The organism is Pseudomonas sp. NFR09, assembly GCF_900111535.1.
Classification (GTDB): Bacteria; Pseudomonadota; Gammaproteobacteria; order Pseudomonadales; family Pseudomonadaceae; genus Aquipseudomonas; species Aquipseudomonas extremorientalis.
This window is the reverse complement of the sequence record NZ_FOIH01000017.1, coordinates 1-56672: the sequence shown is the minus strand read 5'-3', so window position 1 is coordinate 56672 and position 56672 is coordinate 1. Positions and strand designations below refer to the sequence as shown.

52 protein-coding genes, 1 rRNA gene and 1 pseudogene (1 of these 54 running past the window's edge) are annotated in these 56672 nt (G+C 61.0%); 17 read left to right on the top strand and 37 right to left on the bottom strand.

The genetic code is table 11. The features are described from left to right. On the top strand, positions 1 to 394 hold the 3' portion of the coding sequence (locus BMX59_RS28785) for a glycosyltransferase family 4 protein (protein ID WP_071489180.1). 785 nt of this gene lie to the left of the window's left edge; the window shows 394 of its 1179 coding nt (coding positions 786-1179); the start codon falls outside the window, past its left edge; the stop codon is at positions 392 to 394. A gap of 335 nt (positions 395 to 729) precedes the next feature. Here BMX59_RS28785 and BMX59_RS28775 read toward each other — a convergent pair whose 3' ends face one another. The 7 genes from BMX59_RS28775 to rplU form a co-directional block, all read right to left on the bottom strand. Beyond that, on the bottom strand, positions 730 to 1833 hold the full coding sequence (locus BMX59_RS28775) for an NADH:flavin oxidoreductase (protein WP_092249381.1): 1104 nt from the start codon (positions 1831 to 1833) through the stop codon (positions 730 to 732). A 164-nt stretch (positions 1834 to 1997) separates the two neighbouring features. Beyond that, positions 1998 to 2480 carry a glutathione peroxidase gene (locus tag BMX59_RS28770; RefSeq protein WP_071489177.1) on the bottom strand — a complete coding sequence of 161 codons (483 nt, stop codon included), beginning with the start codon at positions 2478 to 2480 and terminating at the stop codon, positions 1998 to 2000. A 101-nt stretch (positions 2481 to 2581) separates the two neighbouring features. Then, a complete protein-coding gene (locus BMX59_RS28765; RefSeq protein ID WP_015885841.1) occupies positions 2582 to 3046 on the bottom strand; it encodes a CreA family protein in 465 nt (154 codons plus the stop codon). Positions 3047 to 3061: 15 nt separating this feature from the next. Then, a complete protein-coding gene (gene proB, locus BMX59_RS28760) occupies positions 3062 to 4180 on the bottom strand; it encodes a glutamate 5-kinase (protein ID WP_003176047.1) in 1119 nt (372 codons plus the stop codon). Positions 4181 to 4291: 111 nt separating this feature from the next. Then, positions 4292 to 5515, bottom strand: coding sequence for an Obg family GTPase CgtA (gene cgtA / locus BMX59_RS28755; RefSeq protein ID WP_010206489.1), 1224 nt, complete (start codon positions 5513 to 5515; stop codon positions 4292 to 4294). Between the two features lie 193 nt (positions 5516 to 5708). Next, on the bottom strand, positions 5709 to 5966 hold the full coding sequence (rpmA, locus tag BMX59_RS28750; RefSeq protein WP_003176049.1) for a 50S ribosomal protein L27: 258 nt from the start codon (positions 5964 to 5966) through the stop codon (positions 5709 to 5711). Between the two features lie 34 nt (positions 5967 to 6000). After that, the gene (gene rplU / locus BMX59_RS28745) at positions 6001 to 6315 is read right to left on the bottom strand and encodes a 50S ribosomal protein L21 (RefSeq protein ID WP_007950961.1); all 315 of its coding nucleotides are present in this window, start codon (positions 6313 to 6315) and stop codon (positions 6001 to 6003) included. Between the two features lie 239 nt (positions 6316 to 6554). On the opposite strand from rplU, the gene BMX59_RS28740 reads away from it, so the two are divergent. The 3 genes from BMX59_RS28740 to BMX59_RS28730 all read left to right on the top strand — a co-directional run bounded on the left by BMX59_RS28740 (position 6555) and on the right by BMX59_RS28730 (position 8398). Beyond that, on the top strand, positions 6555 to 7523 hold the full coding sequence (locus tag BMX59_RS28740) for a polyprenyl synthetase family protein (protein ID WP_058425717.1): 969 nt from the start codon (positions 6555 to 6557) through the stop codon (positions 7521 to 7523). 114 nt (positions 7524 to 7637) lie between these two features. Beyond that, positions 7638 to 7979, top strand: a complete 342-nt coding sequence (locus BMX59_RS28735) for a zinc ribbon domain-containing protein YjdM (protein WP_024077373.1) — start codon at positions 7638 to 7640, stop codon at positions 7977 to 7979. 161 nt (positions 7980 to 8140) lie between these two features. Then, complete coding sequence (locus tag BMX59_RS28730; RefSeq protein ID WP_056858344.1) at positions 8141 to 8398, top strand: PA4570 family protein; 258 nt, start codon at positions 8141 to 8143, stop codon at positions 8396 to 8398. Between the two features lie 60 nt (positions 8399 to 8458). On the opposite strand, the gene BMX59_RS28725 is transcribed toward BMX59_RS28730, so the two are convergent. Continuing rightward, a complete protein-coding gene (locus tag BMX59_RS28725; RefSeq protein ID WP_003176055.1) occupies positions 8459 to 9076 on the bottom strand; it encodes a BamJ family beta-barrel-assembly machinery protein in 618 nt (205 codons plus the stop codon). A gap of 265 nt (positions 9077 to 9341) precedes the next feature. Between BMX59_RS28725 and BMX59_RS31260 the strand changes: the two are divergent. Beyond that, a pseudogene (locus BMX59_RS31260) lies at positions 9342 to 10358 on the top strand (methyl-accepting chemotaxis protein); the annotation flags it as partial. Between the two features lie 39 nt (positions 10359 to 10397). Beyond that, positions 10398 to 11261, top strand: a complete 864-nt coding sequence (locus tag BMX59_RS31255; protein WP_370636473.1) for a methyl-accepting chemotaxis protein — start codon at positions 10398 to 10400, stop codon at positions 11259 to 11261. Between the two features lie 326 nt (positions 11262 to 11587). Here BMX59_RS31255 and BMX59_RS28715 read toward each other — a convergent pair whose 3' ends face one another. The 4 genes from BMX59_RS28715 to BMX59_RS28700 are packed head-to-tail and all read right to left on the bottom strand — an operon-like array spanning position 11588 to position 15673. Continuing rightward, positions 11588 to 11956 (bottom strand): glyoxalase superfamily protein, encoded by a 369-nt coding sequence (locus BMX59_RS28715; RefSeq protein ID WP_058425714.1) that lies wholly within the window; start codon positions 11954 to 11956, stop codon positions 11588 to 11590. 29 nt (positions 11957 to 11985) lie between these two features. Then, positions 11986 to 13449, bottom strand: a complete 1464-nt coding sequence (locus tag BMX59_RS28710) for an N-acyl-D-amino-acid deacylase family protein (protein ID WP_093128269.1) — start codon at positions 13447 to 13449, stop codon at positions 11986 to 11988. A 1-nt stretch (position 13450) separates the two neighbouring features. Then, complete coding sequence (locus BMX59_RS28705) at positions 13451 to 14311, bottom strand: MurR/RpiR family transcriptional regulator (protein ID WP_092249390.1); 861 nt, start codon at positions 14309 to 14311, stop codon at positions 13451 to 13453. 12 nt (positions 14312 to 14323) lie between these two features. Further along, positions 14324 to 15673: a GntT/GntP/DsdX family permease gene (locus tag BMX59_RS28700; RefSeq protein WP_256573010.1), complete on the bottom strand. Its 1350-nt coding sequence runs from the start codon at positions 15671 to 15673 to the stop codon at positions 14324 to 14326. Between the two features lie 247 nt (positions 15674 to 15920). Here BMX59_RS28700 and BMX59_RS28695 point away from each other — a divergent pair, with 247 nt between their 5' ends. After that, positions 15921 to 16301: a lysozyme inhibitor LprI family protein gene (locus BMX59_RS28695; protein WP_071489170.1), complete on the top strand. Its 381-nt coding sequence runs from the start codon at positions 15921 to 15923 to the stop codon at positions 16299 to 16301. Between the two features lie 4 nt (positions 16302 to 16305). Here BMX59_RS28695 and BMX59_RS28690 read toward each other — a convergent pair whose 3' ends face one another. The 5 genes from BMX59_RS28690 to BMX59_RS28670 all read right to left on the bottom strand — a co-directional run bounded on the left by BMX59_RS28690 (position 16306) and on the right by BMX59_RS28670 (position 21346). Then, complete coding sequence (locus BMX59_RS28690; RefSeq protein WP_093128265.1) at positions 16306 to 17751, bottom strand: SulP family inorganic anion transporter; 1446 nt, start codon at positions 17749 to 17751, stop codon at positions 16306 to 16308. A gap of 195 nt (positions 17752 to 17946) precedes the next feature. Then, the gene (locus BMX59_RS28685; RefSeq protein WP_093128263.1) at positions 17947 to 18840 is read right to left on the bottom strand and encodes an NAD-dependent epimerase/dehydratase family protein; all 894 of its coding nucleotides are present in this window, start codon (positions 18838 to 18840) and stop codon (positions 17947 to 17949) included. A 103-nt stretch (positions 18841 to 18943) separates the two neighbouring features. Beyond that, complete coding sequence (locus BMX59_RS28680) at positions 18944 to 19840, bottom strand: LysR family transcriptional regulator (protein ID WP_093128261.1); 897 nt, start codon at positions 19838 to 19840, stop codon at positions 18944 to 18946. A gap of 30 nt (positions 19841 to 19870) precedes the next feature. After that, positions 19871 to 20461 (bottom strand): NADPH:quinone oxidoreductase MdaB, encoded by a 591-nt coding sequence (locus BMX59_RS28675; protein WP_071489166.1) that lies wholly within the window; start codon positions 20459 to 20461, stop codon positions 19871 to 19873. 120 nt (positions 20462 to 20581) lie between these two features. Then, positions 20582 to 21346, bottom strand: a complete 765-nt coding sequence (locus BMX59_RS28670) for a sulfite exporter TauE/SafE family protein (RefSeq protein WP_093128259.1) — start codon at positions 21344 to 21346, stop codon at positions 20582 to 20584. 82 nt (positions 21347 to 21428) lie between these two features. On the opposite strand from BMX59_RS28670, the gene BMX59_RS28665 reads away from it, so the two are divergent. Next, positions 21429 to 22319: a LysR family transcriptional regulator gene (locus tag BMX59_RS28665; protein WP_093128257.1), complete on the top strand. Its 891-nt coding sequence runs from the start codon at positions 21429 to 21431 to the stop codon at positions 22317 to 22319. Here the strand turns inward: BMX59_RS28665 and BMX59_RS28660 are convergent. Both BMX59_RS28660 and kynU read right to left on the bottom strand, forming a co-directional pair. Further along, positions 22265 to 23671 (bottom strand): amino acid permease, encoded by a 1407-nt coding sequence (locus BMX59_RS28660; RefSeq protein WP_093128255.1) that lies wholly within the window; start codon positions 23669 to 23671, stop codon positions 22265 to 22267. The genes BMX59_RS28665 and BMX59_RS28660 overlap by 55 nt on opposite strands. A 105-nt stretch (positions 23672 to 23776) precedes the next feature. Beyond that, complete coding sequence (gene kynU, locus BMX59_RS28655) at positions 23777 to 25027, bottom strand: kynureninase (RefSeq protein WP_093128253.1); 1251 nt, start codon at positions 25025 to 25027, stop codon at positions 23777 to 23779. A 144-nt stretch (positions 25028 to 25171) separates the two neighbouring features. On the opposite strand from kynU, the gene BMX59_RS28650 reads away from it, so the two are divergent. Then, positions 25172 to 25645 (top strand): Lrp/AsnC family transcriptional regulator, encoded by a 474-nt coding sequence (locus BMX59_RS28650; protein ID WP_003176072.1) that lies wholly within the window; start codon positions 25172 to 25174, stop codon positions 25643 to 25645. Between the two features lie 122 nt (positions 25646 to 25767). Here the strand turns inward: BMX59_RS28650 and catA are convergent, their stop codons facing one another. Genes catA through BMX59_RS28635 form a run of 3 tightly spaced genes read right to left on the bottom strand, consistent with a single transcriptional unit; the run spans position 25768 to position 28169 of the window. Further along, on the bottom strand, positions 25768 to 26697 hold the full coding sequence (catA, locus tag BMX59_RS28645; RefSeq protein WP_093128251.1) for a catechol 1,2-dioxygenase: 930 nt from the start codon (positions 26695 to 26697) through the stop codon (positions 25768 to 25770). 41 nt (positions 26698 to 26738) lie between these two features. Next, positions 26739 to 27029 carry a muconolactone Delta-isomerase gene (catC, locus tag BMX59_RS28640; RefSeq protein ID WP_092249420.1) on the bottom strand — a complete coding sequence of 97 codons (291 nt, stop codon included), beginning with the start codon at positions 27027 to 27029 and terminating at the stop codon, positions 26739 to 26741. 12 nt (positions 27030 to 27041) lie between these two features. Further along, positions 27042 to 28169: a muconate cycloisomerase family protein gene (locus tag BMX59_RS28635; RefSeq protein WP_093128249.1), complete on the bottom strand. Its 1128-nt coding sequence runs from the start codon at positions 28167 to 28169 to the stop codon at positions 27042 to 27044. Positions 28170 to 28283: 114 nt separating this feature from the next. Here BMX59_RS28635 and BMX59_RS28630 point away from each other — a divergent pair, with 114 nt between their 5' ends. Continuing rightward, a complete protein-coding gene (locus tag BMX59_RS28630; protein ID WP_093128247.1) occupies positions 28284 to 29159 on the top strand; it encodes a LysR family transcriptional regulator in 876 nt (291 codons plus the stop codon). 43 nt (positions 29160 to 29202) lie between these two features. Here BMX59_RS28630 and BMX59_RS28625 read toward each other — a convergent pair whose 3' ends face one another. Continuing rightward, positions 29203 to 30183, bottom strand: a complete 981-nt coding sequence (locus tag BMX59_RS28625) for an AraC family transcriptional regulator (protein ID WP_071489157.1) — start codon at positions 30181 to 30183, stop codon at positions 29203 to 29205. 312 nt (positions 30184 to 30495) lie between these two features. Between BMX59_RS28625 and antA the strand changes: the two genes are divergently transcribed. The 4 genes from antA (at position 30496) to BMX59_RS28605 (ending at position 35077) form a co-directional block, all read left to right on the top strand. Further along, positions 30496 to 31887, top strand: coding sequence for an anthranilate 1,2-dioxygenase large subunit (antA, locus tag BMX59_RS28620; RefSeq protein WP_093128245.1), 1392 nt, complete (start codon positions 30496 to 30498; stop codon positions 31885 to 31887). After that, positions 31887 to 32378: an anthranilate 1,2-dioxygenase small subunit gene (antB, locus tag BMX59_RS28615; protein ID WP_092249435.1), complete on the top strand. Its 492-nt coding sequence runs from the start codon at positions 31887 to 31889 to the stop codon at positions 32376 to 32378. The genes antA and antB overlap by 1 nt, the downstream gene beginning before the upstream one ends. 216 nt (positions 32379 to 32594) lie before the next feature. Then, positions 32595 to 33602: an anthranilate 1,2-dioxygenase electron transfer component AntC gene (gene antC, locus BMX59_RS28610; protein ID WP_092249438.1), complete on the top strand. Its 1008-nt coding sequence runs from the start codon at positions 32595 to 32597 to the stop codon at positions 33600 to 33602. 71 nt (positions 33603 to 33673) lie between these two features. Continuing rightward, a complete protein-coding gene (locus BMX59_RS28605; protein ID WP_071489153.1) occupies positions 33674 to 35077 on the top strand; it encodes an amino acid permease in 1404 nt (467 codons plus the stop codon). A gap of 97 nt (positions 35078 to 35174) precedes the next feature. Here BMX59_RS28605 and kynA read toward each other — a convergent pair whose 3' ends face one another. Together kynA and kynB are read right to left on the bottom strand one after the other, a co-directional pair. Continuing rightward, on the bottom strand, positions 35175 to 36032 hold the full coding sequence (kynA, locus tag BMX59_RS28600) for a tryptophan 2,3-dioxygenase (RefSeq protein ID WP_071489152.1): 858 nt from the start codon (positions 36030 to 36032) through the stop codon (positions 35175 to 35177). Further along, a complete protein-coding gene (gene kynB / locus BMX59_RS28595; RefSeq protein ID WP_093128242.1) occupies positions 36029 to 36679 on the bottom strand; it encodes an arylformamidase in 651 nt (216 codons plus the stop codon). Before kynB ends, kynA begins: the two co-directional genes overlap by 4 nt. Positions 36680 to 37054: 375 nt before the next feature. Between kynB and BMX59_RS28590 the strand changes: the two genes are divergently transcribed. After that, complete coding sequence (locus BMX59_RS28590; RefSeq protein ID WP_010206533.1) at positions 37055 to 37399, top strand: cupin domain-containing protein; 345 nt, start codon at positions 37055 to 37057, stop codon at positions 37397 to 37399. 48 nt (positions 37400 to 37447) lie between these two features. On the opposite strand, the gene mmsB is transcribed toward BMX59_RS28590, so the two are convergent. Both mmsB and BMX59_RS28580 read right to left on the bottom strand, forming a co-directional pair. Continuing rightward, on the bottom strand, positions 37448 to 38335 hold the full coding sequence (mmsB, locus tag BMX59_RS28585) for a 3-hydroxyisobutyrate dehydrogenase (RefSeq protein ID WP_092249450.1): 888 nt from the start codon (positions 38333 to 38335) through the stop codon (positions 37448 to 37450). A gap of 15 nt (positions 38336 to 38350) precedes the next feature. Further along, a complete protein-coding gene (locus BMX59_RS28580) occupies positions 38351 to 39868 on the bottom strand; it encodes a CoA-acylating methylmalonate-semialdehyde dehydrogenase (RefSeq protein ID WP_092249453.1) in 1518 nt (505 codons plus the stop codon). Between the two features lie 129 nt (positions 39869 to 39997). Here BMX59_RS28580 and BMX59_RS28575 point away from each other — a divergent pair, with 129 nt between their 5' ends. Both BMX59_RS28575 and BMX59_RS28570 read left to right on the top strand, forming a co-directional pair. Next, on the top strand, positions 39998 to 40945 hold the full coding sequence (locus tag BMX59_RS28575) for a LysR family transcriptional regulator (protein ID WP_093128239.1): 948 nt from the start codon (positions 39998 to 40000) through the stop codon (positions 40943 to 40945). A gap of 314 nt (positions 40946 to 41259) precedes the next feature. After that, complete coding sequence (locus BMX59_RS28570; RefSeq protein ID WP_025859400.1) at positions 41260 to 41550, top strand: DUF3077 domain-containing protein; 291 nt, start codon at positions 41260 to 41262, stop codon at positions 41548 to 41550. Positions 41551 to 41595: 45 nt separating this feature from the next. On the opposite strand, the gene BMX59_RS28565 is transcribed toward BMX59_RS28570, so the two are convergent. The 10 genes from BMX59_RS28565 to rrf form a co-directional block, all read right to left on the bottom strand. Further along, positions 41596 to 42543 carry a LysR substrate-binding domain-containing protein gene (locus BMX59_RS28565; RefSeq protein ID WP_093128237.1) on the bottom strand — a complete coding sequence of 316 codons (948 nt, stop codon included), beginning with the start codon at positions 42541 to 42543 and terminating at the stop codon, positions 41596 to 41598. Then, positions 42543 to 43391: an EamA family transporter gene (locus tag BMX59_RS28560; protein ID WP_092249461.1), complete on the bottom strand. Its 849-nt coding sequence runs from the start codon at positions 43389 to 43391 to the stop codon at positions 42543 to 42545. The genes BMX59_RS28565 and BMX59_RS28560 overlap by 1 nt, the downstream gene beginning before the upstream one ends. Before the next feature lie 53 nt (positions 43392 to 43444). Then, positions 43445 to 44392 carry a TauD/TfdA family dioxygenase gene (locus tag BMX59_RS28555; RefSeq protein ID WP_093128235.1) on the bottom strand — a complete coding sequence of 316 codons (948 nt, stop codon included), beginning with the start codon at positions 44390 to 44392 and terminating at the stop codon, positions 43445 to 43447. Between the two features lie 289 nt (positions 44393 to 44681). Further along, positions 44682 to 45173, bottom strand: coding sequence for an outer membrane lipoprotein YfiB (locus BMX59_RS28550; RefSeq protein WP_175486726.1), 492 nt, complete (start codon positions 45171 to 45173; stop codon positions 44682 to 44684). A gap of 4 nt (positions 45174 to 45177) precedes the next feature. Then, a complete protein-coding gene (locus tag BMX59_RS28545) occupies positions 45178 to 46440 on the bottom strand; it encodes a diguanylate cyclase DgcN/YfiN (RefSeq protein ID WP_093128233.1) in 1263 nt (420 codons plus the stop codon). Next, the gene (locus BMX59_RS28540; RefSeq protein ID WP_071489142.1) at positions 46437 to 47012 is read right to left on the bottom strand and encodes a regulatory sequestration protein YfiR; all 576 of its coding nucleotides are present in this window, start codon (positions 47010 to 47012) and stop codon (positions 46437 to 46439) included. Before BMX59_RS28540 ends, BMX59_RS28545 begins: the two co-directional genes overlap by 4 nt. A 142-nt stretch (positions 47013 to 47154) precedes the next feature. Next, entirely contained in the window at positions 47155 to 49224 is a 2070-nt protein-coding gene (recD, locus tag BMX59_RS28535) for an exodeoxyribonuclease V subunit alpha (protein WP_093128231.1), read from the bottom strand. Beyond that, positions 49221 to 52895 carry an exodeoxyribonuclease V subunit beta gene (gene recB, locus BMX59_RS28530; RefSeq protein WP_093128229.1) on the bottom strand — a complete coding sequence of 1225 codons (3675 nt, stop codon included), beginning with the start codon at positions 52893 to 52895 and terminating at the stop codon, positions 49221 to 49223. The genes recD and recB overlap by 4 nt, the downstream gene beginning before the upstream one ends. Beyond that, entirely contained in the window at positions 52892 to 56344 is a 3453-nt protein-coding gene (recC, locus tag BMX59_RS28525) for an exodeoxyribonuclease V subunit gamma (protein WP_093128227.1), read from the bottom strand. The genes recB and recC overlap by 4 nt, the downstream gene beginning before the upstream one ends. A gap of 145 nt (positions 56345 to 56489) precedes the next feature. Next, positions 56490 to 56605: ribosomal RNA gene (gene rrf, locus BMX59_RS28520) — 5S ribosomal RNA — on the bottom strand. Between the last annotated feature and the right edge of the window lie 67 nt (positions 56606 to 56672).

The window sequence follows — 56672 nt, the reverse complement described above, 5'->3', positions numbered from 1 at the left end:
TTTCTGCGGCACCTTGCGCGGAGAGGAACTGGCGCGGCATTACGCATCGGGCGATGTGTTCCTCTTCCCCAGCCTCACCGAAACATTCGGCAACGTGGTGTTGGAAGCCATGGCATCAGGATTGGGGGTGGTGGCTTATGACCAGGCCGCTGCAAGCCAGCATATCCGCCACGGCTACAACGGCGTGCTGGCGATGCCCGGAGACGAGAACGCGTTTTGCGAGGCCGCCAATTGGCTGCTGGAGGACGCTGAAAGCCTGCGCCGCATGCGTCTGAATGCACGCCAGCATGCGAGCCGCCAGGGCTGGCCGGCGATTATCGAGCAGTTTGAGCATCAGTTACGCGGTGCATGTGATGAAAGTCTCGCGCTTCCTACACAGCCTTATGTGAGATGAATCAATATGTCTTTCCTGATATTTAAATCAGGAACTGCTTAATGCTGCACACCAATTATTGATACCTGCTATCTGAGCAGGGCTTTCAATAATGGAGGTACGGTACATGTCAGCTTACGGAATGGGTGTACGTAATGGCGTCAACATGCCAAACGCCGAATGGGCGCGCCAGCAACAATGGATGGATAAATCTCGGGCAGAACCTCGTGCCTACGGCCAACCGGGGCATAAAGACCCGAACAGAACCGATCACACAAAAGAACTGTACAAGGGGCCGCAGTACTAACTGCCCGACGGCATAAAGCTCCCTGTGTAATCACAGGGAGCCCAGCCACTCACACCAGCGTCATCAACGCCTCACGACTGAACGGCAGGATGTCGCCCTCGCGACCTTCGCGCACCTTCAACGCCCAATCCGGGTCCACCAACAGGGCACGGCCCACGGCGACCAGGTCAAACTCGTCGTTATTCAAACGCTCCAGCAGTTTTTCCAGACTGGCCGGTTGCGCGACCTTGTCGGTATTGACCATGAACTGCAGGAACTCACCATCCAGGCCGACGCTACCCACGGTGATGGTCGGCTTGCCGGTGAGCTGGCGGGTCCAGCCAGCCAGGTTCAGGTCGGACCCTTCGAATTCCGGCTCCCAGAAACGCCGAGTGGAGCAGTGGAAAATATCCACGCCCGCTTCAGACAACGGCTTGAGAAACTCGCCCAGCGCCTCGGGAGTTTGCACCAGACGCGCGGTGTAGTCCTGCTGCTTCCATTGGGAGAAGCGGAAGATGATCGGAAATTCCGGGCCGACGGCAGCACGGGTAGCCTGGATCAGCTCGATGGCAAAGCGCGAGCGGTTGGCCAGGCTGCCACCGTATTCGTCGGTGCGCTGGTTGCTGCCTTCCCAGAAGAACTGATCGACCAGATAGCCGTGGGCGCCGTGGATCTCCACGCCATCCATGCCGATGCGCTGCGCATCCCTGGCGGCTTGGGCGAAGGCGTTGATCACGTCCTTGATGTCTTGCTGGGTCATGCCATGCACGACCACGTTGCCATCCTTGAGTTTCTCCATCGGGCCGTAGGCCGGTACGCTCGCGTCAGGTTCAGTGCCGATACGGCGCACGCTGCCTACATGCCACAGTTGCGGGACGATCTTGCCGCCTTCGGCGTGTACCGCGTCGACCACTTTTTTCCAGCCGGCCAGGGCGGCTTCACCGTAGAAGTGCGGGACATTGGGGTAACCGTTGGAGGCCTGATGGCCGACCACGGTGCCTTCGGTGATGATCAGCCCCACACCGGCAGCGGCGCGGCGGCGGTAGTACTCAATCACTTTGGAGTTGGGCACGCCACCCGGCGAGAACGAGCGGGTCATCGGCGCCATGACGACGCGGGTCGACAGTTGCAATGCGCCGAGCTGGAACGGTTTGAACAAGGCTTGGACAGGCATGGGGGCACTCCACGGAAGACGGGATTTATGATGTGGATAATATGAGGAGTGCGACGTGCTGGGTAGCACTATTGATCTGGGTGATTAAGGGGTAAAAGTGATGGCCGGTCGGGGCTGCTTCGCAGCCCAGCGCGGGACAAGCCCGCTCATTACAACTGCAGCGCTTAGCTGAGGGCTTTTTCGATGGCCTGGACAATTGTCGGGTCATCCGGTGCAGTGCGTGGGGAAAAGCGCGCGAGCACTCGCCCATCCTTGCCCAGCAGGAATTTTTCGAAGTTCCAGGTGATATCCCCAGGAAACTCAGCGCCCTCGCCCGCCAGCAGGCGGTACAACTGGTGACGGTCAGGACCATTGACCTCAAGTTTGCTGCCCAACGGGAAGGTCACCCCGTAGTTCAGGCTGCAGAACTCCTGGATCTCTTCTTCTGTCCCTGGCTCCTGGCCAGCAAATTGATTGCACGGCAGGCCAAGCACGGTAAACCCCTGGTCCTTGTATTGCTGGTAGAGGTTTTCCAGTGCCGCATATTGCGGGGTCAAACCACATTTGGAGGCCACGTTGACCACCAGCACCACTTGCCCCTTGAAGGGCGCCAGCGGCAGCTCTTGTCCGTCCAAAGCTTTGAGTTTCAGGTCGTGGAAAGCACTCATGACGAACTCCAGATATCCCATGTTCTTCACATTGCGGCGCTTCGAGATTACAGCCCGCAAGCCTGCAATCATAGACGCCGATTGCAAAACTCGCCTGCAGGTTACTGAGCGGTCGGCCAGGGCAAAATCGGAATCGCCGTCACGGCGTTCTGCGGGCTGCCTTCGATCAGGCGGTCGCTGTAGACCAGGTACACCAGAGTGTTGCGCTTCTTGTCGAGGAAGCGCACCACCTGCATGGTCTTGAACACCAGGGAAGTGCGCTCCTTGAACACTTCGTCGCCGTCCTTGAGCTCGCCCTTGAAGCGGATCGGCCCCACCTGGCGGCAGGCGATCGAGGCTTCGGCGCGGTCTTCGGCCAGGCCCAGGCCGCCTTTCACGCCGCCGGTCTTGGCACGGGACAGGTAGCAGGTCACGCCGTCGACCTTGGGGTCGTCAAAGGCTTCGACGACGATCCGGTCGTTGGGCCCGACAAACTTGAACACCGTCGACACCTGGCCGATTTCCTCGGCCGAGGCCAGCAACGGCATGGCCAGCAGCAGGCCGAGCAATCCCTTCATGACACGCATGGTGTATTCCTTTGGTTAGACCAGGATCAGGTTATCGCGGTGAACCAGTTCCGGTTCGGCCATGTAACCCAAGAGTCCGACAATCGCATCGGAGGATTGTCCAATAATTTTCTGGGCTTCCAGCGCGCTGTAGTTGGCCAGGCCCCGGGCGATCTCGCGACCGTCCGGCGCGACGCACACCACCATTTCGCCACGGCGGAAGCTGCCCTGCACCAACTTGACGCCCACCGGCAGCAGGCTCTTGTTGCCTTGGGACAGCGCCGACACGGCGCCATCGTCCAGCACCAGGGTGCCACGGGTTTGCAGATGACCGGCCAGCCACTGTTTGCGCGCCGCGAGCATGCCGCGTTCCGGCGACAGCAGCGTCCCGATGCGCTCACCGGCCTTGAGGCGATCCAGCACACGTTCGATGCGCCCACCGACGATGATGGTGTGCGCACCGGAACGTGCCGCCAGGCGTGCAGCCCGCAGCTTGGTCTGCATGCCGCCACGGCCCAGGGCGCCGCCAACGCTGCCGGCCACGGCGTCCAGCGCCGGATCATCGGCACGGGCTTCGTAGATCAACTGGGCGTCGGGGTTGTTACGCGGGTCGGCGTCGAACATGCCGTCGCGGTCGGTGAGGATCACCAACAGGTCGGCTTCCACCAGGTTGGCCACCAGGGCGGCCAGGGTGTCATTGTCGCCGAAGCGGATTTCGTCGGTGACCACCGTGTCGTTCTCGTTGATCACCGGGATGACCTTGAGCTCCACCAGCGCGCGCAGGGTGCTGCGGGCATTGAGGTAGCGCTTGCGGTCGGACAGGTCGTCGTGGGTCAGCAGGATCTGCGCCGTATGGCGACCGTGCTCGGCAAAGCTGGATTCCCAGGCTTGCACCAGGCCCATCTGGCCGATGGCGGCGGCGGCTTGCAGTTCGTGCATCGCGCTGGGTCGCGCGGTCCAGCCGAGGCGGCTCATCCCGGCGGCAACCGCCCCGGACGACACCAGCACCAACTCTACGCCGGCCTCATGCAAGGCCACCATCTGCTCGACCCAGACGCTCATGGCCGCGCGATCCAGCCCCTTGCCATCCGCCGTCAGCAACGCACTGCCGATCTTTACGACCCAGCGCTGCGCACCTGTCACTTTGCTCCGCATCATCTTCAACCTTAGATTGAGGGCTGCGCGACCCAGCGCGGCCCATAACGTTAAACCCGGATACTAAAACGCCGCTCTATAAGGAGCGGCGTTCAAGTTTATCGCAACGAATCAGTCGCGCACGTAAATGATTTCAGGACCGTCTTCATCATCCACGTCTTCTTCGTCCCAATCGTCGTCGCCGATGTCATGGACCGACTTCACGCCGCTGCGGCGCAGGGCGCGCTGGTCGTCCAGAGCCTGCAGCTGAGCACGTGCCTCGTCTTCGATGCGCTGGTCGAGTTCGGCCAGCTCTGCCTTGAATACCGGGTCGGCCGCCAGGCGGTCGGCACGGTCTTCGAGATAACGCATGATGTCGCGAGTCAGGCGCTCGGTGCCTTCTTTGGCAATGGCCGAGATCACGTAGACCGGGCCTTCCCACTCCAGGCGATCGACGATTTCCTTGACGCGCTCTTCGTGCTCTTCTTCGAGGATCTGGTCGCACTTGTTCAGCACCAGCCAACGATCACGCTCGGCCAGGGACGGGCTGAACTTGGTCAGTTCGCTGACGATCACTTCGGCGGCGTCCGGTGCACTGGTGTCATCCAGCGGCGCCATGTCCACGAGGTGCAACAGCAAACGGGTACGCGACAAGTGCTTGAGGAAGCGGATGCCCAGGCCTGCGCCATCGGAGGCACCTTCGATCAGACCGGGAATGTCGGCGATCACGAAGCTTTTCCAACGGTCGACGCTGACCACGCCCAGGTTCGGCACCAGAGTAGTGAACGGGTAGTCGGCGACTTTCGGCTTGGCGGCCGAGACCGAACGGATGAAGGTACTTTTACCGGCGTTCGGCAGGCCCAGCAGGCCCACGTCGGCGAGCACCTTCATTTCCAGCTTGAGGTCACGCTGCTCGCCCGGCTTGCCTGGCGTGGTCTGGCGCGGTGCACGGTTGGTACTGGACTTGAATCGGGTGTTACCCAGACCGTGCCAGCCGCCCTGCACTACCATCAGCTTCTGGCCAGCCTTGGTCAGGTCGCCAATCACTTCCTGGGTCGCAGAGTCGATGATCGTGGTGCCGACCGGTACGCGCAGTACCAGGTCTTCGCCTTTTTTACCGGTGCAGTCGGTGCTGCCGCCGTTGGAGCCACGCTCGGCATCGAAGTGCCGGGTGTAACGGTAGTCGACCAGGGTGTTGAGGTTTTCGTCGGCCATCATGTAGATGGAACCGCCGTCACCGCCGTCACCGCCGTTGGGGCCACCATTTTCGATGAATTTTTCGCGACGGAAACTCATGCAACCGTTACCGCCGTCGCCTGCTTTTACTCGGATGGAAACTTCATCAACGAACTTCATAACAAAACGCCTCTCGCCGCTTGGACGAGCTTAAGAAACCAAGACATAAGACTCTTGCAAAAATGAGCGCAGCGACCTCAACCAGCGACCGCAAAACCAGCGCTTGAGCCCATTACAAACAGCTTTGCAAGAGACTCACCCCACAAACGAAAAAGCCCCGTCGCAAGACAGGGCTTTTCCAGCGATCTCGCAATTAAGCTGCGACAACGCTCACGTAACGGCGGTTGAACGCGCCTTTTACTTCAAACTTGATCACGCCTTCGATTTTCGCGAAGAGGGTGTGATCTTTACCCATGCCTACACCGTAACCGGCGTGGAATTGGGTGCCGCGCTGACGCACGATGATGTTGCCCGGAATGATTTTCTGGCCGCCATACATCTTAACGCCAAGGCGTTTGGCTTCTGAGTCGCGACCGTTACGGGTACTACCACCAGCTTTTTTGTGTGCCATGAGTCAATTCTCCTAGTGAGGAATTAGGCTGAAATTAAGCCTGAATACCGGTGATTTTGATCTCGGTGTACCACTGGCGGTGGCCCATACGCTTCATGTGGTGCTTACGACGACGGAACTTGATGATGCGGACTTTATCGTGACGACCTTGGGAGATCACTTCAGCCACAACGGTAGCGCCAGCAACAACTGGAGCGCCGATGTTCACGTCATCGCCATTGGCGACCAACAGAACGCGATCAAAAGTAACGGATTCGCCGGTAGCGACTTCCAGTTTTTCGATCTTCAGGTATTCACCTGGGGCGACTTTGTATTGCTTGCCACCAGTAACAATTACTGCGTACGACATGGTATTTCTCCGATAATCCTGCTCACCCAGCGCTTTATAAGAAGAGGTATTGGCTGGCATGGCTGCATGGGATGGACGTCCCGAATGCAATTGCGTAAGGCAGGTGCTGCCCAGGAAGTTCAGGGTGCGCGATTGTACGCAAGGTAAAGGGGTGTTGCAAGTGGCCGTCCATCGCGCCTTGACACCCGGGGGCCTGGGTCCTAGCATGCCGCGCAACCCTTCTGGAGCGACTGTCGCTGATGCAACCCCAAGCTTTCTACCGCGCGGTCGCGGACGATTTTAGCGCCGTCGACGGCATCATCAAGAAGCAGCTGACTTCTAAAGTGCCGCTGGTCTCCAAAATTGGCGACTATATTACGTCGGCGGGCGGTAAGCGCCTGCGTCCTTTATTAGTGTTGCTGTGCGGCAAGGCCCTGGGCCGTGAAGGCGATGACCTGCGCCTGCTGGCAGCCACCATCGAGTTCCTGCACACCGCCACCCTGCTGCATGACGACGTGGTCGACATGTCCGGCATGCGCCGTGGCCGTGAGACCGCCAATGCCATGTGGGGCAACGCCCCCAGCGTATTGGTGGGCGACTTCCTGTACTCGCGCTCGTTCGAAATGATGGTTGAACTCGGCTCGATGCCGGTGATGAAGATTCTTTCACAGGCCACACGCATCATCGCCGAAGGCGAAGTGTTGCAACTGTCGAAGGTCCGCGACGCCAGCACCACCGAAGAAACCTACATGGAAGTGATTCGCGGCAAGACCGCGATGCTCTTCGAAGCCTCCACCCACAGCGCCGCAGCCTTGTGCAACGCCACCGCCGAACAGGCCGAAGCGCTGCGCACCTTTGGCGATCACCTGGGCGTGGCGTTCCAATTGGTGGACGACCTGCTCGACTACCGTGGCGACGCCGAAACCCTGGGCAAGAACGTCGGTGATGACCTGGCCGAGGGCAAGCCGACCCTGCCGCTGATCTACACCATGCGCGAAGGCACGCCGGAACAGGCCGCCCTGGTGCGCAAGGCGATCCAGAAAGGCGGGATCGAAGATCTGGAAGCCATCCGCGCCGCTGTCGAAGCGTCGGGTTCCCTGGACTACACCGCGCAGCTGGCGCGTGATTTCGTGGCCCGAGCCATCCAGTGCCTGGAAGCCCTGCCAGCCAGCGAATACCGGGACGCCCTGGTTGAACTGAGTGAGTTTGCGGTCGCCCGTACCCATTGACGCGGGCCCATGTGGGAGGGGCTCCTCCCACATTTAGATTTCATACAACCTGTAAGACCACAAATCCCTATATAATGTGCGACTTTTAGCCATCCTGACTTTCAAGGAGCTTTAGTGAGCACGTTGCCACCCTGCCCGAAATGCAATTCCGAATACACCTACGAAGATGGCGCCCAGCTGATCTGCCCGGAATGCGCCCATGAGTGGTCCGCCACTGGCGAGGCCGAAGCGGCCGGCGATGAAACCGTGAAGAAAGACTCTGTAGGCAACGTCCTGCAGGACGGCGACACCATCACCGTGATCAAGGACCTCAAGGTCAAGGGCACCTCCCTGGTAGTCAAGGTCGGTACCAAGGTCAAGAACATCCGCCTGTGTGACGGCGACCACGATATCGACTGCAAGATCGACGGCATCGGCCCGATGAAGCTCAAGTCCGAGTTCGTGCGTAAAGTCTGAACCCGCTGTATCCATCCCGCGCCCGCCGCGGGATGGCGTTTCGCCCTCTGCGTTGACCTCTCGCAATATCCACACAGAAAAACCCGGAAATCGCCAATAGGCACTTGCTATTCTACGAATAAGAATTATTCTCATTGAAACCCATCAAGGAGATGCGACCCATGACTTATTTGATAGATGCCTGGCTGGACCGCCCACACCCTTACCTGCGGATCTTGCATCGGGAAACCGGTGAAGTCTGTGCGGTACTGGAAGAAGAAGCGTTGAGTGAACTGCAGGATCAGGGCGACCTGGACGTCAATGGCCTGAGTTCCAGTGAACCTGGGGTGTTGAAGGAGGTGGTGCGCAATCTGTTTCTGTTCTGCTATGCCCGAGCGTTGCGCCCGGCCACGGAGCTCAATGGCAAGTTCCATCCATGAGCACAACCGCAAAACACTGTGGGGACGAGCAGGCTCGCTCCCACAGGTAATCAGCAGGCCTTACAGAACGTCGAGCAGCTCGACGTCGAACACCAGAACGCTGTGCGGCGGGATGCTGCCAACGCCTTGAGCGCCGTAAGCCAGTTCGCTCGGCACGTACAGACGCCATTTGCTGCCGGCATTCATCAGTTGCAGGGCTTCGGTCCAGCCGGCGATCACGCCGCCCACCGGGAATTCTGCAGGCTGGCCGCGCTCGTAGGAACTGTCGAACACAGTGCCGTCGATCAGGGTGCCGTGGTAGTGAGTACGCACTTGGTCTTCACGGGTCGGCTTGGCGCCATCACCGGCGGTCAGCACTTCGAATTGCAGACCGGAAGCCAGGGTGGTGATGCCATCACGCTTGGCGTTTTCAGCCAGGAACGCCAGGCCGGCACCCGCCGCAGCTTCAGCCTTGGCAGCGGCTTCGGCCTGCATGATTTCGCGGATCACCTTGAAGCTGGCAGCCATTTGCTCCTGGTCAACACGGCTTGGCTTGCCGGCGAAAGCGTCGGTCAGGCCGGCCAGGATTGCATCCAGGCTTACGCCCGGTGGCGGGTTGTCGCGCAGTTGGTCGCCCAACTGACGGCCGATACCGTAGCTGACGCGGGTTTCGTCGGTGGACAGATTAACTTCGGACATGAAGAGGCTCCGCTGTAGGGCGACACAGTTTCCTGCGCCATCCAAAACTAAAAGGGCCCGCAGACTAGCATAAAACCGGTATGCACGATGAACCCCGCGCCTCATGCCTGCGGGCTTGCGTTGGTCGGTCAGGGGGGGTTACCCATTGATGCACGAATAAAAAGTTTCAGATTCCAACTCGTCCGCCGATACAGCCCTACACATCTTGGCTGGCTCAAACAACAACACCGCCCAGCAGACAGACATCACTTTTGCGGAGCATTCGATGAACAGCTGGTTCGGTAACATCAGCGTCAACCTCAAACTCGGCCTGGGCTTCGGCCTGGTGCTGGTCCTCACCTCGATCCTGGCCCTCACCGGCTGGACCAGCCTGGGCGGCCTGATCGACCGCAGCAACTGGATGAGCGACATCACCCAGCTCAACGCGTCCCTGACCAAGCTGCGCATCGTGCGCCTGCAATACATGCTCGCCAACGGCGACGAGGCCGTGGCCCAGAACGTACAGACCAACCTGGATGCCTTTGCTGCCCAGCAACAGAAACTGCTCGACAGCTTCAAGAGCCCGGAAAACCTCAAGCTGCTCAACGAGCAGAAAGCGATCATCACCGCTTACCAACAGTCGCTGACCAAAATGCGCGAGGCCTACCGTAACGGCAATGCCTCTCGCCAGGTGATGGGCGACAAAGCCGACATCGCCAACGCCCAGATCAATGCGCTGGAGAGCAGCGTCAAGCAAATGCCTGACAGTGCGGAGCACCTGGCCCAGTTCCAGGCCGTGGCCGACGCCAAGCTGCAATTCCAATTGGCGCGTTACGAAGTGCGCGGTTACACCGGCAACGTCAACCCGGACACCGAAGCCCGTGCCGCCGCACAGATTGAAAAAACCATCGCCGGCTTGAAAGACCTCAGCGCCGCTTTCGGTAGCAGCCAACAGAACGCACTGACCTCGCTGGAAACCGCTCTGGGCGCCTACCGCACTGCCGTGCAGAACTACAAGGCGGCCAATGCCAACATCGTCACCGCCCGGGCCGAAATGACCACCCAAGGCGCCGATATCGTGACCATCAGCGACAAGCTGTACGACATTCAGCTGAACCGTCGCGACGCCGAAAGCGCCCAGGCCCGCAGCCTGCAATTGATCAGCACCTTGCTGGCCCTGCTGGTCGGCGTGATTGCCGCGCTGGTTATCACGCGCCAGATCACGCGCCCGATCCAGGAAACCCTGGCAGTGGTGGAACGTATCGCTTCCGGCGACCTGAGCCACAATATCCAGATTACCCGTCGCGATGAGCTGGGCGTGCTGCAACAAGGCATCCAGCGCATGGGCACCACCCTGCGCGAATTGATCAGCGGCATCCGCGACGGCGTGACCCAGATCGCCAGCGCCGCCGAAGAGCTGTCGGCCGTGACCGAGCAGACCAGCGCTGGCGTGAACAGCCAGAAAATCGAGACCGACCAGGTTGCCACGGCGATGCACGAAATGACCGCCACCGTGCAGGAAGTCGCGCGTAACGCCGAGCAAGCCTCCCTGGCCGCTGCCGACGCCGATGGTCAAGCCCGTGCCGGCGACAAGGTGGTCGCCGAGGCCATCGCCCAGATCGAACGCCTGGCCGCCGAAGTCGCGCGCTCCACCGACGCCATGACCCACCTGCAGCAAGAGAGCAACAAGATCGGCAGTGTGATGGACGTGATCAAGGCCGTGGCCGAGCAAACCAACCTGCTGGCCCTCAACGCGGCGATCGAAGCAGCGCGTGCCGGTGAAGCCGGGCGTGGTTTTGCCGTGGTGGCCGATGAAGTACGTGGCCTGGCCCAGCGCACGCAAAAATCCACCGAAGAAATCGAAGGCCTGGTCGCCGGTTTGCAGAACGGCACCCAGCAAGTGGCCAATGTGATGAACAACAGCCGCAGCCTCACCGACAGCAGTGTCGAGCTGACCCGCAAGGCGGGTGTGTCGCTGGAAAACATCACCCGTACGGTGTCGAATATCCAGTCGATGAACCAGCAGATCGCCGCCGCCGCCGAGCAGCAAAGCGCCGTGGCTGAAGAGATCAGCCGTAGCATCGTGAATGTGCGTGATGTGTCGGAGCAGACCGCTACGGCGAGTGACGAGACGGCCAAGTCGAGTGTGGAACTGGCGCGGTTGGGCAGCCAGTTGCAGCAGATGGTCAGCCACTTCCGGGTTTAAGAACCGCAGTCCCTGTGGCGAGGGAGCTTGCTCCCGTTGGGGCGCGAAGCGGCCCTGATCAAGTTGATGCAGATTTGAAGTTGAGAGCGCAGTGAATGCTTGGGGCTGCTACGCAGCCCAACGGGAGCAAGCTCCCTCGCCACAGGCAAACCTAGACATACTCGGCCCTCCGTGAGTTGGGCCTTACCTCCAGCACACTTACCGGAACACGTGAGCCTTCGGACGCGAGTCGGTTGCGTCCTTTGAGAGAGCAACCCCAGCCACTAACTGGTGTTGCAAAAAAACCGCCCTACCAAGGCGGTTTTTTATTGCCCGCGATTTACCCCTCAGCCCTCGCCTTCCTCAACAAACACCAGCCGATTCCCAAACGGATCCTTGATGCTCATCTCCCGCGATCCCCAAGGCGTTTCCTCAACCCCTGGCTTGGCATACCGGTAATCCTTGCCAACCAACTGCTGCTGATACGCGTCCACCCCTTGTGCCTGAATCCGCACCGCCGCGCCCGGCGACGCATCGCCATGGTGCTCAGTCAAATGCAACACGCATTCACCCAGCGATACCTGCAGGTACAACGGAAAATTCGCCTCGAAACGATGCTGCCAATCCACCTTGAACCCCAAAAAGTCCACGTAGAACTCCAACGCCTTGGCCTCGTCGAAAATCCGCAGGATGGGGGTGACTTTTCCTAAGTGCATGGCAATCGCTCCGTTCATAAGAGCGCCCACTATAGAGACGAAAATCCCCGACGCAAATCCCCACTGCGCGCCAGGAAACGACCCGGCCGCTGACCGTTCGCCTGCCCGTCGCTATAGCTCAATACACCGTTGACCCACACCCCATCAATGCCTTCCGCCGCCCGCTGCGGTTGCTTGAAGTCTGCCACATCGCGCACGCGCAACGGGTCGAACAGCACCAGGTCGGCCCAGTGCCCTTCGCGGATTTCACCGCGCTCGGCCAAACCAAATCGCGCCGCCGACAAGCCGGTCATTTTGTGCACGGCGGTGTGCAACGGGAACAACCCGACATCCCGGCTGAAATGCCCCAGCACCCTTGGAAATGCGCCCCACAAACGCGGATGCGGGAACGGATCTTCCGGCAGCCCATCCGAACCGACCATCGACAGCGGATGCGCCAGGATGCGTCGCACATCCGCTTCATCCATTCCGTAATACACCGCCCCCGCCGGTTGCAGGCGACGCGCTGCGTCCATCAGCGAAACATCCCATTCAGCGGCGATATCCTGCAGGTCGCGCCCGCCCATCTCCGGGTAAGGCGTCGACCAGGTGATGGTGATGCGAAACGCGTCAGTCACCTGCTTGAGATCCAGGGTCGAAGAACTCGCGGCATAGGGATAACAATCACAGCCTACCGGGTGGGTTTTCGCCGCCCGCTCCAGCGATGCCAACAGTTGCGGACTACGCCCCCAATTCCCGGCGCCGGCACATTTGAGATGGGAAATGATCACCGGGGCCTGGGCATGCCGACCGATCAAAAACGCCTCATCCATCGCCTCCAGCACCGGCTCGAATTCACTGCGCAAATGGGTGGTGTACACCGCGCCAAAAGCCGTCAGTGCTTCACTGAGTTGCAGCACCTCATCGGTCTCGGCATTGAACGCGCTGGCGTAGGCCAGGCCTGTGGATAACCCCAGTGCGCCGGCTTCGAGGCTCTCTTGCAGTTGCATGCGCATGGCAGCGATTTCATCCGCTGAAGCGCTGCGATGCAGGTCTTGCATATGATTGCTGCGCAGTGCCGTGTGACCGATCAGTGCGGCAACGTTAACCGCCGGGTGAGCCTGTTCGACCGCCGCTCGATAGTCACTGAAACGCGGGTACACAAACGCCGAAGCGCTGCCCAGCAGGTTCATCGGATCGGGCGGATCACCGCGCAACGTCACCGGCGACGCGCTGATGCCACAGTTACCGACGATCACCGTCGTTACACCCTGGCTAAGCTTGGGCAGCATCTGCGGATGGCGGATCACCACCGTGTCATCGTGGGTGTGCACGTCGATAAAACCCGGCGCCAGCACACGGCCCGCAGCTTCGACTTCATGTTCGGCCACAGCCGTCGACAAATCGCCAATCGCCTCGATACGCCCGTCACGCACCCCCACATCAGCCACATAGCCTGGGGTGTTGCTGCCATCGATGATCAATGCCTGGCGTATCAGCGTGTCGTACTTCATATCAGTCTCCAAGCGGCAGGCTGTCAGGGCCGCCGCGATAATCGTCCAGGGCCAGCTTGATCCGGCGCAGGCGTTCCTGGTTGTCGTCCGGCGAGACCAGGGCCAGCTCGGTGGCGAGCAGGTCGATGGCCAGCAGCATGCCGTAGCGGGCAGCGGTGGGCTTGTAGATAAAACTGGTTTCGGCCGGCTGCAGCGGCAGCAGCACATCGGCCAATTGGGCCAAGGGCGAGTCGGCCAGGGTGATGGCGACGATGCGCGCGTCGTAATTGCGCGCCAGCTCCACCACGTCCAGCAGTTCGGGGGTGAGGCCAGTCAAGGAACACACAATCAACGCATGCTCAGGCCCCAGCGTCGCCGCCGTGACCCGCATCATCACCGGGTCGTGGCAGGCCGCAATCGGATAGCCCAGGCGCACCAGGCGCACCTGCAACTCATCGCTGCACAGGCTCGACGGCCCGCCCATGCCAAACGCATGGATCATCCGCGCCTTGCCCAGCAGGCTCACCGCATCGACGAAACTGGCCTGATTGAAACCGGAGAGATGCTGACGCAACGTCGCCTCGATATCCCCCAGGATCTGCCGATGAAACGCCGACTGCTCCGGCAACCCCGCCGGGTCGAGGAAGCGACTGCCGACGCCGCTGGCCTGGGCCAACTGGAGGCGCAAGTCACGTAAATCCCGGCACCCCACACTGCGCGCAAACCGCGACAAGGTGGCCGTGCTGACCTCGGCCCGTTGCGACAATGCTTCCAGGCTGGCCGATGCGGCAAACCCCACGTCATCGAGCATCAGCTTGGCGATACGCCCTTCGCCGGCGCTGAAGGCGTCCTGGCGGGCGCGGATCTGGTAGAGGATGTCCATGGGCTCTCCGGGTTACAAGATGCAGGACAGACCATAGGTCAGACCGAAGGCGACCAGGGAAATCAAAGTCTCCAACACGGTCCAGGTCTTGAAGGTCTGGATCACCGTCATATTGAAGTATTCCTTGATCAGCCAGAAGCCGCCGTCGTTAACATGGGAAAAGATCACCGAACCCGCACCGGTGGCCAGCACCAGTAGTTCAGGGTGTGGATAACCCAGGCCCAGGGCGACCGGCGCGACAACACCGGATGCGGTGGTCATGGCGACGGTGGCCGAGCCCGTGGCAATTCGCATCAGCGCGGCGAACAGCCAACCCATCACCAACGGCGACAGGTGAAAGGCATGGGCCAGGCCGAGAATTTCGTGGGTCACACCTGCGTCCACCAGGATGCGGTTCAACCCGCCGCCCGCGCCCACCAGCAAGGTGATGCTGGCGGTCGGCGCCAGGCATTCATTGGTGAACTTGAGGATCGATTCGCGGTTGAAGCCCTGTGCGATACCCAAGGTCCAGAAGCTCACCAACGTCGCCAGCAGCAGCGCGATCACCGAGTTGCCGATGAACAGCAGGAACTGATTGAAACCGGTGCCCGGTGTGGAAATCACGTTGGCCCAGCCACCGATCATCATCAACACTACCGGCAACAGGATAGTGCCCATGGTCAGGGTAAAGCTGGGCAAGCGGGTACGCGGTTCACGCTCGATGAACTGGCGCTCCAGCGGATTTTCCGCCGGCAGGTGAATACGCGGCACGATGAATTTGGCGTAGACGGGCCCTGCGATGATTGCCGTCGGGATACCGATCAGGATGGCGTAGAGCACGGTCTGCCCCACCGACGCGTTATACGCCAGCACCGCCATCATCGCCGCCGGGTGCGGCGGCACCAGGGCATGCACCACCGACAGGCCGGCGACCATCGGCAAACCCACCATCAGGATGGACACGCCCACCCGCCGCGCCACGGTAAAGGCAATCGGCACCAGCAACACAAAACCCACCTCGAAAAACAGCGGCAGCCCCACCAGGAACGCGATGCACACCATGGCCCAGTGCGCGTTGCGCTCGCCAAAACGGCTGATCAGTGTGCGCGCCACCTGCTCGGCACCGCCGGACTCGGCCATCATCTTGCCGAGCATGGTGCCCAGCGCCACCACCAGGGCGATATGCCCAAGGGTCTTGCCTACGCCCGCTTCGTAGGACCCCATGATGGTGTCCGCCGGCATCCCGGCCATCAGCGCCAGGCCGATGGACACCAGGGTGATGACGATAAACGGGTTGAGTCGGTAACGTGCAATCAGCACGATCAAAGCAATGATGGCAATGGCAGCGTATGCCAATAGCCCGAAGCCCGGTGATGCGGCCATGCGGTACTCCTCGGAAAGGGTCACGTCGAATTGGTTGTGAAACTCATAAATCATTACCGAGGAGTATTTTCAATTTTTATGAAAATAACTTTCGCCCACAGATAAGCACTGTCGCGTTGGGATATGCCCGACAGGGGTGAATGAAAATTCGAGGGGTGTTCTTACATGAAGATCAGAGGATGCCGGAAACTCGAACGCTGCCGTTGAGTCATAAAATGCGCAACCCTTCATGACCAGGAAACCGACCATGATTCGCACATCCCTCGCCGCCGGCGCCCTGCTCCTCGCCCTCAGCGGCACCGCTTCTGCCGCCGACAACCCAGCGCTGAAGAAGTGCATGGACAGCGCCAACACGACCGCCGACATGGTCACGTGCAATACCAAGGAAGCCAAGGTGCAGGACACCCGCCTGAACCGCGCCTACAAGACCGCCCTCGCCGCCCAGGAAGGCCCGCGCAAGCAGCAACTGCAAGACGTGCAACGCCTGTGGATAAAGTACCGTGACGCCAATTGCGCCTTCGCCGGTTCCGCCACCGGCGGCACCATCGACCAGGTCAACGGTTCCGGCTGCATACTCGACATGACCCAGACCCGTGCCCAGGAGCTGGAAGACCTGGTCGGGCCTTGATCACTTACTCATGATGGACCCGCGCACGCTTGAGCAGCTTCTTGCAACGCTCCGACAGATGCAGCACCCGCAGGTGCTTGCCAGCCTTGCTGTAACGCTCGCGCAGGGTCATGAGCGCGGCAATCGCTGAGTAATCGACAAAGCTCAGGTGACGGCAATCCAGCGTCACCTGGGCCGGGTCGTTGGCCGGGTCGAATTGATTCAAAAACGGCGTGGTCGAGGCGAAAAACAAGGTGCCGTGCAGGCGGTAGAGCTTGCTGCCATCGGCCTCCAGATACTCATCGGCATACAGCTCCCGCGCTTGCTGCCAGGCGAAATTCAACGCCGCAATCACGATCCCGCACAGCACGGCGGTAGCCAGATCGGTGAACACCGTGATCACCGTCACTGCAAGAATCACCAGCACGTCATTGAACGGCACCTTGTTGATCACCCGCAGCGAGGCCCAGGCAAAGGTCTGCTGGGACACCACGAACATCACGCCCACCAGCGCCGCCAGCGGAATGCGCTCGATGAACGGCGACAGGAACAGGATGAACAGCAGGATCATCACCCCGGCAAACACCCCGGACAAACGCCCGCGCCCACCGGAGCTGAGGTTGATCACGGTCTGCCCGATCATCGCGCAGCCGCCCATGCCGCCGAACAGACCGGAGACCATGTTGGCCGCGCCGAGGGCCACGCTTTCACGGTCGGGGTAGCCACGGGTCTCGGTGATTTCGTCGGTGAGGTTCAGCGTCAGCAGGGTTTCCAGCAGGCCGACCATCGCCATCAGGAACGCGTACGGCGCGATGATGCCGAGGGTGTCCAGTGTCCACGGAATCTGCGGCAGCGCGAAAGTCGGCAGGCCGCCGGCGATATGCGCCATGTCGCCGAGGGTGCGGGTAGGCAGGCCGAGCAGGTATACCGCCAGCCCCACGCCGAGGATCGCCACCAACGCAGGCGGCACGGCGCGGGTGATGCGCGGCAGCAGGTAGACGATGGCCATGGTCACCAGCACAAGGCCGGTCATCACGTACAGCGGCGTGCCGCTGAGCCAGGTTTCACCGTTTTTGAAATGCTCCAACTGCGCCAGGGCAATGATGATCGCCAGGCCGTTGACGAAGCCGAGCATCACCGGGTGCGGCACCATGCGCACCAGCTTGCCCAGGCGCAGCACGCCGAACGCGACCATGATCAGCCCGCCCAGTACCACCGTGGCCAGCAGATACTCCACACCGTGTTGCACCACCAGGGCGACGATCACCACCGCCATCGAGCCGGCCGCACCGGACACCATGCCTGGCCGGCCGCCGAACAACGCGGTGAGGGTGCAGATGATGAAAGCGCCGTAGAGCCCCATCAACGGGTTGAGGTGGGCCACCAGGGCAAAGGCGATGCATTCGGGCAGCAACGCAAAAGACGTGGTGAGGCCGGCCAGGGCATCGGCGCGCAGACGGGTGAGGTTCATGGAGTACCAGGGTAATGCGGGGGATAAGGCGGGGAATGGTACGGAATTGAGGGAGATGGGGCTAGTCTCGGAGACCGAGTCGTGCCAATCGGGGGCAAGCCCCCTCCCACAGTTGACCGAGTTCCAACTGTGGAGTGCAGTCTAGTGTGGGAGGGGGCTTGCCCCCGATAGCAACACCTGGAGATCACGTGAACATCACACCATTTCGTTGCGAATCCACTCCACCACCGACGTACGCTTCGGCGCCCAGCCCAGCAGTTCACGCGCATGCTTGCCACGCACCCGGCTATTGGAGCCCAGGCCATAGTTGGCCATTTCATAGCCCCACTCGGCTTCAGCCTCGGCCAATGGCCAATCCTGCGGTTTGCCCAGGTCCAGCGCTTCGGCAATGGCAGTGGTCATGTCGATAAACGCGGCCTCGCCACTTTCCACGAAGCAGAAGGTACCGGGCACATTCTTGGTCAGCGCCAACAGGTACAGCGCCACCACGTCTTCAATGTGCACGTTGGACCAGATGTTCTGCCCGCTACCCACATGGCGTACTACACCACTCTTGCGTGCCTGCTTGAGCAGACGCGGTAGTTGCACGCTGTCGCGCTTCACGCCCAGGCTGTGGCCGTAGATCAAGGTGTTGCAGATCACCGCCGAGTTCACGCCGTCTTTGGCAGCCGCCAGAACCAGGTTGTCGATGGCCACACGAGCCGCCTTGTCGACCGTCGGTTCCGGCAGGTTGTCTTCGAAGTAGATGACATCGCTGGCCTTGCCGCCCGATGCATCCCCGACAATGCTCGAACCACTGGTGTGCAGGAACGGCTTGTTCGAGCCCTTCAACGCCGCGAGCAGGGTTTCCACGGCGGCACGGTGGTCGCTGCTGGCGGCGTTGATCACCGCGTCGGCCTTTTGCGCTTGCTCGGTCAATACAGCCGCGTCATCCAGGGTGCCGATCACTGGGTTGATGCCCAGCGCGGTCATCTCGGCCGCCTGCTCGGCGCTGCGCACCAGGCCGGTAACGGTGTGGCCGGCCTTGACCAGGCCGGTGGCAATGGAACCGCCGATAAAACCTGCTGCGCCGGTAATGAATACATTCATGGAGGACTCTCCTGACTGGGTAAGTGATGAACCCAGTATCAAGCACTCATCCCTGACGAATAAGCCCCTACCGCCCAATTCACTCTTGCGCGCAGCTCACGAATCAGCAGGCATACCGCGCCAGCTTGGCCTGGATAAAGTCCAGGAAACATTGGATACGCAATGCCAGCTGCGAGTTGCGGTAGAACACTGCGTGGATCGGCTGGCGATAACCGCTGTTGAACGCCTCCAGCACCGGCACCAGGCGCCCGGCCTCGATATCGTCGATGGTCATGAAGTTCGACAGGCAACAGATGCCCTGTCCTTCCAGCGCCAACTGGCGCACGGTTTCGCCGCTGGACGCCGCCACGCCGGGCTGGATCAGCCAGCGATCGCCCTCCACATGGCGCAGCGGCCAGTGGTTGAGGGTTTCGGTCTGGGTGAACCCCAACAGCGTGTGATCGGCCAGCTCGGCCACCGTGGTGGGCACGCCGTATTGCTTGAGGTAGTCGGGGCTGGCGAGGATATGCAGCGGCGTACAGCCAAGAGACCGCGCATGCAGGGTGGAGTCGGCCAGGACGCCGATACGGATGGCGATGTCGGTGCTCTGCTCCAGCAGGTCGATGATCAAGTCATCGCTGTTCAGCTCCAGTTGGATGTCCGGGTAGAGGCCACGAAATTCGGCGATGTAGGGCACGATCCCATGCAGCATGAACGGCACGGCAGCGTTGATGCGCAGGCGCCCCGCCGGTTTCTGCTGGCGTGATGACAGGCGCTCCTCCAACTCTTCCATCTGCGCCAGGATCACCTTGGCCTGCTCGAAGAAGTACTTGCCCTCTTCGGTCAGGCCCATGCGTCGCGTGGTGCGGTTGATCAGCGTGGTGTCAAGCTTGGCTTCCAGGCGCGACAAGGTGCGGCTGACAGCCGAGGGCGTCTGCCCGACTTGCTCGGCGGCGGCGGAAATCGAACCGCATTCAATCACGCTGACGAAGATCTGCAGCTCATCGGACCGGGCTTTCACAGGCGCTCCTCGTTATCGGTTCAGCGCAGCTTACACCGAGAAATTGAACACCTGCGCCAGATGCTGCTCGTAGCGCGCTACATCAGCGTCGATGGCCGGGCGTTTCATCACGTCCACGCACAGGAACGTCGGCAGGCCGGTCATGCCGAGGAACTCGTTGGCCTTGTGGAACGGGAAGTACACCGCGTCCACACCCTTGGCTTCGAAGAAGTCGGTTGGGTCATCGAAGGCTTGCTGCGGCGCGTTCCAGGTCAGCGAGAGCATGTACTGCTTGCCGTGGATCAGGCCACCGCTGCCGTACTTCTGCGAGGCATCGGAACGGGTGCGACCGTCGCTGGCGTACAGGCTGCCGTGGCCTTCGGTGAAGACTTCGTCGATGTACTTCTTGACGATCCACGGCGCGCCCATCCACCAGCCGGGCATCTGGTAGATGATCACATCGGCCCAGAGGAATTTGGCCACTTCTTCGGCCACGTCGTAGCCTTCGTCGATGTGGGTGACCTTGACGTCGATGCCCGCACGGTCCAACGCCGCCACGGCGGTGTCATGCAGGGTGGTGTTGTAGCGGCCATCGGAGTGGGCGAATTTCTTGCCGCCGTTGAGCAGGAGGACTTTTTTCATGGGAGGGTATCCAGAGGGGTTAACAATGTCTGCCGGCAGGCTATCGACATCGGCCCCTCGGAATAAGCGGTGGTGCGGCAAAATACATTTGACCAAAAGGCACGAATTACCCGCGCATTGTTAACCGCTGATCAGCAGATGGGCGCCCAGCAACGCCATGCCGATGAAAAATACGCGCTTGAACAACACCGCACTGATGCGCTGACGCACCGCCTGGCCCAACCACATGCCCAGCAGCGCCGGCACCAATGCCAACAATGAAGCATTGATCTCCCCACCTCCGAGCGTGCCGTGCCACGCCATGCCGGCAGCGAGCGCCAGGGTCGACACGGTGAAGGACAGCCCCAGCGCCTGCACCAACTGATTGCGGTTCAAGCCCAGGGCTTGCAGATAAGGCACGGCGGGGATCACAAACACGCCGGTCGCCGAGGTGATGATGCCGGTGATAACACCACACAAAGGGCCCAACCAGCATTCGGTTCGAGGCTTCACCTTGAACGTGGGCAGGAACAGCCCGCTCAGTGCATACGCTAGCAACGCCCCGCCCAACGCATGGCCTACCCATCGCCCTCCACTCAGGCCCAGCCACAGCGTGCCAAGCCCGGTACCGATAAAGATCAGCAACAGCATCGGCCACAGGCGTTTGAGCAACGCATTCAGATGGCCGCCGAACGCCAGTTGCCACAGGTTGGTGATCGTCGATGGGATGATCAGCAACGCTGCAGCCTGCGCCGGTAACATAGCCAGACCGAGCAAGCCCATGGAGACTGTCGGCAAGCCCAGGCCAATCACACCCTTGACGGTGCCGGCGAGCATGAAGGTGCCGATCACCAGCAGTGTCAGGGCTGGGCCGATATCTTGGTAAAACGCGAGGAATGTATTCATGGGGTGATAGTGCGGTTTTTCGATGAGGCCGAAAATTCGCCATATACTGAGGCAGACTCTTGTTTTGCCAGAGGCTGGCGCCATGCATTTTGACCTGATAGACCTGCGCCTTTACCTGCATATCTTCGACACAGGCAATATCACCGCCGGAGCAGCCCGCAGCCACTTGTCCCTCGCGGCGGCCAGCGCCCGCATCCGAGCGATGGAGGCTTCGCTGGGCATCGAGTTTCTTGAACGTGGCCGCCGTGGCGTTACCCCAACGCCCGCAGGCAAGGCCCTGGCCCGCCACGCCCGCCTGTTGCTGCAACAGGCCGAGCATCTGCGCCAGGACCTCGCGGAATACGCCAACGGCATCAAGGGCCAGGTGCGCCTGCTATGCAACACCACGGCCCTCAGCGAATACCTGCCGGAGTTGCTGGCGGACTTTTTGCGTGAACACCCCAACCTCGACATCGACTTGCAGGAGCTGCCAAGCCTGCGCATCACCCAGGCCTTGCGCCAGGGCACAGCGGACCTCGGGATCATTTCCGACGCGGTAGACACCCACGGCCTGCAGACCCTGCCCTTTCGCGATGACCCGCTGGTGCTGATCACCCCGCAGGATCATCCGTTCACCGCAGGGAGCTTTATCGATAGCCTGCAACACGATTTTGTGGGCCTCGCCTCCCACAGCGCGTTGACGGTTTACCTCGAAGAACAGGCATTGCACGCGGGTTTTCGCCTGCAAACACGCATCCGCGCCGAGGGGTTTGATGGGGTGATCCGCATGGTCGCGCGCGGCGCCGGCCTGGGTATCGTGCCCCAGGCGGCACTGGAGCGCTGGCCGCTGGAATCCAGCTTCAAGGTCCACCCCCTGCAAGAAGAGTGGGCCTGCCGGAAGCTGCTGTTATGCGCGCGCTCGTTCGAACTCCTGCCCGGTTACGCCAAGGCCTTGTTCGACGCCTTGGCCCTGCCCTTGCGGAAAAACCCGTAATACACCGCCGACAAAATCAGCAGGAACGGCACGCCAAACACCAGCGTCATCTTGAACGCCTCGGTTAAATACGTGGTGATCATCACCGCGCCCATCAGCACCAGGCCCAGCAGGGTGCTGTAGGGAAAAAAGCGCAGTTGGAACGACAGCGTCGGCCCACCGTGGCGCTGGCGGTAGCGACGGAAGAACAGGTGCGTAAGGAAGATCATGAACCAGGTGAAGATCGCGCCGAACATCGAGATCGCCATCATCAAGGTGAACGAGCTTTGCGGGTATACCACGTTGAGCAACGTCGCCAGGGCGATGCCCGAACTGGACAGCAGCAACGCATTCAGCGGAATGCCGCTCTTGCTCAAGGCGCCCATGGCCTTGGGCGCGAAGCCGGCACGGGACAGGCTGAACATCATGCGGGTGGTGATGTAGAGCTGGCTGTTCATGGCCGACAACGCTGCGATCAAAATCACGAAGTTCATCACCCCGGTGGCGCCGGGAATGCCGATGGTCTGCATTACCGTGACGAAGGGGCTCTGGGTCTGCCCGGCCTGGTTCCACGGCACGATGGCCAGCATCAGCGCCAGGGTCAGCAGGTAAAACACCACCAGGCGCACGATGGTCGCACGGAAGGCTTTCTTCACCGCCTGTTCCGGGTCGGCCGCTTCACCGGCGGCCACGGCGATCATCTCCACGCTCAGGTAGCTGAAGATCGACACGATCACGGCGATCCACATGCCGCTCAGGCCATGGGGAAAAAAGCCGTCGTGGGCCGTGTAGTTCTGCACGCCGTACTCCGGGTTGCCGGAGCCGAACACGACGTACACGGCGAGGAGGATGAAGCCGACGATGGCGCTGATCTTGATCGTCGAGAACCAGTATTCGAAGTTGCCGAAGGTCTTCACGCTGATGGCGTTGAGCAGGATCAGCACACTGGAAAACGATACGATCCACACCCATTCCGGCACGTTGGCGAACCAGTACTTCATGTACATCGCGACCGCCGTAACCTCCGCACCCACCGCCAGCACAATCGCCGCCCAGTAGGCGTAGCGCACCAGGAAACCGGCCAGCGGGCTGATGTAGAACTCGGCATAAGCGCCGAACGAGCCCGAGGTGGAATGCGCCACCGTCATCTCCGCCAGGCAGCCCATCAATAACAAGGTGATCAACGCGCCGATGGCATAGCTCACCAGCACACTGGGCCCGGCATACCCAATGGCATAGGCACTGCCCATGAACAGCCCGGTGCCAATGGCGCCGCCGATGGCGATCATGCTCATCTGGCCGGAAGTGAGCTGGCGCCGCAGGCCCAGTTCGCGGTGGGTGATCTCGGCAAAGCCGGTGTCTGGCGTGGTCATGTGGTGTGCCCCATTATTATTGTGATTGCACTATTTATTAACTGTTGTCACAAATTCCCTGTGGGAGGGGGCAAGCCCCCTCCCACATCTTTATCTGCGTTGTGGTCAGGTCACGCTGTTGCGGACTTTGAATTGCGGTTGGTCCCAGGTGCGGTTGTCGAGGATTTCGCCCAGGATTTCCACGGCATCAAACACCTCGGTAAAGCTTGTGTACAACGGCGTAAACCCAAAGCGCATGATGCGCGGCTCGCGGTAGTCACCGATCACGCCACGGGCGATCAAGGCCTGGATCACCGCGTAGCCTTCGGGGTGTTCAAAGCTCACATGACTGCCGCGCCGGGCGTGTTCACGCGGGGTGATCAGCACCAGTTCATGAGCAGCGCAACGTGCTTCGACCAATGCGATAAACAGATCGGTCAACGCCAGGGACTTGCTGCGCAGACTCGCCATATCGGTCTGGGCGAAAATCTCCAGCCCGCATTCCACCATCGCCAGCGAGGCGATCGGTTGGGTGCCGCACAGGTAACGCGCGATACCCGCACTCGGCGCGTAGTTCGATTCCATGGCGAACTGCCGGGTGTGACCGAACCAGCCCGACAACGGCTGGCGCACCACATCCACCAACGCCGGGTTGACCCACACAAACGCCTGGGAGCCCGGGCCGCCGTTGAGGTACTTGTAGGTGCAGCCAATCGCATAATCGGCACCGGCCTGATGCAGGTCGATGGGCACCGCGCCCGCCGAGTGCGCCAGGTCCCAGATACTCAGCGCGCCGCACTCATGGCTCAGGGCAGTCAGCGCCTGCATGTCGTACATGTAGCCGGTCTTGTAGTTGACGTGGGTGAGCATCACCACCGCTACATCCTGGTCGATGGCCTGGGGCAATTCGTCCGGACTGTTCACTAGGCGCAGGGCATAGCCCTGTTGCAGCAGCTCGGCCAGGCCTTCGGCGATATACAGGTCGGTCGGAAAGTTGCTCGCCTCGCTGACGATCACCTTGCGGTGCGGTTGGCGTTGACGCTGCACGGTCAACGCGGCGCTGAGCACCTTGAACAGGTTGATCGAGGTGGTATCGGTGATCACCACTTCACCGTCGCCCGCGCCGATCAACGGCGCCAGGCGGTTACCCAGGCGCTGGGACAGGTCCGCCCAGCCGGCGCTGTTCCAACTACGGATCAGGCCATTACCCCATTCTTCGGCAATCACTGCCTGGGCTCGTGCCAACGCCGTCACCGGGCGTGCGCCGAGGGAGTTGCCGTCGAGATAGATCACGCCCTCCGGCAACGCAAACTGGCGGCGCAGTGGCGCCAGCGGATCTTGTTCGTCGAGGGCTAGGCAGTGGCTTCGCGTGGTCATGGGCTGTCCTGGTTTTTATAGGTAAGAATGGACCAAATAATGAACGAACTTTTAGAGAATTTTCGTGCAAAGTGGCGGGCAACAGGCTAATTAAGCTGTAGGAAATTCGAATTTAACCCCCAAACACGCGGATTTATTCTAACCATGATTCTCGACGCCACCGACCTGCGCCTCCTGCATTTCCTGCAGCAGGATGGCCGCATCAGCAACCAGGAACTGGCCGAAAAAGTCGCGCTGTCGCCGTCCGCGTGCCTGCGCCGTCTGCGCCTGCTGGAGAGCGAGGGCATCATCAGCGGTTACCGTGCGGTGCTGAATGCGGAGCAGTTGGGGATTGAGCTGGAGGCCATCGTGCACCTGTCGTTGCGCCAGGATGTGGAGGATTGGCACGAGACGTTCATCAAGAAGGTGCAGGGCTGGCCGGAGGTCGCCAGCGCCTACGTGATCACCGGCGCCAGCAACTATGTGCTGCGGGTGCAGGCGCGCAACCTCAAGCACTTTTCGGACTTTATCGTGAACCATCTGAACCGCACGGCGGGGGTGATGGATATCCGTTCGGAGATTGTGTTGCAGAAGATCAAGGATCGGGATGAGGTGCTGGACTTGGTGGTACGCAAATAACCACGCCACCACAATACCCTGTGGGAGGGTGCTTGCCCCCGATAGCAATGGTTCAGCCAATTAATATATTGGCTTCACCGCCGCCATCGGGGGCAAGCCCCCTCCCACATTTTGAATCGCGTTTAATCTTCCAGAGCGCGGACTCGTTGCATGCGTTTCTGCTCTACCGGCGCATCCGCTACCTGCAACGCAAAGTCAAAATCAATCTGCGCAAACCGCCCCTCCACGCCAAACTCCCGCGCCAGTTGCGGGTCGTCACTGAAGCGAATCTCGGCGATCAACTCATTCCGCGTCGCATAGGCAAAGTCGTCATGCAGGTACGGGTCATCCGACAGGTTGATCTGTGTGGTCAGGTGCCGGTGCCCCGGCGCCGAAATAAAGAAGTGGATATGCGCCGGCCGCTGCCCGTGGCGCCCGAGCTGATCCAGCAGTTGCTGGGTCGGCCCGGTCGGTGGGCAACCGTAGCCCGACGGCACGATACTGCGGAACCGGTAGTTGCCTTGGGCATCGGTCTCGATGCGCCGGCGCAGGTTGAACTCCGATTGCGTCGGGTCGAACCACGAGTAAGTACCGCCCGTATTGGCCTGCCACACGTCCACAATCGCCCCGGCCAGCGGTTTGCCGTTGGTATCGCGCACCTGCCCGCGCATGAACAGCGGCACCGCATCGTCCTTGCCATCATCCAGCCGCGCCTCGTACTTGCTCAACGGCGCCCCGGCCACATACAGCGGGCCTTCAATGGTGCGCGGCGTGCCGCCGGATTTGCCGGCTTCCTCGTCGGCAGCGTCCATCAGCAAGTCCAGGTAATGCTCAAGGCCCAGCCCGGCGGCGAGCAATCCGGCTTCCTGGTGCTTGCCCAGCTCGTTGAGGTAGTTGACCGCCTTCCAGAACTCTTCCGGGGTCACTTCCAGGTCTTCGATGATGTTCACGGTGTCGCGCAGGATCCGGTAGATCAGCGCCTTGGTGCGCGGGTTGCCAGCGTCGTTGAGGTTGCCGCTGGCCTCTTCGAGAAACTGTTGGGCATGGGCAGTCTGGGACAGTCGGATGGACATGGTGCATTCCTCATCTTGTAGTTATTGGTCTGGAAACCGGCCTAGCGGTCGTCGTCATGGATCGACGACGGGTGCCGGCACAGGGCATTCACTTCGATGGCCATATAGGGGAACAGCGGCAGTTGCATCAGCAGGTCATGCAGCGCCTGCACGCTGTCGACATCGAACACGCTGTAGTTGGCGTAGTGCCCGGCGATGCGCCACAGGTGGCGCCATTTGCCTTCGTGTTGCAGGCGCTGCGCCAGCGCCTTTTCATCGGCCTTGAGGCGGGCTGCGCGCTCGGGGTTCATGTCGAGCGGCAGGTTCACGGTCATTTTTACGTGGAACAACATGACAGGCGCCTCTTAGTGTTTGTCACGACGCAAGAACGCCAGGCGCTCTTCATCGATGGCCAGGCCCAGGCCCGGTGCGGTGGAGATATGCAGCTGGAAGTCGCGGTACACCGGCGGCTCGGTGAGGATGTCTTCGGTAAGCAGCAACGGGCCGAACAGCTCGGTGCCCCACGCCAGTTTGTTCAGCGTAAGGAAGGCATGCGCCGACGCCAGGGTGCCAATGCCGCCTTCGAGCATGGTGCCGCCGTACAGGCCGATACCCGCCGCTTCGGCAATCGCGGCGGTGCGCAGCACGGCACGTGGGCCGCCGTTCTTGGCGATCTTGAGGGCGAACACCGACGCCGCGCCGTCGCGGGCCAGGTTGAACGCGTCCTCGACGCACTCGATGGATTCATCCGCCATGATCGGCGCCGGGCTCGACAGGTTGAGCCGTGCCATGCCGCCACGGTTATTGCGCGAGATGGGCTGTTCGATCAGGTCGATGCCGTTGTCGCCGAGCACCTGGCACGCCCGCAGTGCCACCGCTTCGTCCCAGGCCTGGTTGACGTCGACGCGCACGCTGGCGCGGTCGCCCAGGGCCTTTTTGATCGCGATCGCATGGGCCAGGTCCTGGCTGACCTCACCGGCGCCGATCTTCAACTTGAAGAGGCGGTGGCGGCGCAGGTCGAGCATCTTTTCGGCCTCGGCAATGTCCTGCTCGGTGTTGCCGCTGGCCAGGGTCCAGGCCACCGGCAGCGCGTCGCGCACACGCCCGCCGAGCAGTTCGCTGACCGGCAGGTGCAGGCGTTTGCCGAGAGCGTCGAGCAAGGCGCTTTCGATACCGGACTTGGCAAAGGTGTTGCCACGGATGCTGCGCTCCAGGCGCAACATGGCAGCGTTGATATTACTGGCGTCCTGGCCGATCAGCAGCGGCGCGAAGTGGCGGTCGATGTTGACCTTGATGCTGTCGGGGCTTTCATTGCCATAGCTCAAGCCGCCAATGGTAGTGGCTTCGCCGATGCCTTCGATACCGTCGGCGCAGCGCAGGCGGATGATCACCAGGGTCTGGTTTTGCAGGGTGTGCATCGCCAGCTTGTGCGGGCGAATGGTGGGGAGGTCGACGATGATCGTGTCGATCGACTCGATGGCGCAAATCGGCATGGCTATACCCGTTGGGTTCTTTATAGGTTTTAGCCGATTCTGTGCCGTATTTTTCAAGGCTTCCAATATAGAATGGGTCTCGCACAATACCCTGAAGGTATGAAAGGAGCCGTCATGGAACTGCGTCACCTGCGCTACTTCCAGGTGCTGGGAGAGACCCTCAACTTCACCCGCGCCGCCGAACGCCTGCACATCGCCCAGCCGCCATTGAGTCGGCAGATCCAGCAATTGGAGGATGAACTGGGCGTCATTTTGCTTGAACGTGGCCGACCGCTGCGGCTGACCGAGGCCGGGCGGTTTTTTTATGAACACGCCAACGTGCTGCTGGAGCAATTGAACAAGGTCTGTGACAACACCCGGCGTATCGGCCAGGGCGAGAAGACATGGCTGGGCATCGGTTTTGCGCCGTCGACCCTGTACGGCGTGCTGCCCGAATTGATCCGCCGATTGCGTACCCATGAGGCGCTGGAGCTGGAGTTGGGGCTGTCGGAGATGACCACTTTGCAGCAGGTCGAAGCGCTCAAGGCCGGGCGCATCGACGTGGGGTTCGGGCGAATTCGCATCGATGACCCGGCCATCGTCCAGCGCGTGCTGGTGGAGGACCGGCTGGTCGCCGTGCTGCCTGCCGGTCACCCGTTGCTCGATGCGCCCGCCACCCTCGCCCAACTGGCCGCCGAACCTTTTGTGCTCTACCCCGGCAACCCACGCCCCAGCTACGCCGACCATGTGATCGCGCTGTTCGACGCCCATGGCTTGAGCCTCAAGGTGGCGCAGTGGACCAACGAGTTGCAGACCGCCATTGGCCTGGTCGGCGCCGGCATGGGCGTGACGCTGGTGCCCGCCTCGGTGCAAGTGCTGCACCGTGCAGACATCGGCTACACGCCGATTGTGGAAGCCACGGCGACCTCGCCAATCATTCTGAGCCGACGGGTGAATGACCAGTCGCCAGGGCTCAGTCATTGCCTGCAACTGGTGGAAGAGCTCATCTGATTTATCCCAAACACTACAAACCCCTGTGGGAGCTTCATTGTATTCAAAGGCTGCGCAGGCGCTTGCGCTGCAGGGTTTGGCTAGGGGACTCGTCGAACAATTTTCGATACTCCGCCGAAAACCGCCCCAGGTGGGTAAAGCCCCAGCCCAGGGCGATCTCAGAGATGGTACGGGTAGAGCCGTGTTCAAGGATTTCCTGGCGCACGACGCCCAGCCGGTACTTCTTCAAATAGGCCATCGGCGACAGCGCAAAGTATTTGCGAAAGGCATCGAACAGCTTGAACCGCGATACCCCCGCAGCGGCCTCCAGGTCCTCCAGGTGCACCGCTTCCCGAGCGTTGTCATGGATGTACTGCCGCGCACGGATCAGATAATGCGGCAGTTTCACGCCCAGGACATCGCGCAGTTCTTCGGAGTAGTTGTTCGGCTGGGCCAGGATCAGGCCCTTGATCAGCGAGCTTTCCAGGTCGCGGGTAAAAGCGGCCTGCTCGTATAACTCGCTGCCATGCTCAAGCTCGGCGATGAAGTAGCGCGCCATGCGCCACCACGACGCCGAAGCGCCGTCCACTGCGTCCATCACCGACTCAAAGCGCAGCGGCGCCTCAATCGGCCGTTGCAGCAAACCTTCCAGCGATTCACTCATCGCCGCCCGCGTGATCACCACCTGCAACTTTCGGCAATCGCCGGAGATCGCCAGCACCTGATGCTCATTGGGCGAGATGATCACGCCCTGGTCGCGGTTGGAACTCAGGCGCTCACCGTTCTTGCTCAACTCCTGTTCGCCCACCAGCGGCAGGCTCAGGCTGTAGCTGCTGAAATGCTCGGCGTCTTCGATGTCGATGGTCACGTCGGTGCCGTACTCGATCACCCCCAGGGTGGTGGCGCGGGACTTGAACACGTTGGCGCTGTGGTGAAAGCGCAGGCGCTCCGGCGTATTGGTGGCCAGGCGATGGGGCCCGCAAATGCCCGACATCCAGCTGCGGGCGCCTTCCAGGTCGAAGCGTTGAATCGTTTGGCTGCTCATCAGGGTGCACCCACGGCGGTTAGGCTGTTGCGCGCTCTGGCGGCGCGTCGTTGTTGTTCGACAGCAATTAATGCGCCACGCCGGCGCAATGGCCAGCGGGTGGATAGCAAGGGTCGACTAAGTGGATAAGACCCCGGCTTTTGCGACCACTGCCCTGCAAGACAGTAGCGCATCCCGTCACCGCTGCGCACCGGGTTGGGTATTTGCTGCCCAATTATCCGGCGCAGGTTCCCCCACTAAGCGGATAGCCCGCGTCCTGCCGCGCTGCCTCTAATAAACCACCGATCAGCCCCTATCAAAAAGGTGCCTCCCATGAGTGGTGCAAGAAGCGTCGAGCAGTGGAAAACGTTTATCGAAGGTTGCCTGGACTTTCGCCCGGTGGATGAAGTATTCCGCATCGCCCGCGACATGTTCACCGAGCCGGAACTGTTCGATCTGGAGATGGAACTGATCTTCGAAAAGAACTGGATCTACGCCTGCCACGAAAGCGAACTGGCCAACAACCACGACTTCGTGACCCTGCGCGCCGGGCGCCAGCCGATGATCATCACCCGCGATGGCGAAGGCCGCCTCAATGCGTTGATCAACGCCTGCCAGCACCGCGGCACCACGCTGACGCGGGTCGGCAAAGGCAACCAATCCACGTTCACCTGCCCGTTCCATGCCTGGTGCTACAAGAGCGATGGCCGGCTGGTGAAGGTCAAGGCGCCGGGGGAATACCGGGACGGTTTCGACAAGGCCACGCGCGGCCTGAAAAAGGCGCGCATCGAGAGCTACAAGGGCTTTGTGTTTATCAGCCTGGACGTAAATGGCAGCGACAGCCTGGAGGATTTCCTCGGCGACGCCAAAGTGTTCTTCGACATGATGGTCGCGCAGTCCGCCACCGGCGAACTGGAAGTACTGCCGGGCAAATCCGCCTACACCTACGACGGCAACTGGAAGCTGCAGAACGAAAACGGCCTGGACGGTTATCACGTCAGCACCGTGCACTACAACTATGTGGCCACCGTGCAGCATCGCCAGCAGGTGAACACCGAGAACGGCACAGGGGCCGGCAGCACCCTGGACTACAGCAAACTCGGCGCCGGCGACGCCAATACCGATGACGGCTGGTTCGCCTTCCACAATGGCCACAGTGTGCTGTTCAGCGACATGCCCAACCCCAGCGTGCGCTCCGGCTACGCCACCATCATGCCGCGCCTGGTGCGGGAGCACGGCCAGCAGAAGGCCGAGTGGATGATGCACCGCCTGCGCAACCTGAATATCTACCCGAGCCTGTTCTTCCTCGACCAGATCAGCTCGCAGCTGCGCATCATCCGCCCGGTGGCGTGGAACAAGACCGAGATCATCAGCCAATGCCTGGGGGTGAAGGGCGAGTCCGACGCCGATCGCGAGAACCGCATCCGCCAGTTCGAAGACTTCTTCAACGTGTCGGGCATGGGCACGCCGGATGACCTGGTGGAGTTCCGCGAAGCCCAGCGCGGGTTCCAAGGCCGGCTTGAACGCTGGAGCGACATCTCACGCGGCAGCCACCGCTGGGCAACCGGGCCCACGCCGAACAGCGAAGCCATCGGCATCCAGCCGGCCATGACCGGCACAGAATTCACCCATGAAGGCCTCTACGTTAACCAGCACCGCAACTGGCAGCAGTTCCTGCTCAACGGCCTCGATCAACAAGCGCTGAAACTGCGGGAGGTGAAATGATGAATGCCCCATTGCAGTACCGCATCGAACAGTTCTTCTACCGCAAGTCCGAGCTGTGCGACGCCCAGGACTGGGACGCCTATGTGCAGTTGTTCGACCCGCAGAGTGAGTTCCACTTGCCGCAGTGGGACTCGGAACACGTCTACACCCGCGACCCCAAGCGCGAAATGTCGCTGATCTACTACGCGAACCGTTCGGGCCTGGAAGACCGCGTGTTCCGTTTGCGCACCGGCAAGGCGGCGTCGGCCACACCGATGCCGCGCACGCTGCACATGATCAACAACGTGCGCGTTGCCGAGCAGGCGGATGGCACGCTGGAGGTGCGACTGAATTGGCACACGCTGTTCTATCGCCTGGCCACGTCGGAGCAGTTTTACGGCCACGCCACCTATACCCTCAAACCGGAAGGCGACAGCTGGTTGATCACCCGCAAGCATGCGCTGCTGCTCAACGACACCATTAACTCGGTGCTGGATTTCTATCACCTCTGACCACGGCTAAATCACCGAGATGCTCTTGTGGTGAGAGTGCTTGTTGTGGCGAGCGGGCTTGCCCCGCGTTGGGCTGCGTAGCGGCCCCTCTGGAAGACACCGGGTTTTCAGCTGGAAAAATGCGGTGGTCTTATTGGGGCTGCTTCGCAGCCCAACGCGGGGCAAGCCCGCTCGCCACAAGTTATGCGCACGTTATAAATATGCGGAGAGCAACACATGAATCACAAAGTGGCCTTCAGTTTTGCCGACGGCAAGACGCTGTTCTTCCCCGTCGGCGCCAATGAAATCCTGCTGGATGCAGCACTGCGCAACGGCATCAAGATCCCGCTGGATTGCCGTGAAGGCGTGTGCGGCACTTGCCAGGGCCGTTGCGAATCCGGCGAGTACAGCCAGGATTATGTCGACGAAGAGGCCCTGTCCAACCTCGACCTGCAACAGCGCAAGATGCTCAGTTGCCAGACGCGGGTGAAGTCCGATGCGACGTTCTACTTCGACTTTGATTCGAGCCTGTGCAATGCGCCGGGGCCGGTTCAGGTCAAGGGCACCGTGAGCGCGGTGGAGCAGGTGTCGGCCAGCACGGCGATCCTGCAGGTGCAGTTGGATCAGGCACTGGATTTCCTGCCGGGCCAATATGCACGCCTGTCGGTGCCTGGCACGGACAGTTGGCGCTCGTATTCCTTCGCCAACCTTCCGGGCAATCAATTGCAATTCCTGGTGCGCCTGCTGCCGGATGGGGTGATGAGCAACTACCTGCGCGAGCGTTGCCAGGTGGGTGATGAACTGGTGATGGAAGCACCCCTCGGCGCTTTCTACCTGCGGCACGTCTGCAAACCCTTGGTGCTGGTGGCGGGCGGCACCGGGTTATCGGCGTTGCTGGGCATGCTCGATGAACTGGCCGCCAACGGCTGCGACCAGCCCGTGCACCTGTACTACGGCGTACGTGGCGCAGAAGACTTGTGCGAAGCGGCGCGCATCCAGGCCTACGCCGCGAAAATCCCGGACTTTCGCTACACCGAAGTGCTCAGCGCGCCCTCGGACGAATGGCCCGGCAAGCGCGGTTACCTCACCGAGCATTTCGACCTGGCCGAATGGCGGGACAGATCGGCGGATATGTACCTGTGCGGCCCCCCTCCAATGGTCGAATCCGTCCAACAATGGCTGGCGGATCAGGCACTTGATGGCGTTCAGCTGTATTACGAAAAGTTCACGCAGAGTAATATCTGACCCTCAGCACTTCTGAGGGGTAGATGCGGCGTGCACTCCACCCTGAGAAAAACAAGTAGAAGGGAATGTTAATGGCGGATGACATGGTTAACCCGGTGGGCCTCAAGCGTGGCCTGAAGAACCGGCACATTCAGTTGATCGCCTTGGGAGGGGCGATCGGCACGGGGTTGTTCCTCGGCTCGGCCGGGGTACTCAAGTCGGCGGGGCCGTCGATGATCCTGGGCTACGCGATTGCCGGTTTTATCGCATTCCTGATCATGCGCCAGCTTGGCGAGATGATCGTCGAAGAGCCGGTGGCCGGTTCCTTCAGCCACTTCGCCCACAAATACTGGGGCGGCTACGCGGGCTTCCTGGCCGGCTGGAACTACTGGGTACTCTACGTGCTAGTAGGCATGGCCGAACTGACGGCGGTGGGCAAGTACATCCAGTTCTGGTGGCCGCAGATCCCGACCTGGGTCAGCGCGCTGGTGTTCTTCGTGGCGGTGAACCTGATCAACACCCTCAACGTGAAGTTCTTCGGTGAAGCCGAGTTCTGGTTCGCGATCATCAAGGTGGTGGCGATTGTCGGCATGATCGTGCTCGGTTGCTACCTGCTATTCAGCGGCACCGGCGGCCCGCAGGCGTCGGTGAGCAACCTGTGGAGCCACGGCGGGTTCTTCCCCAATGGCGGCATGGGGCTGTTGATGTCCATGGCGTTCATCATGTTCTCCTTCGGTGGCCTGGAGTTGGTGGGCATCACCGCCGCCGAAGCCAGCGAACCGCGCAAGGTCATCCCGAAAGCGATCAACCAGGTGGTGTACCGCATCCTGATTTTCTACGTCGGCGCATTGACCGTGCTGTTGTCGCTCTACCCATGGGACCAACTGCTGCAAACCCTCGGCGCGTCGGGCGATGCCTACAGCGGCAGCCCATTCGTGCAGATCTTCTCGCTGATCGGTAACGACACCGCCGCCCACATTCTCAACTTCGTGGTGCTGACCGCGGCGCTGTCGGTGTACAACAGCGGCGTGTACTGCAACAGCCGCATGCTGTTCGGCCTGGCCGAGCAAGGCGATGCGCCCAAGTCGCTGATGAAGCTGAACAAGCAAGGCGTGCCGATCCGCGCCCTGGCGATTTCGGCCCTGGTGACGATGCTGTGCGTGGTGGTCAACTACGTCGCACCGAAGAGCGCCCTGGAGTTGCTGTTCGCGCTGGTGGTTGCCTCGCTGATGATCAACTGGGCGCTGATCAGCATCACCCACATCAAGTTCCGCAAGGCCATGGGCGAACAGGGCCTGACGCCGTCGTTCAAGACCTTCTGGTTCCCGTTCAGCAACTACCTGTGCCTGGCGTTCATGGTGATGATCATCAGCGTGATGCTGGCGATTCCGGGCATCAGCGAGTCGGTGTATGCGATGCCGGTGTGGGTGGGGATTATCTACATTGCCTATCGGCTGCGGGTTCGCAGAAGTCACGCGATAGTCAACGCGCAGTGATGCCTGTGGGAGGGGGCTTGCCCCCGATAGCGGTCTATCAGTACCCGATGTACTGACTGACACTGCCATCGGGGGCAAGCCCCCTCCCACATTTTGTTTACAGCGTGGAACGTACTCGCCACAGTTCTGGGAACAGCACGGTATCGAGCATCTTGCGCAAATACCCCACACCTTCCGTGCCACCCGTGCCCGGCTGGAAGCCGATAATCCGCTCCACCGTCGTCACATGGCGGAAACGCCACTGACGGAACGAATCCTCCAGGTCGATAAACTTCTCGGCCAACTGATACAAATCCCAGTAACGCTTCGGGTCGCGGTACACCTCACGCCACGCCGCCTCCACGGACTCATCGTGAACCGTCGCCGCCGTCGGGTCGCGCTCGGCCCGCTTTGGATCAATCGCCAGGCCCGCCTTGATCATCAGGTTGATCGCCTCGTCATACAGCGACGGCGTGGCAATTGCCACTTTCAACTCGTTCAACAGTTCCGGCCGATGGGCATGGGGCCGCAACAGCGCCGCGCTTTTATTGCCGAGGATAAATTCGATCTCGCGGTACTGGAATGACTGGAACCCCGACGACTGCCCCAGGAACGGGCGAATCGCCTTGTACTCCGAGGGCGTCATCGTCGCCAGCACCGCCCAGGCGTGCACCAGTTGATCGAAGATCCGCGACACCCGCGCCAGCATCTTGAACGCCGGTGGCAGCTCGCCCAGGCGTACATGTTCGCGGGCGGCCTTGAGTTCGTGGAGCATCAGCTTCATCCACAACTCCGAGGTCTGGTGCTGGATGATGAAGAGCATTTCGTTGTGGTCCGGCGACAGCGGGTGCTGGGCGCTGAGGACTTTGCCCAGGTCCAGGTAATCGCCGTAGCTCATGGACTCGGAAAAATTCAGTTCGGCGTTATGCCATTCTTCGGGCGGCTGATAGTCAGCAGAGAAGGGACATTGGCTCATCGCGTGGGCTCCTTGAGCGGGCGGAGAATGGCGCGGACAGGGCTCGCGTCGAGGTTGGCAAAGCGCAGCGGCAGGGCGATCAGTTCGTAATCGCCCTCGGGGACGTCATCGAGCACGATGCCTTCGAGAATCGCCATGCCATGGCGCGCCACGGCGTTGTGGGAATCCATGGTCTTGGACTGCTGCGGGTCCAGCGAGGGCGTATCGATGCCGATCAAGCGCACTCCGAGGCTGGCGAGCAGCTCGATGGTCTGCGGGGCGATGGCGGTGAAATTAGAATCCCATTCGGTCAGCGGCGCTTGTGGATAAGTTCGCAGTAACACGCGCTCCGGCAAGTTATCCACACGGTCTTGAAGTTGGTGCGGCTGTATAAGCGCACCGCTGTCCAGGCAATGCAGCACGCGGCAAGGCCCCATGTACACATCCAACGACACCTCACCGATGGCCGCGCCGTCCGCGCTGTAATGCAGCGGCGCATCCACGTGGGCGCCGGTGTGCGGCGACAAGGTAATGCGCCCGACATTCACTGGACACTCCGGGCCGAACTGCCACACGCGCTCTTCCTGGAACGGCGTATCCCCCGGCCAGGTCGGGGTCGCCGTACTCAAGGGCGGGCTGATATCCCACCACGTTTTTATTGGGTTCATTTCAGGGCTCTCGGCGGTTACTGGGGTGAATGATACGAGGGCCGGCTGCGAATTTTCTTGCGAATTCTGGCGTGAGACAGGAAATCTTTCGCACTTACTGCGAAGAACGGACGAGAAATCGCACAAATATATCGTCCGGATGCGTCACCGTGCCCTGTGGGAGCCGGGCTTGCCCGCGATGACGGTGGCACTGCTTGCATCTTCATAGCCTGACACTCCGCTATCGCGGGCAAGCCCGGCTCCCACAGGGGTTCGCGGTAATTTCCGGATCATCACACCGCTGCGCTTCTGGGCATCCCGATGTCGAGTTCAGACCACTGACGCAACGCCCTAGGCCTTAGGGTGCATCCTTCCATTCCCTTCCTCGGAGTCATCATGTCCAAGCCCATCACCGTACTGCGCGACACTCATCCCCTGCCGGTCCTGGACGCGTGCAAATGGGAAAAACTCGAAGGCGACCCGCACACCGTCAACCTCAACGCCTACACCAGCGAAGACGGCAGCAAGATCATGGGCACCTGGATCTGCACCCCGGGCAAGTGGTACGTGGACTACGTGAAGTGGGAATACTGCCACTTCCAGGAAGGCTACTGCATCATCACGCCGGAAGGCCTGGAGCCGATTCACTTGCGAGCTGGGGATATCTTCGTGGTGGAACCGGGGATGAAGGGGACGTGGGAAGTGGTCGAGACGGTGCGTAAATATTTTGTGTTTGCTTGAGCCGCAAAAACCCGGGAGCCCACTATTAGCAGGCTCCCGGAACCGCCCCTACTTGGGCTTGCGATAGCTATTGATGATCGCCGAGAAGTCCTTGCCCCCTTCCCCACGCTGGCTCATCGATTGGTACAACTGCTGGGCCACAGCGCCCAGAATCACGGGTTGCTTGGCCTGACGTGCAGCCTCAGTAGCCAGGCCCAGGTCCTTGAGCATCAGGTCAGCACCAAACCCACCGGTATAACCACGGGACGACGGCGCGGTTTCAATCACACCCGGCCACGGGTTGTAGGTATCGGAACTCCAGCAACGTCCGGTTGAGCTGTTGATGATGCCGGCCAGCACCTGGGTGTCGATGCCCAACGCGTCGCCCAGCGCCATGGCTTCGCTGACGCCGACCATGCTGATCCCCAACAACAAGTTGTTGCAGATCTTGGCGATTTGCCCCGTGCCCACCTCACCGCAGTGCACGATGTTGCGGCCCATCTGCGCCAGAACCGGTTGCAGGGTGGCGAACAGTTCCGGGGTGGCGCCGACCATGAAGGTCAGCGTCCCGGCTGCGGCGCCGCCCGTGCCGCCGGAGACCGGGGCGTCGGCTACGGCCACACCTTGTTCGGCCGCCACAGCCGCTACGTCGCGGATGGTCTGCGGGTCAATGGTGCTGCAATCCACCGCCGGTACGCCTTTGCCGATGCCGGCAAGTACACCGTCTTCATTCAGCCAGACGCTGCGCACATGGGCGGCGGCGGGCAGCATGGTGATCACCAGCTCAGCGCCGGTGGCCGCATCACGCGGCGAATCGCTGATGGTGCCACCCAGCTCGGCCAGTTCCTTGAGCACCGCCTGGTTCAGGTCAAACAGGTTCAGCGCATGGCCGGCCTTGATCAGGTTGCGGGCCATGGGAGCGCCCATGTTGCCCAAGCCGATAAATGCAATCTTCATGGTCGTCTCCCGGAATCAGCGCAGGTTGATGGTGGTGTTGACGCCATCGTTGACCGAGTCGTCGTCGAACCAGCGGCTGGTGACGGTCTTGGTCTGGGTGTAGAACTGCACCACTTGCTTGCCATATGGGCCGAGGTCGCCAAGCTTGGAACCACGGGAACCGGTGAAGCTGAAGAACGGCACCGGCACCGGGATCGGGATGTTGATGCCGACCTGGCCTACATCGATTTCGCTCTGGAACTTGCGCGCCGCCGCGCCGCTCTGGGTGAACAGGCCAGTGCCGTTGCCGAACGGGTTGGCGTTGACCAGGGCGATGGCCTCATCGAGGGTCGCCACTTCCAGCACCACCAGCACCGGGCCGAAGATTTCCTGGGTATAGATCTGCATGTCGGTGGTCACGCCCGAGAACAGCGTCGGGCCGACAAAGTTGCCTTGCTCGAAGCCCGGCACCTTGATGTCGCGGCCATCCAGCTCCAGCTTGGCGCCCTCTTTCACACCGCTTTCGATCAGCTCCAGAATGCGTGCCTTGGCACGCTTGGAAATCACCGGGCCGACATCGGTGCCGGCTTCGCTCCCCGCATTGACCTTGAGCTTTTGCGCCAGCGCTTTCAGGTCCGGCAGCCATTGCTTGGACGCGCCCACCAGCACCACCACCGAAGTGGCCATGCAACGTTGGCCCGCCGCACCGAAACCCGCACCGACCAGGGCATTGAGGGTGTGTTCACGGTTGGCATCCGGCAGCACCACGGCGTGGTTCTTGGCGCCCATCATCGACTGCACGCGCTTGCCGTGTTTGCCGGCCAAGTCGTAGACGTGAGTGCCCACGGCGGTCGAGCCCACGAAGGACACGGCCTTGATGTCTTTATGAGTGCACAGCGCATCCACCACATCCTTACCGCCGTGCACCACGTTGAGCACGCCAGCCGGCACGCCAGCTTCCAGCGCCAGCTCCACCAGCAGCATCGTCGACAGCGGGTCCTGCTCGGAGGGCTTGAGGACGAAGGTGTTCCCGCAGGCGATCGCCATCGGGAACATCCACAGCGGAATCATCGCCGGGAAGTTGAACGGGGTAATGCCGGCGCACACGCCGATGGGTTGGCGCAGGGTGTAGGTGTCGACGCCACCAGCGACGTTTTCAGCAAACTCGCCCATTTGCAGGGTGCCGATGGAGCAGGCGTGTTCCACCACTTCCAGGCCACGGAAAATATCGCCTTCGGCATCGGCAATGGTCTTGCCCTGCTCGTTGCTGAGGACCACGGCGATGCGCTTGGAATGTTCGCGGATCAAGGCTTGCAGCTTGAGCATGATGCGCATGCGCGCGCCGATCGGCGTCAGCTTCCAGGTCTGGAAGGCGCGGTGGGCAGCATCGATGGCAGCGTTGACTTCATCGGCAGTTGCGAACGGGACTTTGGCCAGCACCTCTTGGGTGGCCGGGTTGACGATGTCTTGCCACTCGGTGGTCTTGGACTCGACCCACTCGCCGTTGATCAGCAACTTGACCTGTTGCACGGAAATATCGGCAGATGCGTTCATGTGGTCTCCAATCTTATATTTATGCAGAGACAAGGCGCGTAACCGCCTTGGGAAATGAGGCGTTCGGACTGTTTTTGGAGTATAGATGTGCAAATCTCTAATAAGAACGCACATAAAAGCCGGACCAATATGCAAAAAAACATCACATCCCTGGGCTCCCTGAACTGGGATGACCTGAAGTTTTTCCTCGAAGTGGCCCGCACCCGCAAGGCCAGCGTGGCCGCCAAGCGCCTGGCGGTGGACTACACCACCGTGTCGCGGCGCATCAGTTCGCTGGAAGTGTCCCTCGGCACCCTGCTGTTCGAAAAATCCCGGACCAACGGCTTCGTACTCACCAGCGAGGGCCAGCGTTTGCTGGGCTATGCCGAGTCCATCGAAAGCACCCTGCACATGGCCTGCGAACAAGTCTCCGGCTCCGGCGTGGCGTTGTCCGGCCACGTGCGCATGGGCTGCACCGAAGGGTTCGGCAGCTTCTTCGTCACCCCGCAATTGAGCCACTTCGTCGACACCTACCCGGCCATCTCGGTAGACATCCTGCCCCTGCCGCACTTCATCAGCCTGTCCAAACGCGAAGCCGACATCGTCATCGCCCTGGAACGCCCGGAACACGGGCCGTATGTGTGCTGCAAACTGTGCGACTACAAATTGCAACTGTACGCGACCCAGGAATACCTCGATCAACACCCGCCGATCCGCAAACCGGCGGATTTGGCCGAGCATCCGTTTATCAGCTATGTGGATGACTTGGCGTTCAGCTCAGAGCTGCTGTACCTGGCGAATGTGGTGCCCGGCGCCAGCGCCAGTTTGCGCAGCACCAGTGTGATCGCGCAGTACGTCGCGGCGCAGCAAGGGCGGTCGATGGCGATACTGCCGTGTTTTCTGGCGGCGCAGGATCCACGGTTGTTACCGGTGCTGGGGGAGCAGATTTCCATCACTCGCCAGTTCTGGATGTACTGCCGGGAGGACTTGAGGAAGTTGAAGCGGATTACGTTGTTGTGGGACTACATCAGGGAGGTGACGGAGCAGAATCAGGGGCTGTTGATGGGGGAGACCAGGGAGATCAGGTTCGCGGATTAAAGGGCCATCAACGATGATTCGCTTTAATTTGCAGGACGTTTCCTAGAGAATCTCCGGCCTATTGTGCCTTAGGGTTCGAGTCATTAGCCTCCGTACTTCGCTGACATCAGCGAACGGGTTTAGCGACCCGAACCCGGACACAGCCTCCAACGTCAAGCGTTTGATGCTTGTCGTTGTCGTGTTATGGCGGCTGTACGTGGGAGACCTTCGGGTCTGCCGGGTCCTGGGTCCGGTTCGCTAACCTGCGTACAGCTGCCACCCTTTCATGTTTAGCGACATGAGTGGGTGGCTCCCTAAACTCCCAGGTATAGATCATGACTAAAATCGTCCCCGATCCACCGCTCTCCTCCATCACCACCCTCGGCGTCGTCACCTTCGGCGACTACGGCGAAAACGAAAAACCCCTGTTCCGCGTCAACGCCGGCATGCCCATTGAGGAAGCGCTGGAGCACGCCTCCACCCTGCTGTTCTACTCCAAGAAACTCGCGATGGAAGCCGCCATGGATGTACGCGGCGAGCAATACGCGTGGGCCGCGCATTACCTGTGTGAGATGGGCAAAGCCGTGGTCGATGACCTCACGCAAGCGATGACACCGGGCCGTTAAGCGAACACCGCTCGAATGCGGGAGGAGCCCTGCTCCTCCCAACATTTAAACGACGGTAGTCCCGGCTATTTGTGGATACCGAGCCCGAACTTCGCGCAGGAACTCACCCGCACGGTTTTTGAGCCATTCAATCAGACGCGCAATATCCGGCTCTGACTGCCGCCCATTTCGACAAATGATGTAGTAGGCCGCTGGGGACATCATCACGGGGCTTTTCAACGCAACCAATGCACCGTTTTCCAATTGGTCATACACCAACGCAGTCCTGCCCAGCGCAATCCCTGCGCCCTTTACCGCCAGACTGATCGCCAGGCTCGAATCCGGAAAGCGCGGCCCATGGTGATAAGGCGGCGTCGGCAGGCCCTGAAACGCAAACCAGCTTTCCCACCCCGGACACACCTGATCGTCCACCCTATGAATCAGCGGGTATTGGGCGACATCCTCCGGCGCAATATCCCCCTTCGGCCTTAGAAATTCCGGCGAGCAAACGGGGAACACCGCGTCACGCATCAGCAGTTCAACATGATGATCCGGGTAATCGCCATACCCCATCACCACCGCGACATCGTATTGATGCGCTTCCAGACTGGTGCTGTTGATGTCGGCGCTGGTCAACACCAGGTCAAGGTTGAACGAAGCCTCAGTGTGAGAGCCGTGCATCCTGGGGATCAGCCATGTCGAACAGAGCGAGGACGTGCATGAGAGGTACAGCGGACGGGACTTTGCGGGGTTGAGTGAATGCAAGACCCCATCCAGCGCCTTGAAAAATCCGTCGGTGACCGGCAACAAAGCCTGCCCTGCGGACGTCAGCTTGACGCCGCGCGAATGCCGCTCAAACAACTGCACGCCCCACCATTCCTCCAGGCCTGCAATTTGATGGCTGATGGCGCTGGCGGTGAGGTTAAGCTGCGACGCCGCACGCGCAAAGCTACCGGATTGCGCAGCGCTGACGAACGCTTGAAGCATCGGAGTGGGAGGCGGACGCTGGGCCATCAGGTGCTCACTTTGATCAAGATGATCCCGCAAACAATGACGAATGCCGACAGCATCCGTCGCCAACCGAACTGTTCGTGAAAGAACAGCGCGGCAACAATGGCGCCGATAATAACACTGGTTTCCCGCAGCGCTGAGACCTTGGCCACCGCGTCCAGCGACAACGCAAACAACACCAATCCGTATGACGCCAGGTAAAAAACACCGCCCAACAGGCCGACTCGCCAATGCCCACGTATCGCTCGCATCAAGGCCAAACGCTCCCTGGAAAACGCCAGCACCGGGATCGGAATGCTCTGGAATACCGTCAGGTAGATGATGTATTGCAACACCGTTTCACTGGCTCTCACGCCTTTGGCGTCCACCACCGTGTAAGCCGCGATAAACGCCCCGGCACACACCGCCATCAGAATCGGCTTGAGCATCTGCGCCGTCATCCTGCGCACAAAGGTCAGGCTGATAATGCCTACACAAATCAACACCACACCCGCCAGCGCCTCGCGTGACAACTGCTCATGCAACAGAAAGTAGGAAAATAACGCGACCAGTACCGGCGGTATCCCACGCATCACCGGGTACACCTGCCCGAAATCTCCCGTTTCGTAGGCTTTGATCAGAAATAGCCGATAGACCGTATTGAGTCCCACGGAGACGAGGATGTAGCCCCACACCTCCAGGCTCGGCACGCTGACAAACGGCAACGCCAAAAGGCATATCACCAGGGCGGTGCCATCCACCATGGCCAAGGTCATGAAGCGACTGCTACCGGCGCGGACGACAGCGTTCCAGGTGGCGTGCATGAAGGCTGAGATCAAGACCAGCGTGATCGCGATATCGGAGTTGTCCATGGGGCTCGGCTTATGGCGGATAGTAGAGGATGTACGCTATGGGCATCGAGGTGTCATTGTTTACGCAACCACATCCTTAGCATGTAGCGATTTAGATCGCTCAAAGACTCAGCATCATCTATCGCACAACGTGGCGTATTCCTGTCAATGAAGTGCGTGCGAGTATGAAGAAACTTATTATCGGCCGAAATAAGTACCTGCCCTGGTTCCAGCAACACTCGATGCTGAACGGATGACTGATCGAGAACAGTATCCAGAAAGTCCAGCGCTTGACATTGAGCCACCGTTAACGGTACTCGCGCCTTGATGTGGGCGGATTCAATGTAGACCCGAAAGTATCTGATCAGTGGAATGCCTTCATTGGAAAAACTCAGAATGGGCGCCTTGAAAAGCTGCTCTTCATCTGACATACCGCGGTTTTCAAAAAAGAAGTTGCATTTAAGCTCTTCCAATATTTCCGGAAACGCCATCAGCTCCGCATATACCGCGCTTGCATCAATCAGGATGCTCTCGCCGCCCAAAAGCGCTTGCTGTCCGCAAGCCAGGATCAAGTAATCGATAGGTAGCGGATCGCTCACTCCATCGTTGTGTACGTACGCACCTTGACGGGTTTGATGGTATCTAGCCCCCTCCTCAATACTCTTACCGCCTCTGTCATAAACCTCAATCACCTTGTGACCCAGATGATTCTGTACCATGGGTACGCCGAGTAGCGAACCAAATGTCCATATCAGTGATTTAAAGGTTTCAAGTTTCTCGACCTTAAAACCATCAAGAATCAAGACATGGCATTCATGGTCGATCATGGTTCGGATTCTATCTAGCTCCTCACTCAAGACGGATGATTGTAGAGAATTGATGTAGGCAGCCTTGGTATCGAATCGAGCCCCCTGACTTTCAGATGCTAGCAACTCTCTTGCGCTCAAAAGTTCATCGAAGGCAAATCTTGAAAGTCTAACTTTGGAAACTGCTTGCCGGAAATCACTGACGTTTATGTTCATCGCAATCCTTTACGGTGGTTAGTTGGAGCGTTCATTTAACTAAGCCCACCATTTGCGAAAAAGCGAAACCTCGTCAGCCTAGCCATCAAAATTCGTCATGGCAGAGCTTTCCTACGTAGAAGTTACTTAGCAAACGCTGTTTCATGCACACCGCCAAACCAACTGTGGGAGCTGGCTTGCCGGCGATGGCTGTGTGTCAGCCAGTACATCCGCTACTGAGACACCGCTATCGCCGGCAAGCCAGCTCCCACAGTTGATTGGGTTTCACATTGAGATTGGCGGGACGGGTTCAGTCCGCAATCACCACAATCGACACCCGCCGATTCTCCGTGCGCCCTGCCGCCGTATCGTTGGAGGCCACCGGCTCGCTGCTGCCCAACCCGCGCAGTTGGATGTTTTCTTCTTTCATGCCCACGCCGGTCAACACCGCCGCCACGCTTTTCGCGCGGCGCAGGGACAGTTGCTGGTTGTAGGTTTCCTTGCCGGAAGCGTCGGTGTGGCCGTCAACGCGCACGCGTTCGATGCCGACACCCAGCAGGGCCTTGCCGATGCGTTGGACGATGTCGGTGCTGGGTTGGTTGAGCGTCTCGACGTCGCTGCCAAACAGCACTTTACCGGACAGGCCGAAGGCCCAGCCTTCGTCCGTCAGTTCGAAGCCTTGCTGCTTGAGGACGGCCACTTGCGCCGGGGTCAGGCCTTTGGGGGGCGGCGTCTGGCAGCCGCCGAGGGCGAGCAGGGCCACCAGCAAGGTGATAAACATGAAACGCGCGGTCGTGAACAAGGGGTCAACTCCTGTGTTGAACGTTGACGACGGAATTCTCCGACTCCGCCGTTTGCTGGCCGCCCGAGGACAAACGCTTGGCCTGGTACATCGCCGCGTCGGCGGCATTGAGCAAGGTGCCGGGTGTGGCGCCATGATCAGGGTAGATGGCGATACCGATACTGAGTGAGGTCAACACCTGGGTGTTGCCGGGCACCGGAATCGGCAGGTCCATGCTGGCGATGATTTTGTCGGCGATGCGCTCGGCGTCTTCCACCTTGTGCAGCGGCGCCAGCATGATGGCGAACTCGTCACCGCCCAGGCGCGCGACCAGGTCATCCTCACGCAGTTGCGCACGCACGCGCTCGGCCACCGCTACGAGAACGGCATCGCCGGCGGCGTGGCCAAAGCTGTCGTTGATCTCTTTGAAACGGTCGCTGTCGAGGTAGAGCACCGCCAGTTGTTCCTTGGCCTTGGCCGCACTGCGCAGGGCACGAATCAGACGGCCTTCGAAGTACGCACGGTTAGGCAGGCCGGTGAGGCTGTCGTGATTGGCCTGGTGGGCGAGGGATTCGTTTTCGCTTTGCAGATGGTTTTGCCAGGCTTCCATCTCGCCGAGCAAAGCGTTGAAGTCGCTGCCCAGGCTGTCCAACTCGGCGATTCGCGCCGGCGGCACACGGCGATCGAAGTCGCGTTCGCTGCGGGCGGCGTGGGCCACGGCGGCGAGGCTTTGCAGTGGGCCGGTGATACCGCGCAATAAGCGTCGCGCCAGGTGCAGAGCGATCCACGCGCTGAGCGCGGTACAGATGAGGATCCCGGCCAGGCCACTGAGCAGGAAACGCAGCAGGCTACCGCCGTGACCGGTGAGGTGAGTGCTGCCGATGACTCGCCCTTGGTGGAGGATAGGCTGGCTGATGGGTTGTTCGAGCAGGGTGTGCGCCAGCTCCAGTTCAACTCGCGAGAGCATGCCGGTATCCGGACGTATCCACTGCGCCAGCAACTTGCCATTGGCGTCGAAGACTTCGGCCTGGGCCACTTCTTCGGTGGAGGCGATCAGGCTGAGCGCTTCAGTGGCTGCCGCGCTGTCGTTGAACACCACTGCCGCTTCCACGGTGTAGTTGATGGAGCGCGCGATCAGGTGCAGGTTGTGTTCGGCATACACCCGCAGCGCCAGCACACCCAGCAGGGTCAGCGAGATGCTGGCCAGGGTCACCGCCACCAGAGCCAGGATCAGGTGCCCCCTGCCGATGACCGAGCGCAGGGTAGGTCGCACTTTGGTGACAGTCATGGCGCAGGCGCTCGCCGACGGGACAACTGCAGCACGCTGGGGTGAATGCGCACGCCGCTGCGCGCCACGGAGTCGAGGTTGACCTCGAAGGACACTTGCTCATCACTCACCCGCAGGCAGAACAGGCTGCCCACGGTGCACTGGTCGCCGCCTTCGCTGATGCTCAGCACCGGGTGACCGATCAACGAGGTAAACAACTGGCTACGCTCATCGGCACTCAGTTTGCCGATGTACACCGCATCGCACGCGTTGACGATATCGGGATGGTTGGCCAGCAGGCGCTGCACCACCACCGGACGACCGGTGGCCTGGGTGGTGCCTTTGATCAGGTCGTCGGTGTATTGGGTCGGGCCGACGACGCACAGGCGCAATTGCGCAGGCTCGACCGGCCAGCGCGCATAACTGAGGATACCGAGTACCACCTGAGTGACCGCTTGGGCGCGCTGGGCGGCAAGATCAGCGGGGTCGGGCGCCTGGGCGAAGGCGCGCGGCGCGAGTACGCACAGCAACGCCACCAGCAGCATGCGTCTCCAGCTCAAACTGCGCTCTGTGGGCGAGACAGCCACGTTCATGCAGCGATTCTCTCAGGTGTTTTTTAGATGATGCCGCAACGATAGCACAGCGGCGCAAAACCCCGCGAAGAGTAGGTCTTCACGGGGGCCGCTATTTTTCCAGAAAAATCAGTCGACTGAATCAGAAAAATGGCATGACCTGTCAGTCAGTTTTTTCCGGTTCGTGGCCCAATTCCAGCATCAGCCCACTCAAGCGCTTGACCTTGCGCCTGACCGCCTCTTCAAACACACCACCTCGGGGCTCGATCAGGCTGAACCAGCGCTTGGCCCGCGTGATGCCGGTATAGATCAATTCTTTGGTGAGCACGGGGTTCAACGCATCCGGCAGGATCAATGCGGCGTGGGTGAACTCGGAGCCCTGGGATTTGTGCACGGTCATGGCGTAAACAGTTTCCACATCATTCAGACGGCTAGGCAGCACAAATCGCACACCGCCCTGGCCATCGTTGCGTGGGAAGGCCACGCGCAACACCTGGGGGCCGCCGTCGCTTTCGGGCAATTTGAGGGCGATGCCGATATCGCCGTTCATCAGACCAAGACCGTAATCGTTGCGGGTCATCAGCACCGGGCGGCCTTCGTACCATTGCTCGTCGCCTTCGATCAAACGTACCTTGCGCAGGGCAGCAGTGATGCGCAGGTTCAGGCCTTCCACGCCCCAGGGGCCTTTGCGTACCGCGCAGAGCAGTTGGAACGCATCGAAGGCCTGCAGCAGTTGTTGCGCCCAGTGGGTCCAGGCGTCGCTTTCCCGTGGGGTATCAAGTGACGGGCGGGCGCTGTGCAGCAGGTTGAGGTAATAGCGATAACCGTGGGCGCCATCACCTTGCCCGTCCAGCACCAGACGCTCCAGGGCGTGGTCGTGCTCGCCCTTCAGGCTGACGCAGAACAGATCATCGTGACTGCGCGCCGCCAGAAGCTTGCGCGCCTCTTCGGCATTTTGCTGGTTGACCCAACGCGCCAGTTGGCCGATGCCACTGCCCTCGCCGAAACGCCGCGAGTAACGCAGCATCACCACTTGTTGGGCCAATGGGTGGCTGGCGTCGGGGTCTTCCTGCAGGCCGCTGGCACTGAGGTCTTCGCCGCTGACCGCTTGCAACCATTGGCGGGTCTCGGTGCTGTAGAAGCCGGCTTCGGCGTCGCGACACAAGTCACCGAGCACTGCACCCGCCTCTACCGACGCGAGTTGGTCCTTGTCGCCCAGCAGCACCAGGCGTGCATGGGGCGGCAAGGCGTCGAGCAGGTTGGCCATCATTTCCAGGTCGATCATCGAGGCTTCGTCCACGACCAACACATCCAGGGGCAATGGGTTGCCAATGTGATGCCGGAAGTGCCGCGTGCCCGGGCGACTGCCCAGCAGGCGGTGGACAGTGGTGACCTGGGTCGGGATTTTTTCCTTCACGTTGTCCGGCACTTTCAGCGACAGCACTTGCTGGCTGATGGACTCGGTGAGGCGTGCGGCAGCCTTGCCGGTCGGTGCGGCCAGGCGAATGCGCAACGGACTGCCGGCTTCCACGGCGGGCGCCTGTAACAGCGCGAGCAGGCGCACCACGGTGGTGGTCTTGCCAGTGCCAGGGCCGCCGGTGACGATGCTGAATGCGCCGCGAGTGGCCAAGGCACAGGCGAGTTTTTGCCAGTCGATCACGCCGTCGGGCGGCGGTTGGTCAAACAAACGACTCAGGCGCTGCGGCAGATCGGCGGCGACGTTTTCCTGGGTGGCGAGCCTTAGACGCAAGGCGGTATCGATGCGCCGCTCGTAGGTCCAGTAGCGGCGCAGATACAGGCGTTTGCCGGATAGGACCAACGGACGGCTTTGGGCGGGCTCGCTGCCATCGACGGCCAGGGCGACCAGATGGCTGGCGGCGAGCGCGTGGCACCAGTGGGCGCCGTCGAGGCCGTCGAGCAACTGCGATGGCAGCAGCATGGCGCCGGTTTGCAGGTCGCCTTCAGGCGGCAGTGACAGGGCGAAATCGGGCGCCTTGAGGGTTTCGAACAAATCGAGGCAGACGTGACCATGACCCAATTGATGGCTGGTCAGCGCGGCGGCCAGCAGCACCAGCGGGTCAGCCTGTGGATCGAGCTCGTGCAGGAAGCCGACGAAGGCTTTGTCCAGGGCACGCAACCAGCCACGCTCCACCCAACGCGCCAGCAATTGCACCAGGTCGGCGGCGCGGCTGAGAGGGGTCAGCTCCTCCAGCGGTAATGGCGACAGGCTCATAACAACACTCCTTGTTCCCAGGCGGGCTCAACCCTGGGCGGGATCGGCTTGCCCTGGAACAGCAGGTCCAGGCCTTCGATCAGCTCTCGTGGCGGCCGGGTGAAATACGCCCCCTGGCTCGCGGACTGCGTACCACGCAGGAAAATGTACAGCGCACCGCCGATATGGCGGTCGTAGTCGTAGTCCGGCAGGCGCGCCTTGAGTTGGCGGTGCAGGGCCAGCAGGTAAAGTACGTATTGCAGGTCGTACCGATGCTCGAGGATCGACTGTTCCATGGCGTCCGGGGTGTAGGCCGAATCGTCGGGGCCAAGCCAGTTGGATTTGTAATCGGCGACGTAATAGCGTCCGTCGTGTTCGAAGGTCAAATCGATAAAGCCCTTGAACATGCCGTTGAGCAGCACCGGTTCGGCGGCGACGCGGGAGACGCCGTTATGGGTGTATTGGCACACCAGTTTGTCGAGGGCGAGTACGTCGACTTTGTGGCTGGCGAACCAGAACTCCATTTCAATCTGGTACTGCTGCAACCGGCTGAGGGAAACGTGACCGTTTTCCACCGGCAATGGTGTTTGCAGCAGGTGGCCGAGCCAACTGCCGAGGGTGGTGATCCAGCCCTCCCAGTTGCGCCGATTGCAGCGGGCGCCCACGGCTTTTTCGATCGCCTCGGGTGTGACGTTGAAGCCCTCCTCCCCGGCCCACTCCAGCAGCCCGTGGAGAAAGGTCCCGGGGTTGGGCCCACGTGGGAAGCGGTGAATGTCACCGCCGGACGCCGCCACTTCGCGGGGTGCGTCGGGGTCGAGGCGTTCGTCATCGAACAGCTTTTGGGCCTGTGGGCTTTCCGGCGCTTCGAGCGTGGCAGCGCTCATGCTGTCGCCGATGCGCAAGGCGCTGTAGGAGGCAATCCACCAGTTTTCCGCCGCCTTGCGCTTGGGCAGCAGGGGCGCGCGCAGCGTGGCTTGGTTGCGCGGTGGGTGGAAGAGGATGTCTTGCGCTTCGGGCACTTGGGCGTAGTTGATTGCCGTGCAACCTTCTTGAAGGTCCAAGAGCCAGCGCGCCAAACCGGCGGACTCTCCCAGCGATGCGCCTGCGCCAAGCAAATAGCCCAGTGCCGAAAGGTGCAGTACGGAGCTGTTGCTGTTGCCGCGCTTGAGGTCGGCAATGCCCAGCCAACACGCATGTTTGGCCCGGGTCAGGGCGACGTAGAACAGGCGCAGGTCTTCGGCTAGGCGCTCGTTGTCGGCCTGGGCGATCAACTCGGGCGTTGGGCGCAGGCTGACCTGGGATTTGCCGTGTTCATCGTGGTAGTGCAGCGGCAAGCGGCTGCCGTCCACCGGTTTGGCCGAGCAGATGAACGGTAGGAAAACCAGGTCGTATTCCAGGCCTTTGGATTTGTGGATGGTCACGACCTTGACCAGTTGCTCATCACTTTCCAGGCGCAGGATCTGTTCTTCACCCGCCTGGCCCGAGAGCGCCAGGTGTTCGGCCAGGTGGCGGATCAGCGCCTGTTCGCCGTCCAGTTCCGAGGCCGCTTGTTGCAGCAGTTCGCTGAGGTGCAGCAGGTTGGTCAGCACACGCTCGCCATCACTGCGCGCGATCAGGGTTTGCGGCAGTTTGAAGTCATGCAGCAGGCGCCGCAGCATCGGCAGCACGCCTTGGGTGCGCCAGATTGCGCGGTAGCCACGGAACTGCATGACGCGGCTTTCCCACGCGAGTTCGTCCTGGTTCAGACGCTCCAGTTCCGGTAAAGACAGGTTCAGGGTGACGCAGGCCAAGGCGGCACGCAGAGGGCGCTCCACGTCTGGTTCGGCGCAGGCCTTGAGCCAGGCCAGCAGGTCGTGGGCTTCCTGGGCGGCGAACACCGAGTCCTTGTCGGACAGGTAAACGCTGCGCACACCACGGGCGGCCAGTTCTGCGCGTACCGCCTGGGCTTCCTTGCCGTCGCGCACCAGGATGGCAATATCTGACGGCAGCACGCCTTTGAAGCTCGCGTCCGGTTGCAGGAAACCGGCCCTGCCCTGCTGGCCGCCGTTGAGCAATTCAACAATGTGCGTGGCACAGGCCGCCGCCAGCTGCTGACGATACTGCACGTTGGAAATCGGCTGGTCGGTGGGCAAGTGCCAGAGGTTCAATGCCGGCAACGTTTGCCCATCGACCTGCAAGTGTTCCTTGCGGCCTTGGGACAGCACCGAGTGGAACGGTACGGGGTTTTTGCCATCCGGCTCGCGGAACAGGAACGCACCCCGGCCCGTTTCCGCACGCTGGAACACATGGTTCACCGCCTCGACCATCGCATGGCTGGAGCGGAAGTTGGTACCCAGGGTGTGATGGCGGCCGGTGGTGGACTGGCGGGCGCGCAAGTAGGTGTAGATGTCGGCGCCACGGAAGGCGTAGATCGCCTGCTTGGGGTCGCCGATCAGGAACAGGCCGCTGTCGAGGTGGTTTTCTTCAATGCGGTAGATGCTGTCGAAGATGCTGTATTGCACCGGATCGGTGTCCTGGAACTCGTCGATCAACGCCACCGGGAACTGCTCGCGGATCACGCTCGCCAGACGCTCGCCTCCCTCGGATTGCAGGGCGGCATTGAGGCGGATGAGCATGTCGTCGAAACCCATTTCGGCGCGTCGACGCTTTTCCTCTTCGAAGCGTTTGCCGACCCAACCGGCCGCGTGTTGCAACACGGCGGCGTCGGGCGTCGGCAAGGCATCCAGGGCAGCCTTGAGGCCGGCCATGGCATCGATACCGGGATGCTGCGGCGGCTCGCCCTTCCAGGCTTCGGCCATGCCGTCGGGTGTCAGGCGAGTGAAACCGGTGCCGATATCGAGTTGTTCGAGGGTGTCGTCAGCAGCCCACGCGCTGATCTTCTCGAACCAGGGCTCGAAGTAGCGGGCTTGCATCTTGCGGCCATCGACGGCCTTGGCCGCCACGGCTTGCAGGCAGATATCACGTAGCTCGGCGGCCCACTGCTGCCACGGTGCCTTGAGTTGCATCAGCGCTTCACGGCGTTCTTGGAGGCAGGCGTCGATCAGCTCGGGGGGCTCGCGGGTCTCTCCGACGGGCCGTTCGCTGCCGAACAGCGCACGGACTCGCGGCATCAACGCAGCAGGCCCGCCCCAGTTATTGCGCACCCAATTGAGCGCATCGTCATGCATCGGGTAGCAGAACAGCCGCCAGTAGTCGCGCAGCACCTCGCCGAGCAGATCGCTGTGGTCGGTTTCCAGAGTCTGGGTGAACAAGCTGCCACTGTCGAAGGCGTGCTCGCGCAGCATACGCTGGCACCAACTGTGGATGGTCGAAACGGCGGCTTCGTCCATCCATTGCGCAGCGATGTCCAGCCGGTTGGCGCAGGCCGGCCATTGGTCGGCGGGATATTCGTCACGCAGATCAGCGATAAGGGCGTCGGGCTGTTCAATTTCTGTGCGGAAAAAGCGTGCGGCTTCGGCCAGACGGATACGGATGCGTTCACGCAGCTCTTTGGTGGCGGCGTCGGTAAAGGTCACCACCAGGATTTGAGGCGGTAGCAGTTCGCGGCCAAAGCCAGACCCTTCACTACCGTGACCGAGGACAAGGCGCAGATAAAGGGCGGAGATAGTGAAGGTTTTGCCGGTGCCGGCGCTGGCTTCAATCAGCTGGCTGCCGTTGAGCGGGAAGGCCAGGGCCAAGGGTTTGTGGTTCATGCGCCGGCCTCCTCGCTTGTGAGTGATCGCCAGGGGGCGTTGAGCAGGGGGCGATAAAGGGTTTCGCACCAACCTTCGAATTCTTCGCTGGCAATAAGTGTGGCGTAGTCCGGGAATTGCCGGGTGAGCGCTGGGGTTTCGCGGCGCTCGCCTTCGTTATTGAGCCCGTCACCCTCGTAGGCTTTACCCGCAGCGGCTTCGGCCTTGGCCGGGTCAGTTTGGCCGAGCCAGGCAAACGCGGTCTTGACGGCGATGGGCAACGGTTTGCTCATCCCGGTGTGCCAGGCGAGCAGCAAGTTGCAGAGAATTTCCTGGGCATTGGCTTGATCCAGCGGTGGCAGCAGCAGAGTGTCATCACTGGCCACCAAGCCGGTGCTTAACGGCAGACCGCAAGCGCAGGCAACCACGTGATTGACCCAGGGCCGAATCAGGCGATGCCACTTGCGGGTCTTGATCGAGCCGATGCTGTTGGGGATGGTGGTGACGCTGAGCAACCCACCATCACTGCGTCTATGCAGCCCGCTGATCCAGCCTTCCAACTGAATGCCGCGATGCTCAAAACTGATCGGTTCGGCGCCGGAGTGCGGGGTGGGCCAGAGGGCCAATAATTGTTGGTAGCGTCGCAGCAGATCGGGCAATGGCTCGATCAGTTCGTTGCGAAGGCACTCGCCGAAACCCACCATCGGCAACAGGCCACTGCTTTGCAGGCGCAAAGCCTGGACGTTCAACGCCTGGTCGAAGTGATCGGGTTCGGTGAGTGCTGCACTGAGCAGACTATCGCTCAGGCTGTAGCGTTGCAGTGCGTCGAGCACGAAGGGCTCTTCGTCGGCCAGCGGTACTTCGGCGGCCTCGAAGAATACTTTCAAGCGTTGGCTGAAGAAGTGTTTGACGGGGTTGCGCAGGAAGTCTTGTAGCTGGCCGAGGGTCAGGGGCTCGTCCTGTTGATGGGGCGCCAGGTCGTGTTCTGTCGGGGTGGTATCGGATGCTTCGTGGAGCAACTGCCATTCGCGCGCATAGCTGAACAGCGAATCGCCCTCATGGAAGTAGCGAGCGCTGAACGGTTGCAGCGGATGCTCCTGGGTCATGGCTTCGATCAGCGGCTCGTCACTGTCAGCGCAGTGCCAGCCACTGGCCAGATGGTCACGCAGTTGGCCGATTAACACCGAGGCCGGGCGATCGCTGTTGTCGCGGATGCTGCGGCCGACCCAACTGATATAGAGCTGGTCGCGGGCTGAAAGCAGCGCCTCGAGCAGCAAGTAGCGGTCGTCTTCGCGGCGTGAACGGTCGCCGGGGCGGTAGTCACTGCCCATCAGGTCGAAGTCCAACGGGGGCTGCGCGCGCGGGTAGTCACCATCGTTCATACCGAGCAGGCACACCAGCTTGAAAGGGATCGCACGCATAGGCATCAGGGTGCAGAAATTGACAGCCCCGGCGAGGAAGCGTTGGGACAGGCGCCCTTGGTCCAAACCCGCTAGCCAGGCTTCACGGACTACGGTGAGAGGTAAGTCGTCGTTAAGGCCGACGGACTCGCAGGTTTCCAGCCAGGTTTCTCTGAGTTGTTCTAGTTGGCCCAGCAGGTATTCGTCGTGTTCGCTACTCGGCAAGAAAAACAATTGCGTCAAGCGTTGCAGGCGTTCGCCCCACTCCTTCGCGGGAGCGGGTTGAGACAGGGCTTGGTGCGCATCGTTGAGTGCGTCGAGCACGGCGACCAGGGGGCCGATCAGGACAGCGTCGAGTCCACCGATTTCGTCATAGGGCTCGATACCGTCACACGCTGCACCTGTACCTACGGCGTAACCGAGCAACATGCGGCGCAGGCCGAAACGCCAACTGTTTTGTTCCAGCCCGGTTGGCAGGCCGAGGTCTGCACGTTGTTCGGCGTTGAGCCCCCAGCGGATGCCGGCGCCTTCTATCCAGCGGTGCAACGTGGGCAGGTCGCGCTCCTTGATGGCAAAGCGTTCGCGCAAGGCTGGAACATCAAGCAGATCTAGAATTTCGCTGACGGGAAAGCGGCTGTCGGGGAGTTTCAGCAGGTGTTCGACAGCGATCAGCAGAGGGTCGCGGCCGCGTTGGCCTTGGTCGGTCAGGGTGAAGGGGATGAAGCGTGGGTCATTGCGCTCGAGCTGCCCGAACACGGCGCGGATGTGCGGCGCATAGCTGTCGACGTCAGGGACCATGACAATAATATCCCGGGGGCGCAGCGTGGGGTCGGCGCTGAAGCGTTGGAGCAGTTGGTCGTGGAGGATTTCCACTTCGCGTTGGGCGCTGTGGGCGATGTGGAAGCGGATTGAGGTATCACGCTCCAGATCCACAGCGGGCCATAGTTCGCGGGTTTCATTGAGTGGGCGCAGTTCGAGGATATCGTCCTGGAGTTGATTGAGCAGTGTTGCCGGCTCGCTGTCGCTGAACAGGTCGATGCGGCCGTCGCGGAAAGCGGCGCGGTAGCTGTTGGGGTCGTCGTAGCTGTCCAGCAAGCTGATGTAGTCACGACCTTGCTTGCCCCAGGCCGCCAGTAACGGGTGGGCGTGCTGGTGCAGGGTTTGTGGGTCGATGGTGACCGGCATGCCCGCTTTACGCGCCTGACGCTTGTATTCGTTACGCAGCAGGTCTTTGTCGGCGACGATGTCGGACCAATGGTGGCGGCAAGGGTTGTGCACACAGAGCAGGACTTGGCTGAAGCGCGCGAGGCCGGCGAGGGCCTCCAGCGCCTGGGCGGGCAACGAGGAGATGCCAAAAACGATGACGCGGGATGGCAGGCCCTCGGGCGCTTTTTCCAGTGTATTGATGCGCTCGATAAAACGTTGGTGAACGCCGGCGCGGCTTTCGGCCATGCCTTCTTCACCAACATCCAACAGCAGCGCGCGCCATAGTTCGGCTTGCCAGCAGTTGGCTGGGTTAAGGGGTTTGGATTCACCTCGACCGTTACGCAATTGGTGGCGGCCGGCGGCCCAATCTTCCAGCCAGTCGGCACGGTAGACCTGGTATTGGTCGAACAGGTCAGCCAGGCGCTCGGCGAGTTGGTAGCGTTTACGCAAGTCGGTGTCGTGGGTGAGAAAGCGCTGCAGCGGTTCGAAGTGCGGCTGATCGATAAGCTCCGGAAGCAGGCGCATCAGGCGCCAGGTCAGTGGGGCTTTATCGAGCAGGGATTTGGGCGGGATTTCGTCACGGCCCAGAACCATACGGTAGAGCTGCCACATGAAACTGCCAGGGAGCTGCACATCGATTGCCGCCGCGATGCCGCAACCGCCCATGTCGTCGTCTTCCGGGTCTTCGGCCAGAGCCAACTTGAGCCACTGGGCGATACCGTTGCTTTGTACCAGGGCGATTTCGTTTTCCAAGGGAGCCAAGGGGTACCGGCGCATCCAACTGACCACCAGGCTGCGAAGTTCGTCCAGGCGGTTGCCGTGAACCACCATGAATCCAGCACTGAGGGACGTCGCATCCGGCATAACGGCTTCCTTGGGAAAGGCAAAATCGAGGGTGCGACTTTAGCACTGTGGGCAGTTGTTGGCCGAATTGGGATGTTAGCTGTCTTTCCGACCGCCCAAAACAAAACCCCTGACTGCGTTAGCAATCAGGGGTTCTGGAATTTAATCTTGACGATGACCTACTCTCACATGGGGAAACCCCACACTACCATCGGCGATGCATCGTTTCACTACTGAGTTCGGGATGGGATCAGGTGGTTCCAATGCTCTATGGTCGTCAAGAAATTCGGGTACTGAGTCGCGGCCTGGGCCTCGCTTCAGCAAATTGGGTATGTGACAGCTTTCGGTG

Excerpts from the sequence above, each read along its gene's own strand:
- BMX59_RS28775 (WP_092249381.1), bottom strand. The coding sequence starts at position 1,833 with ATGCCTGTCCAAGCCTTGTTCAAACCGTTCCAGCTCGGCGCATTGCAA.
- BMX59_RS28770 (WP_071489177.1), bottom strand. The coding sequence starts at position 2,480 with ATGAGTGCTTTCCACGACCTGAAACTCAAAGCTTTGGACGGACAAGAG.
- BMX59_RS28765 (WP_015885841.1), bottom strand. The coding sequence starts at position 3,046 with ATGCGTGTCATGAAGGGATTGCTCGGCCTGCTGCTGGCCATGCCGTTG.
- proB (WP_003176047.1), bottom strand. The coding sequence starts at position 4,180 with ATGCGGAGCAAAGTGACAGGTGCGCAGCGCTGGGTCGTAAAGATCGGC.
- cgtA (WP_010206489.1), bottom strand. The coding sequence starts at position 5,515 with ATGAAGTTCGTTGATGAAGTTTCCATCCGAGTAAAAGCAGGCGACGGC.
- rpmA (WP_003176049.1), bottom strand. The coding sequence starts at position 5,966 with ATGGCACACAAAAAAGCTGGTGGTAGTACCCGTAACGGTCGCGACTCA.
- rplU (WP_007950961.1), bottom strand. The coding sequence starts at position 6,315 with ATGTCGTACGCAGTAATTGTTACTGGTGGCAAGCAATACAAAGTCGCC.
- BMX59_RS28740 (WP_058425717.1), top strand. The coding sequence starts at position 6,555 with ATGCAACCCCAAGCTTTCTACCGCGCGGTCGCGGACGATTTTAGCGCC.
- BMX59_RS28730 (WP_056858344.1), top strand. The coding sequence starts at position 8,141 with ATGACTTATTTGATAGATGCCTGGCTGGACCGCCCACACCCTTACCTG.
- BMX59_RS28725 (WP_003176055.1), bottom strand. The coding sequence starts at position 9,076 with ATGTCCGAAGTTAATCTGTCCACCGACGAAACCCGCGTCAGCTACGGT.
- BMX59_RS31255 (WP_370636473.1), top strand. The coding sequence starts at position 10,398 with ATGGGCACCACCCTGCGCGAATTGATCAGCGGCATCCGCGACGGCGTG.
- BMX59_RS28715 (WP_058425714.1), bottom strand. The coding sequence starts at position 11,956 with ATGCACTTAGGAAAAGTCACCCCCATCCTGCGGATTTTCGACGAGGCC.
- BMX59_RS28710 (WP_093128269.1), bottom strand. The coding sequence starts at position 13,449 with ATGAAGTACGACACGCTGATACGCCAGGCATTGATCATCGATGGCAGC.
- BMX59_RS28705 (WP_092249390.1), bottom strand. The coding sequence starts at position 14,311 with ATGGACATCCTCTACCAGATCCGCGCCCGCCAGGACGCCTTCAGCGCC.
- BMX59_RS28700 (WP_256573010.1), bottom strand. The coding sequence starts at position 15,673 with ATGGCCGCATCACCGGGCTTCGGGCTATTGGCATACGCTGCCATTGCC.
- BMX59_RS28695 (WP_071489170.1), top strand. The coding sequence starts at position 15,921 with ATGATTCGCACATCCCTCGCCGCCGGCGCCCTGCTCCTCGCCCTCAGC.
- BMX59_RS28690 (WP_093128265.1), bottom strand. The coding sequence starts at position 17,751 with ATGAACCTCACCCGTCTGCGCGCCGATGCCCTGGCCGGCCTCACCACG.
- BMX59_RS28685 (WP_093128263.1), bottom strand. The coding sequence starts at position 18,840 with ATGAATGTATTCATTACCGGCGCAGCAGGTTTTATCGGCGGTTCCATT.
- BMX59_RS28675 (WP_071489166.1), bottom strand. The coding sequence starts at position 20,461 with ATGAAAAAAGTCCTCCTGCTCAACGGCGGCAAGAAATTCGCCCACTCC.
- BMX59_RS28670 (WP_093128259.1), bottom strand. The coding sequence starts at position 21,346 with ATGAATACATTCCTCGCGTTTTACCAAGATATCGGCCCAGCCCTGACA.
- BMX59_RS28665 (WP_093128257.1), top strand. The coding sequence starts at position 21,429 with ATGCATTTTGACCTGATAGACCTGCGCCTTTACCTGCATATCTTCGAC.
- BMX59_RS28660 (WP_093128255.1), bottom strand. The coding sequence starts at position 23,671 with ATGACCACGCCAGACACCGGCTTTGCCGAGATCACCCACCGCGAACTG.
- kynU (WP_093128253.1), bottom strand. The coding sequence starts at position 25,027 with ATGACCACGCGAAGCCACTGCCTAGCCCTCGACGAACAAGATCCGCTG.
- BMX59_RS28650 (WP_003176072.1), top strand. The coding sequence starts at position 25,172 with ATGATTCTCGACGCCACCGACCTGCGCCTCCTGCATTTCCTGCAGCAG.
- catA (WP_093128251.1), bottom strand. The coding sequence starts at position 26,697 with ATGTCCATCCGACTGTCCCAGACTGCCCATGCCCAACAGTTTCTCGAA.
- catC (WP_092249420.1), bottom strand. The coding sequence starts at position 27,029 with ATGTTGTTCCACGTAAAAATGACCGTGAACCTGCCGCTCGACATGAAC.
- BMX59_RS28635 (WP_093128249.1), bottom strand. The coding sequence starts at position 28,169 with ATGCCGATTTGCGCCATCGAGTCGATCGACACGATCATCGTCGACCTC.
- BMX59_RS28630 (WP_093128247.1), top strand. The coding sequence starts at position 28,284 with ATGGAACTGCGTCACCTGCGCTACTTCCAGGTGCTGGGAGAGACCCTC.
- BMX59_RS28625 (WP_071489157.1), bottom strand. The coding sequence starts at position 30,183 with ATGAGCAGCCAAACGATTCAACGCTTCGACCTGGAAGGCGCCCGCAGC.
- antA (WP_093128245.1), top strand. The coding sequence starts at position 30,496 with ATGAGTGGTGCAAGAAGCGTCGAGCAGTGGAAAACGTTTATCGAAGGT.
- antB (WP_092249435.1), top strand. The coding sequence starts at position 31,887 with ATGAATGCCCCATTGCAGTACCGCATCGAACAGTTCTTCTACCGCAAG.
- antC (WP_092249438.1), top strand. The coding sequence starts at position 32,595 with ATGAATCACAAAGTGGCCTTCAGTTTTGCCGACGGCAAGACGCTGTTC.
- BMX59_RS28605 (WP_071489153.1), top strand. The coding sequence starts at position 33,674 with ATGGCGGATGACATGGTTAACCCGGTGGGCCTCAAGCGTGGCCTGAAG.
- kynA (WP_071489152.1), bottom strand. The coding sequence starts at position 36,032 with ATGAGCCAATGTCCCTTCTCTGCTGACTATCAGCCGCCCGAAGAATGG.
- kynB (WP_093128242.1), bottom strand. The coding sequence starts at position 36,679 with ATGAACCCAATAAAAACGTGGTGGGATATCAGCCCGCCCTTGAGTACG.
- BMX59_RS28590 (WP_010206533.1), top strand. The coding sequence starts at position 37,055 with ATGTCCAAGCCCATCACCGTACTGCGCGACACTCATCCCCTGCCGGTC.
- mmsB (WP_092249450.1), bottom strand. The coding sequence starts at position 38,335 with ATGAAGATTGCATTTATCGGCTTGGGCAACATGGGCGCTCCCATGGCC.
- BMX59_RS28580 (WP_092249453.1), bottom strand. The coding sequence starts at position 39,868 with ATGAACGCATCTGCCGATATTTCCGTGCAACAGGTCAAGTTGCTGATC.
- BMX59_RS28575 (WP_093128239.1), top strand. The coding sequence starts at position 39,998 with ATGCAAAAAAACATCACATCCCTGGGCTCCCTGAACTGGGATGACCTG.
- BMX59_RS28570 (WP_025859400.1), top strand. The coding sequence starts at position 41,260 with ATGACTAAAATCGTCCCCGATCCACCGCTCTCCTCCATCACCACCCTC.
- BMX59_RS28565 (WP_093128237.1), bottom strand. The coding sequence starts at position 42,543 with ATGGCCCAGCGTCCGCCTCCCACTCCGATGCTTCAAGCGTTCGTCAGC.
- BMX59_RS28560 (WP_092249461.1), bottom strand. The coding sequence starts at position 43,391 with ATGGACAACTCCGATATCGCGATCACGCTGGTCTTGATCTCAGCCTTC.
- BMX59_RS28555 (WP_093128235.1), bottom strand. The coding sequence starts at position 44,392 with ATGAACATAAACGTCAGTGATTTCCGGCAAGCAGTTTCCAAAGTTAGA.
- BMX59_RS28545 (WP_093128233.1), bottom strand. The coding sequence starts at position 46,440 with ATGACTGTCACCAAAGTGCGACCTACCCTGCGCTCGGTCATCGGCAGG.
- BMX59_RS28540 (WP_071489142.1), bottom strand. The coding sequence starts at position 47,012 with ATGAACGTGGCTGTCTCGCCCACAGAGCGCAGTTTGAGCTGGAGACGC.
- recD (WP_093128231.1), bottom strand. The coding sequence starts at position 49,224 with ATGAGCCTGTCGCCATTACCGCTGGAGGAGCTGACCCCTCTCAGCCGC.
- recB (WP_093128229.1), bottom strand. The coding sequence starts at position 52,895 with ATGAACCACAAACCCTTGGCCCTGGCCTTCCCGCTCAACGGCAGCCAG.
- recC (WP_093128227.1), bottom strand. The coding sequence starts at position 56,344 with ATGCCGGATGCGACGTCCCTCAGTGCTGGATTCATGGTGGTTCACGGC.